The organism is Epibacterium sp. ABZ3_068, assembly GCF_056159265.1.
Genome location: NZ_JBSWUV010000001.1, coordinates 2,232,501 through 2,288,931, shown reverse-complemented (window position 1 = coordinate 2,288,931; position 56,431 = coordinate 2,232,501). Strand labels below are relative to the sequence as shown.

Sequence of the window (56,431 nt, the reverse complement as noted above, 5' to 3'; positions counted from 1 at the left end):
AGAGGAACAGGGTTCCAACAGCTTCGGATAACGGCCATTCAGCTTGATGCTATGCTCTCTTTGTCAGCGCGGTGCTGATGTCTGGGTTTGGTGGGAGGATTGGAGGGCATATTATGCCAAGAGTCCAACTTCCCGCAGTTACCCCAAAACACAAAGCCTGGAACAAGGGCCGGATCATCGGCCAAAAACGTCCCCTTCTTCCAAAACAAGTGTGGGCCATCCGGGCGCGGCTTGAACTTTCGGGTTATCTTCGTGACCTTGCGCTATTTAACGTTGCGATTGATAGCAAATTGCGCGGCTGTGATCTGGTCAAACTCGCCGTGGCAGATCTGGTAAAAGATGACCGCGTTCGCGAACGCGTTTCAATAGTCCAGAGTAAAACCAAGAAACCCGTTCAGTTCGAACTCACTGAAAACACAAGAGATACCGTCATAGTGTGGGTGCGATCTCCTGAGATGATTGGGTGTCGGTTCATGTTTTCGAGCCGTTTCCACGACCGCCCGCATATCTCAACACGTCAATATGGTCGACTTGTTCGTGATTGGGTTACAGCGATTGGCCTGGAACCCAGCGGATACGGAACACACTCGATGCGCCGGACCAAAGCTGCGGAGATTTACCGCAAGACGGGAACCCCACGACTTTGCAAATGTCTCTATCTGCGCTTCGCTGCCATTGGGGCGGGGCGCAGCATCCGCCAAGTCAGCCATGCCTCTCTGAAAGTCCGCTTTCGGAAAATTGGCTTAGGGATCACGCAACCGCAGCATAGGGCTTTCTGCACCGGGATCGAATGTCGAGTTTGGGCTGCCTTCAGTCATCTGGCGGTTGGGACCGTGTGCGGTATCGCTGCAACCCTGCTGCCGCAAGGCGGCCTCGAGCGCAGACCGGACTGCTCGTTTTAATGCTGAGAGCACACGCGAAGTCGGAAATGCCACGCAAGCAAGAAACTTGGTGCCGCACGCCAGCTTGCCAGAGCGCTCGACGGTCTCATGTGCCTTCGCAAGAAATCTTAACCACCAGATCTTTTTGTTCGAAAATGAAGCGCTCGCCATTCGGCCGGCGTTTTCTTTGTTTTGCCATGTTAAAACCGATCAAGGTCGCTTGACGACACATCCGTACCTGCACAATAATTTTCACATTGTAAAACTGATACTGTGTTGAGTTCAGATGTATAAATTTTTCTTTGGCGCAATTGCGTCAGTTTTGATTGCCGCGACACCCGCGACTTCTGCGACTTTTAATGAGAGCCCTTTTGGTTACAGATTTGAGCTGTTTGGAACGGCGGGTAAGACAAGCCTGGTTACGCAGGATGACCTTTTTGAGCGCATCACGATTGGCATTCCCGATCCCTATAGCGACGTGATTGCGATCACAAAAAACACTGTCAAAGCATCTTTACGCGAAGGATCAATTGGAGCCGGAGCAATCGCAAGCCCCTACGGTGTATCCGGGGCGATTCCCTCGGCGCAGATTACATTAAAAGATCGCCTTACATTTGACTTAACCGGTATGACAACAGGTTCAAAAGTGGATCTGAATATGGATTTCAATGTCGAGGCGGACTTTGTCGAAAAACCTTCTGGAAGCCACATTGGGACCGTGCTCGCTTCTTCCTTTGCCACTCTCAATGTTGATGGTTCGCGGATCTCTCGTTCGAGTGTCAGCGTTCAATACGGCGGGATAGGAAAACCCACTGGGGAAGAGACCTTTGGCATACACTACCTTGAGAATTCAACGTTTGAAAACCATGGTGAGTACACGCTCCATTTGGAATTGTTGACAGGAGAAATAAATGAAATCGCCCTTCAAAACACACTAAGTGTTACCAATGGTGTCTTGGCTCTGAACTCAGCCAAAACTAATATTATCACGGACTTGAACTATACATCTGCATCGGGCGTCTTTCTTACAGGCCCCGCACCAGTTCCGCTGCCAGCAACGGGCCTCCTGCTCGCAGGTGCTCTTGGCGGTCTCCGACTAGTGCAACGTCGCATGAAACCCCGCACCCGTTCCGTTCGATGATGGTTGGTGGATGCGCCTGCGGCGAAGGTCTGTTCTTTCCATTGCTCGTGCAGCATTGGACCGCCGCCCGGGTGGCAGATCGCTAGACTTTGCAAAGTCTGCTATCTGCGTATTCTGTTGAAAAACTCTTCTTGTTTGGTGCTGGATTGACTGGTTCAATTCTTGCGACGTTGCAGGAGATTGACCGCGATGATGGGGCCGAGGCAGGAAGCGCAGGGAGCGTTGTTCTACGAGTTCTCGATTGAGGACCATGTTCCTCAGGATCACATTCTCCGTGGCATAGACCGGTTCGTCGAACTTTCAGGCATCCGGGGACACCTTGCCCCCTTCTATAGCTCAACGGGCAGACCGTCAGTTGATCCGGAACTGATGATCCGGATGCTGCTGGTGGGCTACGTGATGGGCATTCGATCTGAGCGTCGGCTCTGTGACGAGGTGCATCTCAACCTCGCGTACCGCTGGTTTTGCCGCCTCGATCTCACTGATCCGGTGCCGGACCATTCGACCTTCTCGAAGAACCGGCACGGCCGTTTCCGAGACAGTGACCTTTTGCGGCATTTGTTCGAGACGGTTGTTACGCGCTGTATCGAGGAAGGGTTGGCCAGTGGGCAGCGTTTCGCAGCTGACGCCAGCCTGATCCAGGCTGATGCCAATCGGCAGAACTCCTCACCGCAGCGGGATTGGGCACCTGAGAAGATCGTCCCTGAAGATGCACCCCGCGCCGTCAGGGAATACCTAGAGACGTTGGATGAAGCCGCCTTTGGTGCTGCAAGCCCGGTGAAGCCGAAGTTCACCTCACATTCCGATCCAGCCTCGCAATGGACAGGGGCACGGGGTGGACCCGCCTATTTTGCCTATTCCGCCAACTATCTGATCGACACCGACAACGGTGTGATCCTGGATGTTGAAGCAACTCGGTCTATCCGACAGGCTGAGGTCGGTGCTACCCGAACCATGGTTAGTCGGGTGCACCAGCGCCATGATCTCAAGCCGGAACGGTTGATCGCAGACACGGCTTATGGTTCGGGACCCATGCTTGGCTGGCTTGTCGATCATGGCATTGCTCCGTATATCCCGGTTATCGATAAATCCGGTCGCAACGACGGGACCTTCGAGCGAGCCGACTTCACCTATGACACTGAGAATGACGCGTACATCTGTCCAGGTGGCAAGGAACTCAAACAATACCGCCGGGCCTTCACAAAGCCGAGGGAACCGAAACCGGACAAGGACGGCATCCTTCGTTATCGTGCCCGCAGATCCGACTGCGACGCCTGCAACCTGAAAAGCCGATGCTGCCCGAAAGAGCCGCGGCGCAAGGTAACACGGTCGGTCCACGAACCATCCCGAGACGTGGCGCGCGCCATCGCCCAAACCACCCAATACGCGATCTCTTGCAAGCTCAGGAAGAAGGTCGAGATGCTGTTTGCCCACCTCAAACGCATCCTCGGTCTCGGACGCCTCCGATTACGTGGTCCATGCGGCGCACGCGACGAATTCCACCTCGCCGCCACCGCCCAGAACCTCAGAAAACTCGCAAAGCTCATCACGGCTCCCCAAACAACACCCGCCATATGATCAAGGTCTCGGCTGTGCAGATATCGAGATCAAAACCGAGCATTCAAATCGGCGAGTTTTTCAACTGAATAAGCCCTTTTTAGACATTCACGCCAGGCGGATCAGTGCTTTTACGGCGGGGGCGAAGGCAAATGACAGGTTGGGTATCATGAGCTTTGATTTCGACTTTAAAGGTATGACCTGAAAGACTGTTTAAATTTGTCCCAGTTCTGAAAGCGAAGCAGTTGGGTCACGAACGGACTTTGGAGAAAGACAATTTCGCGCCCTCCAAATGGTACCGGAGTGCTTCTTGAGTGCCTGCCTTGTTGCGCATCGAAAGGAGTTGGACAATCAAAGCGTGCTCTTGGTTCGAGGCTTGAAGGCGTTCTGACCGAAACAGCTGAGATTTGCGGAATGGCGCTAGCTTGACGCGAATATCGTGGGCCATGGATGCCAAGTCATCGTTGCCGGAGCATTGATAAATTAACGAATGGAAGTCAAGGTTCATGGATTCGTAATCTTGCGATGCTTTTTGTGAAGCCAATTCAGACATGCTTTGGTGCATGCCCTCAAGCCGCGCTAATTCTTCGTCACGAATACGCTCTGCGGCCAAACCGCCGCAAAGGGCCTCCATCTCGGCCATAGCTTCGAACATCATGTTGATGCGGTCTGTATCAAGATCACGTACAATGACGCCTTTATAAGGAACGCGCTCGGCCAAAGACCGGGACGCAATATTTTGCAAGGCCTCCCGTACCGGGGTGCGCGAAACACCAAAACGCTCTGCGATTGATTGTTCGCTCAGGCGCGCGCCAGGTTTCAATTCGCCCTTCAAGATTTCCTCCTCCAATGTGTCGGAAATCATTTGGCTATGAACGCTCTTTAGCATCGTTGTCCCTTTGTTGGCTCACAGAACGCTAACAAACATTCGCACTGCGGTCAGCGCAAGAAATACGGCGAAACCGCGCTTGACCCAGGCAGCGTTTACCCGGTGGGCCAGTCGCGCTCCGATCGGGGCCAGTTGGGTGGTGATCGGAATGATCAAAAATACGGCTGGTAGGCTGACGTACCCAAGTGAAAACGGCGGCCGCCCCGGCATGCCCACGCCAGACACAATAAAACCGATCGCGGCTGGGATCGCAATCACAAGCCCCAAGGCAGCCGAGGTACCAACAGCCTTTCTGATGGGAACGGAAAACGCATTCAGGATCGGGACACCCAGCGTGCCTCCACCGATCCCCATGAGCGATGAGGTCAATCCGATCCCGCTGGCGATAACCGCGTTTGTGCGTAAGCCTGTTGGCAGTTGATCGGCCATAACCAAAGGCGCCCGCCGCAGAAAGTTGAGCGCTACGAAAACAGCGACGACTGCAAAAATAAGGGTGAGCACGTCTGGTTCAATGAACCGAGCCAGCAAGCCGCCGAATAACGCGGATACAGCAACAAAAGGACCCCATGACTTCAGGACCGGCACAAGAACGCCGCCTTTACTATAATGCGTCCGCGCGGATGAGATGGCGGTAAAGATGATCGTCGTCAACGAGGTTGCCACCGCCATGTGCATTGCCAGCTCTGCCGGAAAGTCGACAAACCCGAACATCCAAACCATGACAGGCACCAGCACGATACCACCTCCGACACCAAGGAACCCTGCCATTAACCCAGCGACGACAGCCGCGACGATCAGACCCAAAGCGAGCGGTGCATATGTGGCAAATAACTCCACGCGTCACCATCCAATGGCGTTCGGCAGCCAAGTCGCTATGCCGGAAATGTGGAATAGAAGTACAAGTGCCAGCGCCTGAATGGCGATGAAAGGCATAACACCTGTATAGATTACGCTTGCCGTAACACTAGGCGGCGCAGAGCCTTTCAGGAAGAACAAAGCCCAGCCAAAGGGAGGCGTTAGAAACGAAGTTTGCAGGTTCAGCGCAATCAGCGCGGCTAGCCAGATCATGTCTGTCCCTTGCTCCATAAAGAATGGGAGGAGCAATGGCAGGGCGATATAGCTAATCTCAATCCATTCAAGGAAGAAGCCCAGCACAAAAAGCAGGAGCATCAGGAAGATGAGCGCGCCAGTTTCGCCGCCGGGAAGCAGGTAGAGCATGTCTTTGACTAAATCCTCACCATGCAGCCCCCGGAACGCGATGGCAAAGACCTGCGCGGAAACGAGGATGAAGAAGATCATGGCCGAGATGCGCAGCGTACCATGGGCGGCCTGCCAGATCATTGGAAGCGTCAGACGCCCATAAAGCGCGGCAATTACGATGGAAAAGACCGCGCCAACGCTGGCGGCTTCGGTTGGGGCCGCGATGCCGCCGATGATCGAGCCAAGTACCCCGCCAACCAGTAGCAAGGGGGGAGCAAGAGAAAGAACGGCTTTCTTCGCCAGCGGCCAGCCACTGAGTTCCGCGCGTTCCTGTGCCGGGATCTGGGGCATCAGATCGGGGCGAAATTTACCGTAGATGACGATGAAACCGATATAGAGCACCGACAACATCAATCCCGGCATAATCGCTGCAGCAAAAAGCGTGCCGACGCTTTCGCCCATGATGTCGGCCAAGAGTATCAACACCAGAGAAGGCGGGATGATCTGACCCAGGGTGCCAGAGGCGCATATCGCCCCCGAGGCTAGCCCGGCGTCATATCCCCGGCGCAAGAGCACCGGCAGGGTCAGCATTGTCAGCGTTGCAACCGTTGCCCCAACGATCCCGGTCGAAGCGCCCATCAGGATGCCGACGATAATCAGCGCTATCGCCATCCCGCCGTTAAGACGGCCCGAGAGGCGCCCGACAACTTCCAGCATATCCTCGGCCACGCGCGATTTCTCGAGCATGACACCCATAAAAACAAAAAGCGGGATGGCGATGAACTCGTATTTGGTCACGACGCCATAGATGCGAGACGGGACCAAGTTGAAAAGAAAGTCCCCAAACCCCAGCCATCCAAACACAAAACCGGCGACAGCGATTCCGATGCCAACGGGAATACCTGCTATCAGCAAGAACATAAAACCAAAGATCAGGCCAATGGCGAGCAATTCCGTAAGCGGCATTATTCAGTACTCCGAATAGCGTAAAGAGATCGGACGGCATTGGCAGCGCATTGCAGCGCGAGCAACGCAAAGGCCACGGGCAAAAATCCTTTGAGCGCCCAGCGGCCTGGCAAGCCGCCAGGATCGGGCGATCCTTCAAGCACCGAATACGAGTTTTCGACAAATCCAGCTGAGTATTTGATCAGCAAAAGCGCCACAGCCGCGCCCAAAACCATGGAGATGAAATCAATCCAGTTGCGCATTTTAGGAGAAAATTTATCATAGAGCATGTCCACTCGTACATGACCCTTTTCCAGCATCAAAACGACGATCCCCAGCATGGCCACTGGCACCAGCAAGTGCCATTCCAGCTCTTGCATCCAGACCGGCGCATTGCCGATGACATAGCGCCCGGCCACATTGCAGAAAATGAGTGCCACCAGCGCGAGAAGCAGCATGGAAGCGATATGGCTGATAAGCCGTGTCATTGCGTCGATAAAGTCGGCAAATCGTAGGGCAGCGGTCATGGGACACCTTCTTGTTCAAAGACGAAGCCGCCCGGCGATGCAATACCGCCGGGCCGTGATCTGGATTAGCGCAGTTCCGTGTGCCAAACTTTTTCAGAAGCATCCGCCCAGACATCGTGGCTGGCCTTAAAGGCAAAGTAATTGTCCATCACCTTTTTGAAGAGCGGGTCTTGAGCGCCCATCTCTGCATAAACTGCCATCATCTCGGTGCGCAGAGCTTCGACCACATCGGTCGGCAGGGTGCGCACCTCGGTGCCGTTTGCCTTGAACTCTTGCAGGGCGGCGGCGTTGTTCGCCTCTCCCCAGCTATGCGAAGTCACGTTACACGCAGCAGCACAATTTGTGACGATGGCTTGCAGATCGGGAGGCAGGGTCGCCCAGGCGTCTTTGTTGATCGTGAGTTCAGTGACCGTGGTCGGTTCATGCCATCCGGTGGTGTAGTAATACTTGGCCGCATTGTTCAGCCCCATCACTTTGTCCATTGCCGGGCCAACCCATTCCGCCGCATCAATGACACCACGCTCAAGCGCCGGGAAAATCTCTCCACCCGGTAGCAGTTTCACATCAACGCCAATGCGTGAATATGCCTTCCCTGCAAGACCCGGCACACGCAGACGCAAGCCCTGCATGTCCTCGATGGAATTAATCTCTTTGTTGAACCAGCCTGTCATCTGTACACCCGTCGCACCAATTGGCATGGCAACCAGCCCAAGCGGGTTATAAACCTCGTTCCACAGATCGATACCGTCCCCAATATAGAACCATGCGTTCATCCCTTGGGTCGACATGCCAAACGGAACGGCGCCAAAGAACTGGGCCGCAGGCAACCGTCCAGCTCCGAAATAGGACACCCAGGCGTTCATTTCGACGATGCCCTGACGCGCCGCATCAATGCCTTCGAAAGCCGGCACCAATTCGCCGCCATTGAAGATCTGTATGTCGAGTCTGCCGTCCGACATAGCCTTCACGCGGGCCGCGAAGTCCTTCAGTGAGCCTGGTCCATTGGAATAAAACGGAGCCCCCGCAGGAAATGCGGTGGTCATCTTCCATTTGTAGGTGCCACTGCTTTGCGCAACGGCAGGTGCCGCAAGGGCGCCTGCCACCACGGCTGTTGTAAGAAAGGCTCGTCTGTCCATGGGTGATTTCCTGAATGGTATACAAAGTTTTCGATTAATTGGCATCTCTTCTGCAAAAACGTTGTTAAAGCGCCTTAATTGTATGCAATAAGACCCGCGCGGATAAGGAATTAGCATTCAACAAAATTGCCAAGTTTGTTGAATTTTTGGGCAATCGACCCGGCTCGACGCTTTGATTCAAAGCAGGTTTTGGACTTCGTGTCCGTCGGCGTGCAGGAACTACAGAGAGCGACAAAGGACGTTTCGTGATGCAGATAAACCAACATGGACGCTACACGTTCAGCATGATTTCCGAGCGTGAACAGTACCGCTGGCCCGGGGATAAGGGGCTCGCGGTTTATCTTGGTATGAACCTTGAAGTGTTTTCTTTTGGGGAAGGCCTGGGCGCCATGCTCGCCCCCGGTGGGCCACAACCGGATGTCCTGAATTTTGCCTGGCGCGACTATGGCAACCGCGTTGGAGCGCCTCGGATGCTGGAGTTATTCGACCGGCTCAGCCTGCCTTGTACCGCATTGGTCAATTCAGAAACCTACCGCTTGACCCATGGATTGGCCGAAGCCTTTGCAGCACGTGGCGATGAGATCGCCGGGCATGGCCGTACCAATGCAGAGCGCCAGGGTGTATTGCCGGAGGCGGAAGAGGCAACATTGATTGCAGAAGCCACCGAAATGCTGACCAATCGTCATGGTGCCGCACCAAAGGGATGGCTCGGCCCATGGATTTCGCAGAGCTACGCCACACCCGATCTCTTGCAGGAAGCAGGTTACGAATATCTGCTCGACTGGTGTCACGATGATCAGCCCACCTGGATGACAACGCGGAAAGGCCGGATTTTGTCCGTGCCCTACCCACAAGAACTAAATGACATTCCGCAGATTGTTGGCCGTCAGCGCGAAGGCAACGAGTTTGCCGATATGATCATCGACACCTTCGATGTAATGCTTGAAGAAAGCAAATCTCGGCCACTAGTCATGGGCATCGCGCTGCATGGCTATCTGATGGGGCATCCGCATCGAATCAAACATCTTGAACGCGCCCTGCGGTATATGCAGGCGCGTTCGGACGATCAGGTGTGGTGGACAACGGCGGGTGCTATCAACGACCATATCCGCCAAAACGTGACTCTTTAGATCGTCAGAGCCGCCCCGTCTGACCGGGGATCCGTCGCCGCCTCTGTTGTTCCGTCAGGATGGAGAACAACGGCCCCAGCTTGCCCCATCAGCCCATCACAGGGCGGCACGATTTCCACCGCGTGACCTGCATCTTTCAGTTCTTCGATGAGATCAGCACCAAAGTCTTCCTCCAACTTCAATGTCGTTGAGTCCTCGCCCCAGGATTTCCCCAAAAGCCAGCGCGGGCGGCAGATCGCCTTTTGTAAAGGGATCCCGAAATGGGCATATCGGCTGAAAACGGCGGCTTGCGTTTGCGGCTGCCCTTCTCCGCCTTGTGTGCCATAGGCCATCACACGCCCATCTTTGAGCACTGCCAAGGCTGGGTTCAACGTGTGAAACGGCAGCCGCCCCGGCGCCAATCCGCGCGGACCATCTTCCAATAGAAAATCCGCGCCGCGGTTTTGGAACATCACGCCTGTGTCGGGACAGACAAGGGCCGAACCGAATTCCCAGAATAGCGATTGGATAAAGCTGACAACCGTGCCGTCTTTATCGACCGCACCCATCCAGATCGTATCCCCATTCCTTGGCTGTTCAGGCCAAATCCGGGCGCGCATGGGATCAATCGCGGCGGCCATGCTGCTGAGCGCGGCATCACTCAAAAGCTCTTGTCCGGCGGAAGCCATCAGATCGGGATCGCCCAGTTCGCGATTGCGCATGAGATAGGCCTGTTTAACGGATTCGACCAACCCATGAATTTGCGCAAAGCTCTCGGTCTTCCCTGGGTCGACGCCTAGCCGGTCAAACACACCCAAAATGGCCAGCGACGCCAGACCCTGGGTCGGCGGCTGCGTGTTGAACAGCGTGCCCCAGCTTGTATCTATCTGAAGGGGGACTTGTTGTTTCGGCGCGTAGCCTTCGAAATCAGACAGACATAACGGGCTGCCGACCTCTTGCAAAAACCGGGCATGGGTGCGGGCCAAGTCGCCTTGATAAAACTCGAAGCAGCCCTTGGCAGCAAGGGTTTCCAATGTGATGGCCAAAGCCTCTTGGCGCATGCGCCATCCGGGTTGAGGTGACGCCCCCTTGTCTAAGAAGACGTCAGAAAATCCCGGCACGTCTTTCACTTGATCCAGATTCAACCCTGTCATTGCGGCCTGGTGCCCGCTCATCGCAACGCCGGCGCGCGCATGGCGTATCGCGGGGGCCAGCAAATCGGCTAAGGCCCAGCGTCTGGCGGGCGGCACCATATCCAAAGCCATCTGCCATGTACCAACGGCACCGGGCACCGTAATGGCCGCCAGAGGACCCCGCGAGGGCAAGACGTCACAATAGCCTTGTTCTGCGTACCACGCGCGCGTGGCTTTTGCGCCAGCGCTGCCGCAGCCGGCAATTGTCACGGGTGCTTCGCCGCGCCGCTTGATCGTCCAAAACGCATCTCCGCCGAGCCCGTTCATATGAGGATAAACCACCGCAATCGTTGCGGCCGCACACACCATGGCTTCGATCGCGGTTGCACCGTCCGCCATCGCCAGAAGGCCCGCGAGGCTGGCCAAGCGGTGCGGCGCTGTCATAGCACAATTCAAGCCAAGCGCCGTTTCCATGAGGATCTCCTGTCTATTTTGTCGTCTATTTGTTTGAGGGAGTGTTTCAGAACGGCCGCGACAAAGCCAATGGCGGGGTTTGGCGCCCAACGAGTCCGGCCACCGCGATCAGAGCCAAGAGATAGGGAAGCATGATCAACAGCGCGTTGGGCACGATGATCCCCATCGCGGGCAGCTGAAATTGCAATGCCGTCGCCGCTCCAAACAGCAGGCAGGCCAATATTGTGCGCAGCAACGACCAATTTCCAAAGATGACAGCCACAATCGCCAGATAGCCTGCGCCATTTGTCATGCCTTCGGTAAAGGTCAGGATGTCGCCAATCGACATAAAGCTCCCACCTAAAGCCGCCAAAACGCCGGTTGTGAGGATCACCAAGTAGCGAATACCTATCACCGAAAACCCAGAATTTTCGACAGCGACAGGTGCGTCCCCAGAGGCGCGCAATGCAATGCCGAGCCCGGTTTTTGACAAGACAAACCACACCGACACCGCGACAGGAATAATCAGATAAACCATCCAAACCTGTTGAAACAGGTTCTCTCCGAAAATCGGAACATTGCCCAAAACCGGAGGGGACCATTTGCCAAAGCCAGGGATGGCTTCGCTAGAGCGCGCGCCAAAAATTGACCGATAGCCCAATGTCGTCGCGCCTAGAACCAAGATATTGATACCGATGCCCGTGACGATCTGGTTGGCCTTTAGGGTGCAGGTCAAAAACGCTTGCAGTGCGGCAACGGGCAAAACCGCCAATATCCCGATCACCAATCCCAAGGACGGGCTGCCCAAAGCCCAAGATCCCACGGCGGCAGCGAAGGCGCCAGTTAACATCATGCCCTCGATGCTCATGTTCAAAACACCAGCCTTTTCCGACACAAGCTCGCCAATCGCGGCAAACATTAACGGCGTGGCCAATCGGACCGTCGACGCAAGGAATACGGCAAACAGCTCCCAAGTCATGACTTTCCTTTCTGTGCCATCGCAAAAGCACTGCCCGCCAGAAACAGGACAATCAGCCCCTGTACGATTTGCACCAAGGCTGTCGGCACTGACGCCATCATTTCCATCGTGATCCCGCCCGAGCGCAAGAACCCAAACAGCAACGCCCCAGCGATGACCCCGGTGACATGTCCACGCGCCAGCAACCCAACAACCAATCCGTCAAAGCCGTAGCCAGACGAAAATCCAGCCTTGAGGCTGTATTGTTCGCCTTGCAGCATCATCGCCCCGGCCAATCCGCCATAAGCGCCTGCAACCATCAGGGACGTGATGGTCAATCGGTCGACATTGCAGCCAGCGCGCAGGGCCGCGGATTGATTTGCCCCGATCAACCGAAGTCTGAACCCAAGCGAGGTGCGCGCCAGAACCACGATCAATGCCAGGGCCAAAGCCATGGCGATGTAAACCCCAATCGTCACCGGCGCTGCGTATGAACCGGTCAACAGAGGCAGCTGCGTCGACATCGGAATTTCCAACGATTCCGGCAGCGTGGCCGCCGTGGTCATCGGTTGACGTAGCAGATCGGTGGATTGAACAGCCCAATAGACCAGCCAGATCCCAATGAAGGACAATAGCAGGGTCGAGATCACCTCATTTGTGCCAGCCTTGACCTTGAGCGCCCCGGCAATCCCGCCCCAAACGGCGCCAGCCAGTGCCGCACCAAGCATCGGAATGATGAAGGCTAGGCCAATCGGGGCCCCTTCGACGCCGCCATAGAGCGCAATCGCCGTCGCCGCGATGCCGCCCACGGCAATCTGCCCTTCGCCGCCAACATTGGTCAACCCGGCCTGCGCCGCATAAACAAAACCCAACCCCACGAGCGCATAGACAACGGCTCTGTTGAGCGAGACTGAGATCGAATAAGCCGACCCAAACGCGCCATTTAGGAAGGCACTTATCGCTTGCGATAGCGAGGCACCTGTCAGTGCGATCAGCATTAGCCCGATCGCAAAGGCGAACAGAACCGCCATCAGCGGCATCAGACCAGGCAGACGCGATAAACTGGAAAACGTTCTAATCATATGTCATGTCCTGCCATCAGAGCGCCGATCTTTTTGCGCTGGCTCGGATCGACTGATCTTTGGCTTACAATGCGGCCCCGATAAATGACCAAGACACGGTCCGCCACTGCCAGAATTTCATCCAATTCCGACGAGATCAGCAACACGCCCGCGCCGCGATCACATGCCGACCGGATCAACTGGTATACTGTATCAACCGCGCCCACATCGAGACCTCGGGTTGGTTGCGCGGCCAGAAGGAATTGCAAACCTGGCGTTGTCAATTCACGCGCCAAAACGGCCTTTTGTTGATTGCCACCTGATAGAGCGCTCATCGGCGCGTCCGGACTCGTAGCACGCACATCGAACCGTTCCATAAGGTCAGCCGCTTGGGACATCATCGCTTTGCGGTTGATCAGCCCATTTCGGCCGACCTGCCCCAAACGATTGTTAAACATGTTCTCGGCCACGTTCATATCGGTCGCAATAGCGACCCGGTGGCGGTCTTCAGGCACTATGCCGACACCCTGGGATGTAATCTCGTGCGCACTTGCCCGGGTCAGGTCACGATTGCCCACACGCCAATGCCCGGATGTTGGTGATAGGAGACCAGCCAAGATATCGCCCAACTCACTTTGCCCGTTACCTTCGACCCCAGCTAAACCGACGATTTCTCCCCGATTCACAGTCAGTGTCAGATTGTCGAGACGTTTGGCGCCAGAGGGGTCAACGTAGCTGATCCCGTCGAGCGTCAGTACACGTTCGGCAGCAGCTTTCGTGGTTGCAACCTCCGCATCAGACGCGCCTGATGCTTTGCCAGAAGATACTGACCTCAACTTTACCAGATCACCCGTTTTTCGCTGGATCATTGCGTCAAGCAATCGATCCATTTCAGTGCGGGGAGAGTTTGACTTTGCGACGATGCGACCCGCCCGCAAAACACTAACGCGATGAGCTGTTGACTGTATTTCAGCCAATTTATGCGTCACCAGAACGACCGCACAACCACGATCTGCCACCTTGGCGCATGTGTCTAGCAAAGCGTCGATTTCGTCCGGCATTAGTACGGCCGTGGGTTCGTCTAGTACGAGCAGGCTGGGTGACTTCATCAGGCACTTCACGATTTCAACCCGCTGGCGTTCGCCAACGGCCAGATCGCGAATTTCACGAAATGGGTCCAGTTGAAGTCCATAGTCAGCGGCCATTTTAACTACGCGGTCCGCTTCGCGCGCACGATTAACCCGCCCAAAGCCACCTCCCAGCAGAAGATTGTCAATGACGGTCAAATGAGGCGCTAGGCTAAAGTGCTGATGCACCATCGAGATTCCCCGCGCCAATGCATATTTCGGACTGGTGGGTGCGTAGGCGGCACCGTCCAACAGCATGCAACCCGAAGTCGGCTTGTGAATGCCGAAAATAAGATTGCACAGTGTGGATTTCCCCGCGCCGTTTTCCCCAAGCAAAGCGTGAATTTCCCCAGCTCGAAAGTCGACGCACACCTCAGACAGCGCTTGGAACGCCCCAAAGCGTTTGCCTATCCCGTCCATTTGAAACATCGGTAAGGTCGGTGATTGCGTCGGGGAGGAGCCGGGCGCAGCTGTATCTGCGCCCTCTAGTGTTATGGTCATCCTTCAAGAACGTCGATTTCGCCGCTCTGGATCTTATTCATAATATCCTTGAGCTTACTCACCATCTGGTCAGAGCCTCCGCACACAACGATGTCCGAAGCTTGAGGTCCCATTTTCAAACCAAACGGCTTGTACCCAGCTTCCCATGTACCCTCGACCAATTGATCAATCGCATATTGCACCTGGTAGCCAACGCCCGTGACCGAATACGCTGTGTACAGCGGATCAGTTCCACAACGATCTGTGTAGCTGCCAATAATATGCGTGTCTTTTTCCGTGGCGGCTTGTTCCATTCCTTTCAGACCCAGGTTGAGAATGTGGTAGTGTACATCCGCGCCCTGAGCGATCGCGGCCAGAGTTGCCTCTTTCGACTTGGCAACATCATCGAAATCACCGGTATAGGCCTCGAAGTATTTTATGTCGGGGTTGATATATTTAGCACCATTCCCAAACTCGGTGCCGGCATTGACGATAGATGGGAGCTCCATCCCGCCCACATAGGAAATCGCGCCGTTTTCAGACAGCATTGCTGCCGCAGCGCCAGCGACAAAGGCTATTTCTGCCTGCTTGACATCATAACCCGCAACGTTGGGCAGGCCGTCGGTTTCGTTCCCCCCGACAATTGAGAACTTCGTATCGGGAAAGCGCTTGGCAATTTTATAAATTGCTGCTTGGGTTTGCCCACCAACGCCGATTACCAGTTCGTTGCCGCTGGCCAGTTGGGTCAGTGCCTGTTCCATATCAGCGTCGTTGATGTTTTCTATCATCTGCACGGCGATTTCCTCACCGTATTTCTCTTCAGCTGCGATCAAACCGTCATAGCCGGATTCCATCCAGCCTTTGTCGGATTTGGATCCAGGGATCAAAATCCCGACATTCGATTGTGCGTAGCTGGGTGCGGCCAGACCAGCCACGGCGGTTGCCAAGGCGGCGACAATGGCCAGCGTCATTCGGCGATCAAAGATCATCTTGCGTTCCTTTTTGCGTTCTGCTTCCGCCCGGTGGGTGATCAGCGAGTGAAGATTTGTGCGGCGCTTCGTCTTTGATCTGCGCCTAATTTAGTTGTCTCACACATCGCAGTGTTGGAAATCCAAGCAGCAGAAACACAAGCCACACAAAGTAAGTAAGCGTTTACTTTTTTGGCAAAGCTGAGCTTAGCGCCAAAAATTCGTGCGCCCAGAACACCCCATAGCACCTGAAATCTCACCTCACTGGCTTCAAGCGCGGAGACGCTTCTATGTGAAACAAAGCACAACGCGACTCACAGCAACGGAGAAAATTGAATGTCAGATGAAACAAAAAGCACACCCACAGGAGGTAGCTTGGGCACGGGGAGGTCTTTCCACTGGCTGGCGACTGACACCGAGATCGACATGTCCGTGCGCGAGGCAGAGCCGCGCCGCATTCGTATCGGCTCTGAGCCGCAGGCGGTCGTCGTCGATCTGAACCGGACGGCGATTGTGATCATCGATATGCAGAATGACTTTTGCGCTAAAGATGGGTGGGTGGACTCTTTGGGAATCGACTACACTCCAGATCGTGCCCCAATTGAACCGCTGCAAAAGTTACTGCCTGCGTTGCGGCAAGCCGATGTGCCGATCATATGGGTCAATTGGGGCAACCGCCCCGATCTGATGAATATGCCCCCGAACCAGATCCATCTGTACAAACCGCATGGGACGGGGGTCGGCCTTGGGGATCCTTTGACGACCAATGGCGCGCATGTGCTGGAAAAAGACAGTTGGGCGGCGGCCGTTGTGGATGAATTGGCCCCCGAAGAGAAAGACATTTGTGTCGACAAATATCGCATCAGCGGATTTTGGGATACACCGCTTGATTCAATCCTTCGCAACCTAGGTACCAAGACCGTTTTGTTTGCCGGAGTGAACACGGACCAATGTGTCCTGCATTCACTGACGGATGCGAATTTCCTAGGCTATGGTTGCGTCATGCTGACTGATTGCTGCGCCACAACGTCTCCGGATTTTTGCACGGAGGCGACGATCTGGAACGTGAAAAAATGCTTCGGCTTCGTGTGTGAGTCTGGTGCGGTTCTGTCGGCTATGGATGCGATTTCAGACCAGCACAAAAATGACTCAAAAGAAAAACAGTAACGACGGGTTCTTGCCTGGCAGTCGGCTCGTCCTAGAAGCGACGGGCACTGGTCCACTGGCCGGCTTGAGTTTTGCGGCCAAGGATCTGTTTGATATCCAAGGCACGGTCACGGGCGCTGGAAACAAGGATTGGGCTAGGATGCAAACCCCAGCAGTCAAGACGGCCGATGCAGTGGCTAGCCTTTTGTCGGCAGGCGCTTTTTGTTGTGGCAAAACCATCTCCGATGAATTGGCCTTTAGCCTTGAGGGGCGCAACCATCAGTATGGCATTCCAACGAACCCGAAGTATCCACGTTCTTTGCCCGGGGGCTCGTCTAGCGGCTCAGCATCCGTTGTAGCGGCGGGGTTGGCTGATATGGCGCTCGGCTCGGATACGGGTGGTTCGGTGCGTGTGCCAGCGGCCTTTTGTGGAATATGGGGTATGCGACCCTCGTATGGGGTGGTTTCAACAAAGGGTTTGATGCCTTTTGCACCCAGCTATGACACGGTTGGATGGTTCGCCCGCGATCTGAATACGCTTACTCGGGTGGGTCGAGTTCTACTGCCCGACGATCCAATCACAGCGCAGTCGCCGGGCGATATACTTTACGCAACTGACGCTTTGGAGTTGGTTGCCCCAGACGTCGCCGATGCGGTGGAAAGGTTTGCCAAACGTTTGAACGCCAAACCCATCAAAATTTTCCCTGATGGCTGGTACACCCTGTCAACAATGTACACCGCCTTACAGGCAGAGGATATTCGCAGCGCTATCGGCGATGAGATTAAACGCATCGCCCCCGAATTTGGCCCAGATATTGCTCCAAGGTTTGCTCAAGTGCTCTCAAACCAAGCCGATTGCGCGGCCATGCGAATGGCGCGATCAAATTATCGGGACCTCTATCTGAAAACGCTGCCCAAACACACAACACTGATCCTGCCCACGTCGCCCGTCGCACGTCTGCCGCGCGACGGTATGAAGCCCGACGATATCGGGGACTTCTACGCCCGAGCTCTCGCACTGAATTCCGTTGCTGGGCACGTTGGCGCACCACAAATACACATACCGATCGGCAACGTCGGGATGTCCATCTTAGGGTCTCCCAGGGATGACTTTGCGCTTTTAAACATCTGCAAATTCGTACTAGATCAACTACAATGAACAAGAATGCACAGATTGACATGCCCAAAACAAAGCCAAGAGAACGCATCTTAGCGGCGGCGACCAGGGAATTTATCGCAAATGGATTCGAAGGCGCTCGCATTCAGTCCATTGTTACACTCGCCAATACGAACCCCAAGGTGCTCTATAGCCACTTTCGCAGCAAATCTGACCTTTATATCGAAGTCATCGAAAATGCGCTTGCCGCCCTGCGCGCTCGTGAAACCACTATAGACATAGATCACACAAATCCGGTTTCTGGCCTGCTGCAGCTGTTTGACTTTTTGTGCGATCACTTCCGCCACCACCCCGAGCTCGTGCGGTTGTTGACCAATGAAAATATCGAACAAGCCCAGTATTTGCGCCAGTCTGAGAGGATCGGTGACATGTCTTCCCCCGTGCTCCAGAAAATCCAAGACTTGCTTGCACACGGCGAAAAACAAGGTGTGGTGCGCCCGGGTATCGACCCATTAACACTCTATGTCATTATGGCCGGTTTGAGCCAATTTTACATATCCAATTCGTTCACTCTTTCGGCGATTTTCGATACCGACATTACCACCACAGAGTGGCGTGATCGGCACAACACTACTGTCAAGCGGATGATCACAAGTTTCCTTGAGGATGTCCCGGAGCGTGGGGTCTGAAAACAGCAAGAGATCTCCGATAGCCCGCACAATTCGCCTTTGGCCACTGGTCACATCCGGCGCCTAAGCCCGCTGATCCTGGAGCTACACCTCCATAGAGCGTACTAGATCGCCTTCTACGCCTGACCGTTAGAGAGGGGGCTTTACTCGCGGCCTGCTGCAAAGTCTACAAGAATGGAAAAGCGTGCGGCAACAGCTGTATCGCTCGGAGCTATACCTGCTGAAAGTCGCTCAGATGCCCTTGTGACGTAAGCGCTGCTTTGACCCCACCTTCCTGAAGGTTGCCTGATCTGCGAGTCCTTTGCCGAGAGTAGATTGGCAATGGAGGCGGATTTGGGAGGCGATATAGAGCACCATATGGAGGAGAGATGCCGGATGGAGGTCATGATTGGCCCTTCCGGCAAGCGGCGTTGGTCGGATGAATTTAAGGGCCGGGTTGTTGCGGAGACTCTGGTTCCTGGCGTGACGGTGAATGAGGTTGCGCGGCGGCATGATTTGCGTCCCAACCATTTGTCGTCCTGGCGGCGGTTGGCGAAGGACGGCAAGTTGCCGGTGCCTGATCTGGCGGGGGCCGAGTTTGTGCCGGTCGTGATGGAGCCGATGACCACTGAACCGCAGGATGCGGCAGGTTCACCGATTGAGATCGTATTTGGTGACATTGTCGTCCGACTGGATGCGGCGATACCGGCGGCGCGGGTTGCGGAGATCGTGCGGGCGCTTGGCGCGCCATGATCTTCCCGTCGAACCGGGTGCGGATTGTTGTGGCGACTAAACCTGTGGACTTCCGCAAGGGCCATGACGGGTTGGCGGCACTGGTGAAGAACGAGCTTCGCAAAGAACCGTTCACGGGCACGGTGTTTGTGTTCCGGGCAAAGCGGGCGGATCGCTTGAAGCTCTTGTACTGGGACGGCACCGGTTTGGTGATGACGTACAAGCGGCTGGAGGAAACGACCTTTACCTGGCCTGCGATCCGGGATGGTCTGATGTCGCTTAATCATGCGCAGTTTGAAGCGCTGTTTGCCGGTCTCGACTGGCGCAAGGTGAAGGCACTGGCTGCGCGTCCGCCCACTGCGGCAGAGTGAATCATGGGCCTGTTTACGCGGGTGTCTGGTGTCCCAATTTGGTAGATCAGCGGCATGACTGCGACGGCTGATCTTCCTGATGATGTTGATGCGCTGAAGGCCATCATTCGGGCCCAGCAGGAGCAAAACGCGATCCACGAAGGCGTCATCGCCCGCAAGGAAACCCGCATCATCCAACTGGAAAAGCTGGTCGCCGATTACAAGCGCGCCATGTTTGGTGCGCGGTCGGAGAAAACCTGCCCGGAGCAATATGAACTGGCGCTGGAAGATATCGAGGCTGCTCAGGAAGCGGTGCATGCCGAAGATGAAGCCGATGCCAGGCAGGTCAGCGGCAAGCCACGCCCGCGCAAGGCCAACCGGGGCGCGCTACCGAAGCATCTGCCACGCATCGAAGAAGTGATCGAGCCCGAGAGCACGACCTGCGACTGCGGTTGTGAACGCCATGTGATCGGCGAAGATGTCAGCGAACGACTGGATGTGGTTCCTGCGCAGTTCCGCGTGATTGTCACGCGCCGCCCAAAATACGCCTGCCGCTCCTGCGAGAGCGGCATCGCTCAAGCCCCGGCTCCGGCGCATCTGATCCCCGGCGGCATGCTAACCGAGGCGACACTGGCGCATGTGATTGTCAGCAAATACGCCGATCATCTGCCCTTGTATCGGCAGGCGCAGATTTACAGCCGCCAGGGCATCGATCTGGACCGTTCGACACTGGCGGCCTGGGTCGGTTGGGTCGGTCGCGCGGCGTTCGAACTGAGGCCGGTCTATGAGGCGCTTCTGGCCAACCTGAAGCAGTCCACGAAGCTGTTCATGGACGAAACCACCGCGCCGGTACTGGATCCCGGCAGGCGGAAAACCAAGACGGGATACTTCTGGGCTTTGGCCCGTGATGATCGGCCATGGGATGGCAATGCGCCACCGGGCGTTGCCTTCACCTATGCGCCGGGGCGATCCGGCCAATATGCGGATAGAATCTTGAGCGGCTTCAGCGGGGGGCTGCAGGTCGATGGCTATGCAGGCTACAACCGGCTGCTGAAACGGCCTTCCCAGGGCGTAAAGCTCGCCTATTGCTGGGCGCATGCCCGCCGGAAACTACACGAAGTCTCCCAGACCGGCACCACGCCGATTGCCGATGAAGGGCTCAATCACATCGGTAAGCTATACCGCGTTGAAAAGGACATTCGCTGCCTGAGCCCGGACGCGCGCCAGGCAGCGCGGCAGGAATGCTCAAAGCCGACCATCGAGGCATTTGAGGTCTGGCTCACGGCCAACCGCGCCCGCGTGTCGGGCAAATCGCCAATTGGCGAAGCCCTGAAGTACATCGCCAAATACTGGGATGGGCTGATCCTGTTCCTCGATGACGGGCGCATCGAGCTGGTTTCCAACGCTGTCGAACGGACGATCCGCCCCATTGCTCTCAATCGTAAGAACGCGCTCTTTGCAGGCCATGACGCCGGGGCGCAGAACTGGGCGATGATCGCGTCGCTGATCGAGACCTGTAAATTGAACGCCGTCGATCCTCACGCCTGGCTGGCCGCGACACTCAGCGCTATCGCACAGGGTCACAAGCAATCAGATATCGACGCCCTCCTGCCTTGGAATTACAAAGGCCTGACAGGGGGACAGGGCCATGACCATCATCGAGTTGAAGATCACGCTTGAATACATCGAGCCTGCTGTCACGCGCACCCTATAGGTGCCCGCAAATATCCGCCTCGACCGCCTGCACCTGACCATCCAGGCCGCCATGGGCTGGACCAACTCGCACCTCTACATGTTCGAAGCAGGCGGCGCGACTTGGGGGCTGCCCGACCCGGACTTCGGCGGCGATGATCTACCCGCCAACAAGACCACCTTGGCCGAACTGATCGAAGACACAGGGGCCCGCGCGATCAATTATCTTTACGACTTCGGCGACAGTTGGAGCCACAAGATCAAGATCGGCGAGATCAGCGAGCCTGTCCCCGGCGAACTCTACCCGCGTCTGACTGACATCACAGGCCGCTGCCCGCCTGAAGACGTCGGAGGCGCACCCGGATACGAAGAGTTCCTCGAAGCTATAGGCGATCCCGAGCATCCCGAACACACTGACCTCAAAGACTGGCATGTCGACGACTTCGACCCAAACGTCCCCGACAGCGACGAACTCCGCCTCGAAGTCCTCAAACTCGCCAAACGTTGGAAGCCAAAAGGCAGACGCATCAACTGATCAACGTGGGGTGAGAGCAACGCTTACCTTGTGACAGTTGGGGGCTAGAAGCTGCCTTCGTCAGGGCCATAATGGCCATGAATGTGTCCAGAGGGCTTCGACTTTTCAATGCACTCTTTCTGCGTTCCGCTGACATCTGTAACGAGCGCAGCATCGACCCATTGATGTCGGGCTTCGTGGTGGATCCACAAGAACCGTCGCAATAATGCCGAAGGCGAAAACACTGATGGCATACCGGAACCGGTTCCAGGAATCCGGGTATGACGAAATGGTCCTTGCAGACCAAACATGGTTGCGCGGGAACAGGTCACGGCGCATCTGCAGCAAAAACCATGAGCTCATCCTGACCGCCATCGACGAAACGTTCTTGGATCTAAAGCAACCTAGTACCGCACAGGTTTTGAAGCGGTACAAAACTATCCTCGTGGGGGAAAATGCTTCTCGGGCTTTGCAGGGGCTAGAGCCTATTGCACCGGTAAGCTATACGGGGCGGCGCGCGAATGCATTGCCGGGATACGACGCAATCAAAAGCGGAGTGCTGGATACTGAAGAGCTTTACGGACTGATCACCCGCTACCTTATTGATGAATATCCGCTCGAGCGGCACTCGGGCACAGGTATGTTTGGGCGCCCTCCGATTGTGGTCGCAAAGGAACTTGCGCACAACTATGGTACGATTTTGCCGCCGATCGCCCATGGCCGCCGTATTCATCTTGGTTGGCAGAACACATGCCGGATTACAAAGATGGGCGTGAAATTCCTCGGCCTTCCCTTTAACTCTGAGGCTCTACAAAAACTCGGCGAACATCATCGGTCGAAAGTAACAGTCTGCGTCGACCCTGATGATATTTCCCACGCGACCATCCTGGCAGAAGGACACGCGGAGCCGATCCTCGCGGATCTGTCGTGGACAGACATGAGAGACCTCACACTGCAGGAGTTCCTGAGTTACGCCAAGATGGCGCGTGCAGCGGATCCGGAGTTAACGGCCGACTTTGAACGGACAGTGGCTCGGGTCCGTCGCGAGAGGTTTGACCACATGCGCGAAATCACCGCGGATCGGAAATTGCCACGCAGCTACCTCACAGCGGCGGAAGCCACCCAAATGGCGGAGCAAATTCTAGCGGGCGTGCCGTCAGCGCAAGCAGAGCCATTGCCCAGAACGGTCACGCCCGGTTCATTAGACGACGAGGATTTGCGCGAAGGCGCATGGGATATAGGCCCTGGGTTTGACCCATCCATCGACGGCACGCATGAGCAGGATGGCGTTCAGGCTGACTTTGAGCGGCCGAATGTGACAGGGAAACTGACATGAGTTTTGTGAACGGCACCACGGTCAATCATACAGCCACCCTCAAAGGCGCGCACTATGCATTCCCTCGTCGAAACTTCTCCGCGAGGGAATGACTTGGATGATCACCGACTATTATGCCAAGATGTCGCTGTCTCAGCCATTCGAAGCGCGTGGCCTCCTGGTAACGGGCCCGTCGCGGTCCGGCAAATCCACTGAAATCCGCAAGCTATTGTCCGAGGTGAACTCCGGGGAAACAATGATGCCCGACGGCAGGCCCGCCAATATCGCCTCGGTGATTTTGAAGGGCTCCCTGACCTGGAAAGATCTCGGGATGTATACGCTGCACAACGGACTAAAGTATCCGGCGACCGGACGATTGACCCAAAGAGAGGTTTGGGAACGCGTTGTCTTGCAGGCCAAACTTCAGGGCGTCGTTGGCATTCACTACGACGAATGCCAACATATTTTTCCGCAGCAAAGCGGGGACTCCAGCGCCAAAATTCTGGATAGTTTCAAGTCCCTTCTCAAACAGTCCGAGTGGCCCTTGATGTTGATCTTGTCCGGCGTTGAAAGCTTGGCACGACACATCACACAAGAAGAACAATTGGCCTATTTGCTCCGACCGCTTGCGTTCTCCGAAATCTCTATGGCTAACAAGGGCGACCAGTCCGAGCTACACACTCTTTGCCACGCCTATGCCCAAAAGGCCGAACTTGATCTCGGGGGACTTCCGTCACATGATTTCTACAACAGGTTGGCAACCGCTGGCGCGTTTCGTTGGGGGCTGGTGATCGAGCTGCTGATTGATGCTTGTATCCTGGCATTATCGCAAGGTCGCGCCGAATTGTCGGTATCGGATTTTTGCCAGGCCTTTACGGATGCCACCGGGTTGCGGCCCGGTTACTCGCCGTTTTCGATCGACGACTACGAGGTTCTCTTTGAGGCCAAAAAGATCTTTGAACTCTGGGAGGGCAAACGGATCTAACTCCAAAACTCCATGACGGTTCTAAATCGCCCACCCCTCGGAGTGGGCTTTTTGTTGGCCGCGTTCGGTGCAGGATTGGGTAGGTTTATGCCCTAAATTGGCATTGATTTGATGTGCGGTCGAAAGTGGTAGTTTTTGTGCTTTGCAAACAACATGTTACACGCGATTCGGTTTGCTGTTGCCCGAAGTTGGCACAGTTATGCTGACAGAACATTTATGTTCTGTCAGCATAACTGTGCCCGTTTTGGGCATAAGCGTGCCAAGTGGCTGTCAAGGCGTTTCTTGAGTTTAGGGCCGGGTAGGATTTACTCGGCCCTGTTCTATTGTGCTTTGAGAAAGCTGGATACTTCGCCGTGATCGACAAAAAGCGATGCGTATCCAGTATGTTGAGTTGAGCAACCCAGGTGCGCAAATCTGCCCGTCTGTATGGCACGAATGATCGGTGCAGGGCTGATTTTCAGCCTTTGTGCCGATTTGGCGATGTGTACCCAGGGCGCATCTACGTGCTTGAGGCTGCGCGCATGTTCAAAGACCGATGCTAAGAACATCGCGCCGTCTTCCGGATCCCAGATGGTTTTGACGTCGGCGTTGGGCAAGCATGGGCGTAAAACACCATCGCGTACGAGCAAGTTGAATTGTGAGCGGCTCATGTTCAGGCTTGCGGCAAATTCTTTCGCGTCGCAAAGGCGTGAGAATTGGCCCAGTCGCGCATGCATGTCTTCCGCAGGGAAGACGTCCCAGGTGTCAGCACGCGCGCCTTGGGCGCCTGCGGCGGGCACCACGCCAGCGGCCGCAAGCATTTTTCGCAAGCGGCGAGGATCGATTTTATACGCTTTGGCAGCGGTGCGCACTGAGTGCAGCCGCCGTTTCTTGAGGGAGACCCCAAGGATGTCTTGGCCTGCCTCCAGCGGCCAGGTCGCAGTCATATGGGCGCGAAGGATGTCCCGGTAGACATCGTATTCTGGATCATCCGCAGTGTCATAGGCGAGGCGTTCGTAGAGCTTTGAAAAGACTTTCTTTGCACCAGCTTGCGGACCAAGCGGTAGGTGCTGCAGGCTTTCAAGCGCGCATCTGATCGTCTCGGGTCCGCCGCGTGCAACGTCAAACCCGCGCGCGTATGCGTCGCGTTGATTTTTGATGGGATTCACACGCCCAATTGCGGTGCCAAGCGCAAAACAAAAGCTGGATGCGGCTTCCAAAGGGTGATTGTCGAGCCAGGTGTTTTGCGAGTTGCCTTCCATCCGGTCAGCTATCCAGAGGTCAAAACGCGATGGCGCAACGGGTTTCAATGTGTTCGTAACGGCCTCAAGCTTCGACCAAGTGTCACGAAAATTCAACGCAGAATCATAGCGTTGTATTGGTTGCGCATGTTCCCAAAGGGGCACCAATGGAGTGCCGTGACGCAAGCAGATCTGCATATGGGGCACCATCCAGGCTCCGCGTAGGGCCAGTTCCAACTCGGGCTGTTTCGGATTGCGAGCGGCGTCTTCTGCCAGACAGCGTAAACAGCCCCGCACCTGGGCAGTTCTCAACGTTTTTGACAGAAACGAATGGCCGCGCAGATCAGTCCGCCTCTCTTCAGTCTTTTGCGGTGACCAAGCCGCAAGCACTTGTGGGTGGGCGCCAGAAAAGTCAGCAATCTTGGCAAGCGTGTTGGTGTCTCCCAAAATGACAGCGGAAAAGGAAAGACCAAGATCCTTACAAAATTCAGTCGCTGTCAAACCATTGGCTGCGGCAAGACGTGAGGTGAACGACGCTAAAGTCTCTCCCTCCTGGTGGGTGCAACAAACAGGCAGTGTCATGGTAGCCTTTGATTTTTGCGCTGAAGCTCGACTGATCAATTATGTATGGGCACATTGCAAGCAACATCCGGTGCAAGACCCTGCGTCTTAAGTCGGTCGCGCCCGACTACCTTGCACTAAAGTTGTCACAAGACGCGCTCCTAGAGCGTAAAGCCCAAGAGCTGTGCCGGAAGTACGGCATCAGCGATGCAACGTTTTACAAATACAAAGCCAGATTTGGCGGCATGAACGTGTCCGATGCGAAGAAACTGAGAGCGCTGGAAGACGAGAACAATCGTCTGAAGCGGATGTTGGCAGATACGATGCTGGACAACCCAATCAACAGAAAGAAACAAGAACGGGTTCTACACCTGAACGGCCCGGATCAGGGGGCTGGGTCAGCTCCTGTCGTGGCCCCCGCACGGATGCGCCTGTCGCCCCTTTGCCCGCTTGGACCGCGCGTCCGGCCGCACCTCCTACCGGCACGAATATCGTTGGGACCGCGCCTGCAATCTCACCACCGCCAAAGTGGCCGGGGTTGGCGAGACGCTCTCGCCTCGATGATCTGGCGGCCGGTTGCAACCCGCTATGACAGATGCCCAAAGGCCTTCTTGGCAACGGTAGTCATGTTCTGGTTATGAATCCTGACCCAACGCAGGGGCACTCAATTCAATTACGGCTGGTTGCAGTCTTTTTTCTGACAAAGCCAAGTTGATCCTCCCATTGGGCAACCTTTTCGAGCCGATTCTCTCGACTCAACCCACACATAATTAGATCTTCCTGCTTTTGTTGCGCCCATGCGTTCGCTTGCAATACGATTTCATCACACAGACGTTTGGGCCCCTCATTGAAAACCCTTTCGAGCGCCCAACTGCTTGGCATCGGCTTTCTCGGATCCAAAAAATCCGTCTGAGTCTCCAATATTTCCACGAGTGGTTTAATTATACTCGGATCGTCTTTTGATCGAATAACAAGCTCATCGAGTACATAAGGCATATAAATATGATATTCTGCTTGAGCGGAGGCCCAAGTGATTAGCCAATGCGTTTCTTTTTCGCGAATCTCATCGATCAGTTCCATCCTTTGAATATCCTTTGCCATTCCATAGTTTGGAGTTCATCCAAATCTTCGATCACCTCGGTATGACCTAGTCGACGCATCAAAGATTTCTCTACTCCGAATGCTTCCTGCTCCCATGCCCATCTTGTGTTCTTATCTGCTAAAGAATGCCACCCGCGCCATCCGCTCGCCTGATCTTGCAGGAAGTGCTGGTACTCATGCGACCAAGCGGAGAAAGATGCCTCTGGATCAATTACAAGCTGCCCAGGTCTGCCAGTAGTTGAGCTGGGGCTATAGAACATAGCACCTGGACGCTCTACGATTTCCACCCCAGCTTTTTCAAGATCTGTTCGCATCGCAGCTATTTCATCTGGATGACTGCGTGCTGCAGGCCCCATCACTTGTCGAGCGGGATCTGCGTCCTTCATGAATGCTTTCGATCGTGGCACTCTCCCCCAAATCCGCGTCCGCGATACCCCTCTTGCGATGATAACCCCTGCACCGGAGAGGACGGCTCCGGCCATGCCGCCTGTGAGGCCTCCGAGCGCGGCACCATCGAGACGATCAACTATGCTGCCCTCATCGTGTCCGGCCCCTGACAGGGCACCTGTGGCGGCTCCTGTCGTGGCCCCCGCACGGATAGCGCCTGTCGCCCCTTTGCCCGCTTGGACCGCGCGTCCGGCCGCACCTCCTACCGGCACGAATATCGTTGGGACCGCGCCCGCGATCTCACCACCGATAAAGTGTCCCGGGTTGGCGAGACGCTGCGCCTCCATTATCTGGCGGCGGGCAGCGACGGCTTCTTCGTAAGAGCGCCCCGAGAACAGGCTGTCGAGCTTCGCCATGCCCTCCTCGCCGATGGGGGCGACCACGAATGAGGTATGCCGCATCAGAGAAACTGGAGATCATCCGGCTGGTCGAAGAAAGCCACCTGTCAGCGCGTCGGACGCTGGCTAAGCTCGGCATTCCCCGCACCACATTCTACCGCTGGTACGACCGGTATCTGCAGCGCGGCGAGGCTGGATTGCGGGATCAATCTCCCACGCCGAAGCACGTCTAGAACCGGGTCCCCACTGAGGTGAAACGCAAGGTTGTCGATCTCGCGCTCAAGGAAACGGAGCTGTCGCCACGCGAGTTGGCGGTGACCTTCACCGATCAGGAACGCTACTTTGTGTCGGAATCCACGGTGTATCGCACACTCAAGGCGCATGGCCTGATCACCAGCCCTGCCTTCATCGTGCTCAAGGCAGCCAATGAGTTCCAGCATAAGACGACGGCTATCAACCAGCTTTGGCAGACAGACTTCACCTATATCAAGGTCCTTGGTTGGGGCTGGTTCTATCTCAGCACGGTTCTCGACGATTACAGCCGTTACATCGTCTCGTGGAAGCTCTGCACGAACATGCGCACAGAGGATGTGACAGATACTCTGGATTTAGCGATGCAGGCATCTGGCTGCGACCGGGTTCATGTCGTTCACAAGCCGCGCCTGCTGAGCGACAACGGTTCGAGTTACGTATCAGGTGATCTTGCAGAATGGTTGAAAGACAAAGGCATGAAGCACTCGCGCGGCGCGCCATATCATCCGCAAACCCAGGGCAAAATTGAGCGATGGCATCAGACGCTCAAAAACCGCATCTTGTTGGAAAACTACTTCCTACCGGGCGATCTCGAAGCTCAGATTGAAGCCTTCGTCGACCACTACAATCATCAGCGCTATCACGAGGGCATCAACAACGTCACACCCGCTGACGTCTACTTCGGACGTGACAAAGCCATTCTAAAACAACGCGAAAGAATCAAACAAAAGACACTCGAAACGCGACGCTTGCATTACCGCAAACACGCCGCATAATCAAACCAATAAGATGAGCCAAACTCTCTCTTAGATTAAGCCGCTCTTGGTCCCAAAAACCCTGACGACGGACAGCTTGGAGCCCAAAATGCAGAATGCTGAGCAGTTCATGAATGTCGGGTTTTCACACATGGCATCGGTTGTCAAACTACTCTGATCGGGCGCGACTAACCTCTGGAACTGCGAATTCACCGATAATGCGAACCGGCAGCTGCCAAGAAGCAAAGTCATTGTACCGACCTGCATAGGTGGCGACGACGAAGTCAGCCGACGGCTGTATGGTCAATCGCTGCCCGCCATTGCCAGATGCAATGATGAGTTGATCACCGCTGGGACCCGAGGCGAGATACCAAAGGAAGCCGTAGTTGAAGCCCTCCATGATCGACGCCCGCGTCTGAAATGAAGCATCAAGCCAAGATGCTGGCACGATCTGACGACCGTCATATATTCCATTTCGGGCGACCATAGCGCCAATTCTCGCAAGATCTCGCGCTGTGAGTCGCAAACCTGACGCCGCCGAAGGCACACCGTCAGCACCCGCCACCCATTCAAATTCCGAAATGCCCAAGGGATCGAAAAGACGGGTCTGTGCATAGGTGTCGATCCCCATGTCCGCGCCTTCGGATATCAGATGACCCAGCAGCGCGACAGCGCCGCCGTTGTACGTCCAGATCGTCCCGGGCTCAGCCACCATCGGCCGGTCGAGGACAAAGCGATAGCGATCGTCAGCCAACTCCATCGCGATCTCGCTATTACGCGGGTTCGAATAAGGAAGGCTTTCATCCCACTCGGTTCCCATTTGCATCGTCAGCACATCTGCAATTGTTATGGCTTCACGCGCAGACCCATCGCGGAGATCAGAGTATTCTGGAAAAACATCTAGCAGCGGTGTTCCGAGGTCCGGGACTATGCCTTCATCAAGTGCGATCCCGTACAGCAGGCCAATGATGGACTTGGTGATCGAGCGTGTGTCATGCAGTGTGTTCGGGCCATGTTCGACGATCCCGATTGGCGCGCCCCAGCGTTCATCTTCACCGGTGAAATAGGCTTCGGCGATCTGTTCGCCGCCGAACATGACAACGGTTGCATGCAACCCTGACAGCTCACCTGCATCCATAGCAGTGCTCATGCGTTCCTGCATCGTTTGTCCCATGGCCATTGAAGTGAATGCGACTGTGGTGATCGCAAACCATGTGAAGAAGCTATGAAATTTCCGTCGTAACATTATTCGGGTCACTCATTTCTGAACGTCAAAATTTTTCCGATATGCGTGTTCGGCGCTCTCACCAATTTCGGTCGATGGTAACCGCAAGCGTCATATCCACAAAGCAGGCGTTCGGCCTCTAAGCGGCAATTGGGTGTTGTTACCAATGCCGCTGCGCAGACGTCTGCATGGAGGATCTCCTGCTAACAAAATTCCTGATGCGCGAGACGAACTGCGGCCCAGAAAGCCTTTAGTTGCGTCTGTGTTCCTGGCCCCAGGCGTGCAGTGCTTCGATGACGCCGCGAAGCTGTTGACCTTTTTCTGTCAAGCTGTAGTCGACCCGAGGCGGTACGACGGCATAAACTTTGCGGTGAACGATCCCATCGGCCTCCATCTCACGCAGCTGTTTGGTCAAGCTGCGTTGTGTGACGTCGCCGACACGCCGCGACAATTCGTTGAAGCGTAAGGTGTCGTCAAGCAAGTGATACAAGATCAACCCTTTCCACTTCCCCGCAATTTGTTCCAACGCGGCTTCGACCGGGCATCCGTCACTACAATCGTATTCAGCGAACCGGCGGGGTTTATCAGTTGTTACGGTATCCATCTTGTACCTATAAACATCATTTGTGCGTACTTGCAACTTTTCTACTGTCACTGCATCTCTCACGAGCAAACTGAAAAGTCAAAAGGACGACCGACATGTCTCTCACTATCCTCGCCCAGATCACCGCTGCTGAAGGCAAAGCTGACCTTGTCCGTGCTGAGCTGGAAAAACTGGTTCCGATTACACGGTCTGAGGCTGGCTGCATCCAGTATGACTTGCATGTGGACAACGCAAACCCAGGCTTTTTTGTCTTTTACGAAACTTGGGAAAGCCGCGAACTTTGGCAGGCGCACATGAACGCGCCACACCTGAAGGCGTACATGAACGCAACCGACGGCGCCGTCACAGATTTCGTTTTGAACGAGATGTCAAAGATCGCCTGAGGCGGCAGAGGGAGACGCAACATGAAAGCTGTTGGATATATCGAAGCCGGATCGCTCGACCGCGCCGATGCGTTGATTGATGTTGAACTCGACAAACCAACCCCTTTGGGCCGTGATCTGCTTGTCCGTGTGCAGGCCGTATCGGTTAATCCTGTTGATGTGAAAATTCGTCAAAAACGTCCGCCCGAAGGATCCCAGCCAGTCGTTCTGGGCTGGGATGCTGTTGGCGAAGTGGTTGATACAGGCAGTGACGCATCATTGTTCAAAGCCGGTGACGCTGTTTGGTATGCCGGCGCAATCAATCGAACCGGAACCAACGCAGAATATCATCTGGTCGATGAACGTATCGTCGGAAAGAAGCCGTCTTCTGTCAGCCCAGCGGAAGCTGCGGCGCTGCCGCTAACCGCTTTGACAGCTTACGAAATGCTGTTTGACAGACTTCGGGTTAGTGAACCGGTTCCAGGTGCCGCGCCTGCTGTCGTTATCATCGGCGGGTCAGGCGGTGTTGGATCCATTGCCATCCAGCTTTTGCGTGCAAAGACAGACCAGACCGTGATTGCCACGGCTTCTCGACCAGAGACACAGGCTTGGGTTAAGGAATTGGGTGCACATTATGTGATTGATCACTCAAGACCGCTGTCGCCTCAGATTGAGGCCCTCGGTATTGGACAACCGGGATGGGTCTTTTCGACCACGCATACCCATCAATACATAGATCAGATAGCCGAGTTCATTGCACCACAAGGGCACTTTGGCCTGATCGACGACCCAGACGCACTGAACATCATGCCGTTCAAGACCAAGGCTGTCTCGACCCATTGGGAGCTAATGTTCACACGTTCTTTGTTTGGCACGCCCGATATGCAGCGCCAGCATGACATCCTGAATGAGGTGGCGGATCTCCTAGATGACGGCCAAATCAGATCCACGGCAACTGAGACGCTCGGTAAGATCAATGCGACGACTTTGAAGCGAGCACATGAAATCATTGAGTCCAATAAGGCCAAAGGAAAGCTGGTGCTCGAAGGCTTTGGAAGCAAATAATCAGCACGGTTTACACCGTGCCGATTAATGTTGGATGGATCGGAGTAGCGGGCATTGGAGCATATGCGATGCTACACCGCCCTTTCTTGAGTAGTGGAAAGCCGGTGTAGCCTTGCTTTGTGTTATGCTGATTGCTCAGCCTCCCATTTGAGCTGGCCGGAAACATTGACGCCGTAGGAGAATACATCAAAAGTGAAGTCCTTTAACTCCTGCTGGTTCGCAATTCGGTTTGGAAGATCTGGATTGCACATTGCTGACTTTCCGATGGCGAGAAAATCAGCTTCCCCCTCCGATAGAACCTTTGCTGCGAGGTTAAGTTCTTCCAGTCCTCCATTGGCGATCACAGGTAATCCCGTCGTCTCACGAGCAAACGTGGTCAGCCGGACACCATCTTTGGTGCTGCTATGGTAGAAATAGCCGTTCCGCTCACTGGCAAAATGAATGAAACTTGCCCCAGCCTCAGCTACAGCCGAAAAGATAACGCGTGCATCATCCAGTCCACCCATCCAAAAATAATCGGGTTGTGTCGCCTTTGCCTGAGATAGACGCACGCCAGTAACAAAATCTTGGCGGCAAATGGCCCGAACCTCTGCAATTATCTCACATGTCAATCGGATGCGGTTTTCAACAGACCCTCCATATGGCGCGTCTCGAAGGTTGGTCTCGGGTGTCAGGAACTGGTCCAATAGATATCCATTTGCGCAGTGAATTTCCACGCCGTCAAAGCCTGCTTTTTCGGCCCGTTTGGCGGCTTGGACAAAGCCCGCTTTGAGGGCTGCAATATCTTTTTCGCAAAGCTCCGATGGTTCTTCGTAGGGTCCCTGCTTGGTGCCGTACATTTGCAGCATATGTCCTTCTGGGCGAACAGGGGATGGCCCGTGCGGAACATCCACCACTTGAGACACGGCCCCCGCATGGATCAGCTGGAGAATTATTTTGCTGCCCTGAGCATGAACGGCCTTTACGACTTGCCGCCATCCTTCCTGCTGCGCGTCCGTGCACAAACCAGGTTGATGAGAATAAGCCTGTGAAAAGGTTGTATCGGGGTAGGCACCTTCTGCGATGAGCAACCCAAATCCGCCCTTTGCGAAACGCGCGTAGTACTCGGCCATCTCGGTTGTCGGCACTCCATCCTCGGTCGCGCTGGCACGTGACATCGGGGCAAGAACGTAGCGATTTGCAAGTTCCAAGTTTTGGATGGAGCCAGCGTTCAAGGCGGGGTGGGTGTTTGCTGTCTGTGTCATAGATCTCTGCTTCCTGTTGTCTATGACGCAGAAATAGAAATAGCATGCAATTGCTGCAAGAATGCACAAAAAAGGCATATACATACAAAAATGTAAGTAAGGAACTGCTATGGCCGATCTCTTCAAAGAAGAACAATTGTTCTGCCCGACTGAAACCGCTTTGGGCATAATTGGTGGGAAATGGAAAGGCATGATCCTGTGGTGCCTTTGTCAACGCACAATGCGCTTTAGCGAGCTACACAAAACCATACCCGATATCACGCAGCGCATGCTCACGAAGCAGCTCCGTGACTTGGAGAAATATGACATTATTGTCCGAACCGTTTACCCAGTGGTCCCCCCGAAGGTTGAATATTCGCTGAGTGAACACGGCGCCGCACTCAAACCGCTTCTGGGGCAGCTGGAGGCGTGGTCGAGGGACTACCTCAAAGAGAAAATCAGCGCTGCCAATTCAGACGCAGACAATTGAACGGTTCGAAACGTACCAAGCAAAACGTCTGGTGCCGTCCAACGACCTCTCGCAGCATGAGATCTATCCTGGAAGCCAGCATTGACATGACAACTGCTAAAATCCGAAAGGTCGCATCACTTTCATTCGATTACGGTTGGCGGCTGCACGCGCGGCGAAGGTCGGCTCCTTCCCTTGCGCGTGCGGCATGCGACCGCCGATTGACTGCCAGATCCGCCGACTTTGCAAACGTTGCTATCTGAGCTTCGCTGACACTGGCGCCGGTCGCAGCATTGGGGAGCCTTCACCAGGGCCGACGAAGGGCTGCTTTCGGGAAATTGGCATATGGATCACGCATCCGCAGCATAGGGCTTTCTGCACAGGGATCGAATGTCGAGTTTGGGCCTATTCAGTTGAAAAACTCGCCGATTTGAATGCTCGGTTTTGATCTCGATATCTGCACAGCCGAGACCTTGATCATATGGCGGGTGTTGTTTGGGGAGCCGTGATGAGCTTTGCGAGTTTTCTGAGGTTCTGGGCGGTGGCGGCGAGGTGGAATTCGTCGCGTGCGCCGCATGGACCACGTAATCGGAGGCGTCCGAGACCGAGGATGCGTTTGAGGTGGGCAAACAGCATCTCGACCTTCTTCCTGAGCTTGCAAGAGATCGCGTATTGGGTGGTTTGGGCGATGGCGCGCGCCACGTCTCGGGATGGTTCGTGGACCGACCGTGTTACCTTGCGCCGCGGCTCTTTCGGGCAGCATCGGCTTTTCAGGTTGCAGGCGTCGCAGTCGGATCTGCGGGCACGATAACGAAGGATGCCGTCCTTGTCCGGTTTCGGTTCCCTCGGCTTTGTGAAGGCCCGGCGGTATTGTTTGAGTTCCTTGCCACCTGGACAGATGTACGCGTCATTCTCAGTGTCATAGGTGAAGTCGGCTCGCTCGAAGGTCCCGTCGTTGCGACCGGATTTATCGATAACCGGGATATGCGGAGCAATGCCATGATCGACAAGCCAGCCAAGCATGGGTCCCGAACCATAAGCCGTGTCTGCGATCAACCGTTCCGGCTTGAGATCATGGCGCTGGTGCACCCGACTAACCATGGTTCGGGTAGCACCGACCTCAGCCTGTCGGATAGACCGAGTTGCTTCAACATCCAGGATCACACCGTTGTCGGTGTCGATCAGATAGTTGGCGGAACAGGCAAAATAGGCGGGTCCACCCCGTGCCCCTGTCCATTGCGAGGCTGGATCGGAATGTGAGGTGAACTTCGGCTTCACCGGGCTTGCAGCACCAAAGGCGGCTTCATCCAACGTCTCTAGGTACCCAGAGCTGGTTCGGCGTCGCTGCCACGAAAGCTCTGTTCACCTTGTCATCAGGGCATGGTTGAGATGCATCCGGGTTGGTCGTGATCACCTTCTTGCCGCGGACAACACCTTGTAATCCGGTGGCTCGCATCAACCGCTCCACTGTGCAGCGGGCGATATCGCGTCCTTCCCGGCGCAGGGCATGCCAGATCTTGCGGGCCCCGTAGCGGCCGCCACTCGCGTCGTGAACACGCTTGATCGCGGCTTCGTCCAACTTGTCGCGCTTTGCCCGGGAGGACGCCAGATTGACCCAGCCCCCTGATCCGGTCCGTTCAGGTGTAGAACCCGTTCTTGTTTCTTTCTGTTGATTGGGTTGCGGTCAAGGCCTGCTGAGCGGAGCCCTTGCGGAGCTCAAGCGAGGCAGGCCGGGTGGCACGGTTGAGACTGGCGCAAACGGCTGGAGCCAGCCCGCCAAGTGAAGTGTGTGGTCGTTCAGTGTTGTAGTCGATCCTCCAGGTTTCAATTATCTTTCTGGCTTCGGCGAGATTGCCGAAGATATGTTCGTTCAGGCATTCGTCGCGCAGGCGGCCATTGAAGCTTTCGACAAACGCATTCTGCATGGGCTTTCCTGGCGCGATGTAGTGCCAACCAACGCCAGTGTCCTGGCACCATCGCAGCACAGCATGAGATGTCATTTCCGTTCCGTTGTCGCTGACGATCATGTCGGGCTGACCGCGTCGGCGGATCAGTTCATCCAGTTCTCGGGTCATGCGTGAACCCGACAGCGAGCGATCCACGACCGTAGCCAGTGCTTCTCGGGTGCAGTCATCCACGATGCACAGCACGCGGAACCGTTGGCCGTCTGCGAAGGCATCTGACACGAAGTCCAACGACCAGCGCTGGTTTGCCCGTTCAGGCACCAGGATCGGCCTGCGCGTGCCCAGAGCCCGCTTACGAGAACGCCTGCGCCGCACGGCCAGCCCTTCCTCGCGGTAGAGCCGGAACAGTTTCTTGTGGTTCACCTCAAAACCCTCTCTGGCCAACAGGATGCCCAAACGGCGATATCCGAACCGACGGCGCTCGTTCGCCAGTTCACGCAGTCGTTTGCGCAGGGCGTCATCGCCCTGATCCTGCTTCTCATATTGAAAAACAGACCGATGCAGGCCCGCCAATTCGCACGCCCGACGCTCAGACAGGCCGTGCCGATCCATCACGTCCGACACGGCCCTGCGCTTCACATCAGGCGTCAGTAGTTTTTTGTCGCGAGGTCTTTCAAGGCCGCATTGTCCAGCATCGTATCTGCCAACATCCGCTTCAGACGATTGTTCTCGTCTTCCAGCGCTCTCAGTTTCTTCGCATCGGACACGTTCATGCCGCCAAATCTGGCTTTGTATTTGTAAAACGTTGCATCGCTGATGCCGTACTTCCGGCACAGCTCTTGGGCTTTCACACCGGCTTCGTATTCTTTGATCATCCCAATGATCTGTTCGTCTGAAAATCTGCGTTTCATAGTCCATCCTTTGCTTGGACGGATTACTAACACCTCAGTGGCCGGAATTCAGGGGGCTGGGTCAGCGGGCTTTGCGGCGAAGTAGCTTTCACGTTCCGACTGACGGCTCAGCCAGAATGCTAGCAACTGTATTTATCATACAGTTGCTAGAGCGGAATCTTCCATAGTTGTGCCTCGAGATTTGGTTGGATAACTGGCCAGACAAGGATGGCATTTGCATCTTATCTTAGAAGTTTCAGGGACCCGGTCAGAGATTTGACTACCTTTGCGGGTCCGCAAAGCCCTATGCCGCTTAACGGTTCTTGGCGGAGGGACCGTTGCGGGAACTCTGCTTCATAGTCTTCGAACGAATGCAGCTTTCGGGCAAATTCGGGAAAGACCACCAATGTAAGTTCTGGCCCTTTTGTCTGTGCCCTATCAAGGATATCGACCATCTGAACGGGGTCCGCCTGAAGAACGGGAACCGGGCGATCCGCAGAGTTGAGGATAGTCATTTCCTCTTGGTCCGTGAGCTTGGCGTTTCCTATTCCGGGATGCGCCGCGCCTATGCCCGCCGCAATAGTGGCGACGGTATTGGCCAGAAATCCCACCATCTGAGACGGGGACACGATGATTGCCAAGCGCAGATCGCCAGCGCCCCGAAGGGGCGTCTTATCAGTTGCCATCTCCGCCAAGTGCAGTTCATTTAGCATTTTAATCTTCCCTTTTTTGAAGGACAAAACCACTGTCTGACCGGAAGTTCTGCACCTAAATTAGTTTTACAATGACAGTTTTTTGGTAGTATCTACCTGAATGATGGCAGACGTAGGTGGAGTCTTCCCGCATGGCCAAAACTAGAGAAATTCAAACGGATCCACTCGATTCAGCGGATCGACGCATTCTCGCTGCGCTTCAGATTGAAGGCCGGTTAAGCAACGCCGACCTTGCTGAAGCTACGGGCATGTCCACTTCGCCATGCTGGCGCCGCACTCGTCGGCTTGAAGAAGAAGGCTATATCCAAGGATATCGGGCCGTCCTTGATCGCACACTGCTCGGTATGGGCGTTCTGGTTTTTATTACGATCCAGATCGACGCCCATTCAGCGGAAGAAGCCAGCGCATTCGAAAAAGCCGTTGCCAACTATCCGCAAATCGTATCGTGCCATTCGATAGGGGGTGGGGCAGATTTCTTATTGCAGGTGGTTTGCAAAGATCTGGACGATTACGCAGAATTTTCGATGACACATCTCCGCCGGATGCCTGGCATTAAGGCTATGGAGAGCAGCTTTGCCCTCAAGGAAATCAAACCCTATGCTGGATGGCCAATACCCTAGATGCAAAGAGCAGACGGGTGGCCGTCTCGAAGGGGCTTTTCAATCGAACACACCTTTCCGCCGAGGGTGCAAGCTGCGCTACCCTGAAATTAGCGAAGCTGACATTGGAATTGATGAAACCAATGTCGGAATTGTCTAAGGTTTGTCGCCACTGCAGCTCACGCTGAACAGCAGCCAAAAACCTTAGACGAAACGGACTTTCTAGAGAATGTGTTTGAAGGCTGCTTTCAGGGGGCGCAACTTTGTTTGACATTACTGGAAATGTATCGAGTTACAGCCATGACTTCTGGCTTGCGTAGCCTAGATATTGGTACGACCAATGAAACCGGGATGGGATCAATCGTCCAGTTCGACAGCAGTTCAGTGATGCTTCCATGGTTTATGTCTTTCTGAACCACAGCTTTGGCCAGAACCGCAGCTCCTAGGCCAGCGCGAACGGCGGCAACACATAACTCGTAGCTGTTCACATGTATTGCGGGGTTGGTAACGTTGTAATTCGTTGTCTTGCCGCTGTTTCTGAAAACCCACACAGGTTGTTCCTGCCTTCGCAGAATAAGTGGCAACGCCTGTAATTCGCTCGGATGAGAGGGTTTTTTTGCTTCAAGCATAAGATCGCTTCGACCACAGCAAATACGTTCCAGTGGCTCAAGCGGATAGGTTCTTGCACCGTCGGTATCGGTTGATCCAACCCGAATACGCAGATCAACGCCTTCGGCGCGTTGATCTACAGGGGAATCGCCCCCGACTAGATCAATGCGAACTAACGGATAGTTTTCGCGCAAGCCCGGAAGCAAAGGCATTATGAATTCGGACAGATAAAGGTTCGAACCGGACAAGCTCACAACTCCCTTGGGGACGGCGCTTCGAAGCTCGTGCCCGACTTCTCCCCTAGCGAGCTGCAGTGCATCTACGGCTTTCACGCATAGACCGTATACTCTGTGTCCAGCGGGCGTCAGCTCAATCGCTCGTGTATTGCGCTTTAAAAGAACAGCGTCGAGATCACTCTCCATTTCTGCGATTTTCTGACTGACGTTCGATTTGGATAGACGCAGTGCCGCCGCTGCGGCGGTCATGGAGCCTTGCCGGACGATTTCAACGAGCACTTCAGCTTGGCCATAGAATTTACTGTTCATGATTCAGGACAATGGTTCAGAAACTATCGCTAATCAAGAACGCTTAGAACGGCTAACAAACTGTGACAAGTCACAATCAAGCAGCATGTGGAAGGGACTAGGTAATGGAGCGTAATCGCGTTGTTGAACTCGTTAAATGGAAGGCAAAGCCGACAGTTTCAAATGATGAGATGGTCTCTGCCGTAGACGGAATATTGCCCGACCTTGAAACACTCCCCGGCTTCATCAGTCAGACATTATACATTGATGACGGGGGCTATTGGGTTGATCTCTATCTCTGGGAGACGCGCGAACAGGGCGTTGCATCCAATGATTTGATGGCACAGCGCCGGTCCTTTCAGGCCCTGATGGATCTGATCGATCTCACCAGTGTTTCCATCGAATTCTTGTCCTTGCCAGAGAGTGCGTGATGGCGGAGGATGTAAAAAACGCTGTAAAGCGTTGCGACTGGGGTGGCACGGAGCGGTTCAAAGCGGTCTGAAAGTCCGCTCTTGGGAAACCCGTCGGTTTCCTTCGCGCCTGCAGCAGTGGCACTGATCCGCCTCGCGTGAATGTCCCGAAAGGGCTGGCTGGCGTCATAAGACTTCTAGGATCGAGCGCTGTTTTGCTGCAACAGTGCTGCCGCGCCGCCGCAAGGCGGCTTTGAGCCCCTTTTACCGAATGCTGCGCTGTGTTTTTGGGGCTGTTTTGCAGCAATACCGCTTAACACACGTCTTGCGTGCGGACGTTCGGCTTGCTACCTCCTTTGGCATTAACTGTTTGTTGGACTCATATTTTGAATAGGCATTTTTCGCAGCAGGACCGCCAGGGTCGGCTGATGACCGCGCTTGGCGGGGACCAATTGGTGCTGTTGCGCATGGATGGCCGTGAGGAGATCTCGGGGCCGTTTGAGTGGCGCGTTGAGGCGCTGTCCCTGCAGGACCAGATCGATCTGAACGCGCTTTTGGGCTCCCATGCCACCGTGGAAATCGACCGTGGAAATCGACCACGCCCAGGGCCGTCGTGCCTTTGACGGGATTGTCTGCGAAGCCAGAAGCCGGGGCGCGTTTGAGAACGGGTTTCGCTATGATCTGGTGCTGCGGCCCTGGCTGCATGTTGCCTCTCTGCGGCGTAACATGCGGATCTTTCACAATAAATCGGTGATCGAGATCATCGAAGAGGTGCTGGGAGCCTATGGCGCCATGGGCAATCCGCATCTGGAGATCCTGACCTCTGGCGTCTATCCGGTGCTGGAATACACCGTCCAATATGGCGAAAGCGACGCGGATTTCATCCGCCGCCAGCTGGAGCGCCATGGCATCAGCTGGTCGTGGAAACACGCCCCTGGCTCGCACACGCTGGTGCTGAGCGATGCCGCTGTTCAGCTGCCCGAAGTGCCCGGTGGCGCGCGCCCCTTTTACGGGGTCGAGGGGTTTCACCGCCACGAGGACGAACATTTCCGCAAATGGTCAACAGCCGCTCGGATCACCACCGGCGCGGTGCGGCTGACCGAGTATAATTTCAAAATTCCCCATGCCACCCAAGAGGTTGACCAGCTGGGCGATGCCGCGCATCCGCAGGGCGATGTGGAAAGCTATGACTGGCCCGGCGATTATCTGACCCAGGATGAGGGCCGCCAGGTTGTGACCCGCCGCCTTGACGAAGAACGCGGCCAGGCCCCACGTCACGAGGCGGTCGGCGATGTGGTCTCGCTGGGCGCGGGCTGGCGGGTGACGCTTGCGGGTGATCCGGTGTCGGGCGCCACGGGGCAGAGCTTTGTCTGCCTGCGGGCCGAGCACCAATTCCGCGCGCAGGGCTATGGCTCAGGCGACGCAGGCGGCGATGAGACCCCCTATGAGGGCGCTTATGTCTTGATGCCCGACAGCGCCCCCTTCCGACCGGAACGGCGCACCGCCGCCCCGCGGGTGCAGGGGCCCGAGACGGCAGTGGTTGTGGGCGAAGGCGAGATCGACTGCGACGAACACGGCCGCATTCTGGTGCGCTACCACTGGGACCTCGACGGCGCGCATTCCATGCGCGTGCGGGTCAGCCAGAACTGGGCCAGCAAAGGCTGGGGCGGCATGGTCATCCCCCGCATCGGCATGGAAGTCATCGTAGAACACCTCCGCGGCGACCCCGACAAACCGATCGTCACGGGATGTGTGTATAATGGGAAAAACACCCCGCCCTACGAGCTGCCGGAACATAAGACACGGTCAACGTTCAGATTGGAAACTCACCAAGGTCGTGGGTTTAATGAGTTAAGATTCGAGGATCGATGTGGTGAAGAGGAAGTTATTTTGCATGCTCAGCTCGACATGAATGTCGGGGTGGAGCGGCATGAAACCCGCCATTGATCAGCCCCACCTGAGTGGTCCAGTTTGATTGTTAGTGCATCTTCGGCCTGCGATCCATGCGGATGATGGTTTCGCGCACTGGCGGGCTATAGCCGAATCTTGGCATGCCAGCCGACTGCGGCATATGCAGCCAAAGACACGGGATGAAGACCGTTGCAACTGTGGCCAACCGACTTGTGCATTAACGTATTGAACGACGCTGCGCGTCCCGGACCAATGCCGCCAGGCGATAGAACCCATGCGCCATCTTGGTGAAAGGCGTGAGCAGGAAGAAGGTGAGAACTGCGCCAAGGTGCAGGGCCAACATCATCGGCATCAAGGCTGTCGCCCCAAGGGCATAAAGGACGAGTCCGGACAAGCCGACAAACCCCAGCAGAAGAATAAAGCCGATATCGCCCCCCCAAGCCTTCGGATCGCCCAAGGCCCGGTCTGCCTTCCGTTTCAGCATTACCATTCCTCCGCATCCAAAGGTCAGCAGTACTCCACCCGACAGTCCTAAAACTTTTGGCAGTGAGAAGAGCGGATAGGGGGCGGGCATGTTAAAGACATAGTGCATTACAGTCCCGGCCGACGTGGCGGCGAAACACAGCAGAAAGCCATACATGATAGCCTGATGCACATGACGGCGCGCATGACTGAAGCGGTCTTCGTCTTCAAAGTTGCACCCGTCTCCATGCCCAGCCGCGAGGTCTTTCATTCTGGCCGCCATGCCAAAGCCAGCGGTGATGTGGGACAGGCGGATTGGCTCCCCGCCGACGGTGCGCCAATAATGGCGCAGCCCAATGAAAAGGCTGACCAGAGGCAGCACGAAGGCCGGCAGGAAAATCGCCACCATCGCGTTGTGAGAAAGCGCGGCATAGAACCCGCCGCCATCGTTGCCGCCGCCCAATGTTCGCAATGCAAACAGGATCAGCGCAAAGCCAACCACCAACGACAAGGCGATCGCGCCGCCATGTGTATGGAAACGCCGGGCCAGCGGTTGTGGCCAGGCATGGACTTCCCACGAATCGCGCCGTACCTCGGCCAGCGCTTTGGGCAGATTCAGGTCAAACGCATGTGGCGCCGTGTATTGGCAGGCATAATAACACCCCCGGCAGTTATGACACAGGTTGGCCAGTTGGGTGATGTCGCCATCCGAAAACGCCCGGCCCGCATGCATAGACGGAAACACCGAACAATAGCCTTCGCAGTAGCGACAGGCGTTGCAGATTTCCGCCTGACGACGGGCCTCTTGGATCAGGTCATTTGTTTGCATAGGCTGCGGCCTCCCGTCCTGCGATACGTCCGAAGACAGTTCCGATCGTCATGCCAAATCCCGCCAGATACCCTTGGCCAAGGATGGATCCGGCCATGGTTTCGCCTGCCGCCCACAAATTGCGGATCAGGCCGGTCTTGGTCGAACACTGCGCGTTGCGGTCCACCTTCAGACCCAGATATGTAAAAGTCACACCGGTGCGTAGCGTGTAGCCATAAAAGGGTGGCTCGGTGATCGGGCGCGCCCAATTTGTCTTGGGCGGGGTGATCCCAGAGGTGGCCACACCATCCAGCTCGGTTGGGTGAAACTTCGATGTGTCACCACAGGCCGCATTGAAGCGGTCCACGGTCTGGCGCAGTTTGTCGGCAGGCAGGTCCATCATGCCTGCGAGTTCTTCCAATGTGTCCGCCTTCAGGGGCGGAAACACCGAGGGCATGAACAATTCCAGCGACTTGGCGTCGATGATCACATAACCCACCTGATCAGGTTGCGCGGCAACAAGACGCCCCCAAATCGCATAGCGTTTGGGCCAAACATCCTCGCCTTCGTCATAAAACCGCTCAGCGTTTTTGTTCACAACAACGGAGAACGGCACACAGTCCAACCGGGTCACGATGCCGCCATCGTATTTGGGCGCGCGCCCGTCGATGGCGACCGCATGACATTGGTCGGCGTCCCCCACGGATTGCACGCCCTGTTCCAGCAGATCCGCCAAGACGACGCCGCGGTTGTAGGGGGTGCCGCGGATCAGAAAGTTCTGCGCTGCCGGTCCCCATGCACGGGTCAGCCAATCGGTATCTGCCTGAAACCCACCCGAGGCGACCACCACGGATTTGGGCGAGATGCTATGCATCTGCCCCTTGCAGGTATAATCCACGCGTGTGATCTGGTCGCCTTCGAGTTCTAAATGGGTAACCGCAGCCTCATAGAGCACATCAACACCCAGTTTTTCAGCGGTGCGGTAATAGGCGTTCACAAGGCTCTTCCCCCCACCCATGAAGAACGCATTGGTGCGCGCAAGCGACAGCGTACCGGACAACGAAGGCTGGAAACGGACGCCATGCTCTTGCATCCATGGCAGACATTCTTCGGATGTGTGGATAGCCAGCCGTGCCAAATCTTTGTCGGTCTTCCCGCCGGTGACCTTAAGAAGGTCGGCCAGGTATTCCTCTTCGCTATAGTCCTCAACCAGCGGGCCAAGCGGCCCGGTATGCATGCACCGGAAGTTTCGGGTATGGCGGGAATTGCCGCCACGATAGGTCTTGGGCGCGGTCTCAAGGATCAGCACTTTGGCACCGGCTTCGGCAGCGGTCATAGCGGCGCATAAGGCCGCATTGCCGCCTCCTATTACCGCAATATCGTAGGATGGGGTCATGGGATGTCCTTTGTTGATCCCTGACTAAATCAGCCACTTTAATTTGACCAATGAAGGTTTTTCTGAAATTAATGCGATATGCGCATTAATTATGACTTCAACGATCTGGAAGCCTTTTTGGCCGTCAAAGAGACCGGCTCCTTTCATCTGGCAGCAACAAAGCTGAATCTGTCGCAATCCGCAGTCACACGACGGGTGCAAAAACTTGAAGCGGCATTGGATTCCGTGCTGTTTGAACGCACAACACGAGCGGTCAAACCTACACTTGCAGCGAAGCGCCTACAGGCACGGGCGGAAGCAATACTGGACGACGCAGATGAGACCACGCGCGCGATGCGCGACGAAAGCGTTGCGTTGTCCCATCAGCGGGGCGCGGTTGTGACCGTAGCAGTCATTCCGACGATTGTAAGCCGTGTGTTGTCGCCCGCGTTAGACGCTTTTCGACGGTCAAATCAAAAGACGCGGTTTCGATTGCTGGATGGGTCCGCCAATGACGTGGCCGAGGCTGTTGCCGCAGGCGAGGCTGATTTTGGGCTAAGCGCGATACCGATGCTGGAGCCAACCACCGAGTTCGAGCCCTTGATAGATGATCAGATCGTTCTTGCCGTCCCGAAAAGACATGACCTAGCCAATCGATCAGGGGTGAGCTGGAGCGAAATCAACGGCACTACATTGATCCTGCCCGCACGCGGCACCGGGAACCGGCTGCTGATTGACGAAGCCTTGGCACGCGCGCGGTTGCCGCTGCATTGGACCTATGAGGTGGGTCGATCAACGACGGCGATTGACCTGGTGCAGGGCGGCGCGGGCATGGCGCTTGTGCCCCGCTCCGCAATCGACACAGACCGGGTCGGTGTCTGTACGCTGGCAACACCGTCGATATCACGTTCCATTGGGCTGCTGTCACGCATAGGTCAAGCTGACACACAGGCCTCAAGAGCACTGAAACAGGCGATCCGGTCCGTGTGTTAAGGAGCAACCTCAGGGTTTATCATGTGGATCGGGGCGCCCGCGGCAAAAGCATTGAGCTGTTCGTAAATGTCGGAAAACTGCAGGTCGAACTCGTCCTCGGTTACAAAGCCGATATGCGGGGTCGCGATCAGATTGGGATGCGCCAGCAAAGGGTCATTGCGATCAGTAAGCGGTTCGGTATCGAAGACGTCAATCGCAGCCTTGCCGGGATGGCTGGCATTCAACGCGGCCAGCAATGCGCCGGGCGAAATGAGGCCTGCGCGTGAGGTATTCACGAACAACGCATCGGATTGCATCAAAGCCAAATCATCTGCAGTGATGATCCCTTTGGTTTCCGGTTTCAGCCTGACGTGCACGGAAATGATGTCGCTATCTGCAAAGAAGGACGAGCGATCTGATGCAAGTGTTCGACCATCCGCAGCGGCGCGTGTGCGCCCTTCCTCGGACGCCCACCAGACCACGCGCATTCCAAACGCCTCTGCATAGCCCTCCACGGCTTTGGCAATCCGGCCATAGCCATAAAGCCCGAGTTGCCTGCCGTTCAAGGTTTTGCCCACACCGGACTGCCAATTACCAGCCTTTACACTTGCCATCTGTGCCGGCAGGTCACGCATGCTCGCCATGATCAGCGCCCAAGTCAGTTCAGCAGCAGCGTGATTAGTGCCACCTCCGCTTGGTATTTTTGAACACACAAGCACCTTGTGCTCGGAACAGGCGGCAATATCGATGTGCGGATAGACGCCGCGTTGACTGATCACGCGCAATTTGGGCAGGCGTGCTACAAGCTCTCTGGTGACTTTGGTGCGTTCCCGGAACAGAACCACGGCATCTGCGTCCGCCAAACGATCCGCCAGCGTATTCACATCGTCGACATGGTCGGTCCAAACTTGGACGTCGTGCCCATCCAGCATTCGAAAACTGGGAAGTTTGCGCAGCGTATCAAACCAGTCATCCAAGATGTGTATGCGCACGTTTACTTCCCGCGCTTGTAAGCGGCGATGGCCAGTGCGACGCGATCATGCAAGTCAGACATTTGCCGCAATTCACTGGATTGGCAACTTCCGTCCGCCAGTTTCTTGCCAAGAGTTTCGCGCACCGCGCGCAGACGGTCCATCACTGCGTTCACTTCGGTGAGGGCATCGTAAGGGGTCATTGTTTGGGTCCTTTAGTGAGAGAGCAAAACGGGGATCGGCGCATCGCGCAACACACGTGCCGTAACACCGCCAAGGAAATCTTCGCGGAATTTCGAATGTTCATATGCCCCCATCACCAGAAGGCACGGATCAGCCTCGCGGCAATAGGCGATAATTGCCCGTGCGATGCCGGGCTCGGCGGGGATGGCCTTGTGGGTGGCTTGAACATTGTGGCGTGCAAGATGGGTCATCACGTCTTGAACAGGGCGCGGAGTTTGCTCGTCGCCGACCGTCAGCACTGTCACCCGTCCTTGGTCCTCCAACAAACCAAGGCTGTCGGACAAGGCACGGGCTGACGCGCGGCTGCCGTCCCATACCAACGCGGCGTGAGCGTGTCTTGCCTCCGCATCAAAGCCTTTTGGCACGATCAGCACGGGGCGACCGCTCATCAGGGCGATGCGATCCGGATGGATTGTAACATGTTCATCCACGTCGTCCGCGCCGTCGTTTCCAACCACCAGCAAATCATAGTTCCGGGCCGTTTCCGACAGGACCGCATCCACACGCCCGGACACTTGTTCGAAATGCAGCCGGTCACCAAGGCCGAGCTGTGGGCGCAATTCTTCGAAACGTGCTTTTATGCCCGACAGGATGTCGGCATTGGCCTGCGCAATGATCTTGCGCGCTTTTTCGGGAACCCAGGCTGCGTTGCCGTCGATGGTCTCGTGTCTTGAATGCGCCAGTAGCGCAGTAATATGTGCACCGCCCTTGGCCAGTGACACCGCGTAATTTAACGCTGACACCGCGCTGTCTGACCCGTTGAAGGCAACAAGAATATTGTGAACGCTCATGGTCTCTCTCCTTGTCCCGGCCAGACGCTGGTCGGCACATAAACTTTGCCGTCGGCCAGTTTTCGCGCCGTGCGCACCAGCCCGGCAGAGTTCAGCGAAAAGCCGTTCTCGTTCGAGAAATCGACTAGCACTTCGATCGTACCAGAGGCATGTTCCAACACCAGTTCGGCGGGGTTTTCGTTGGGGCGCGCGATCAACCCATCTGAGACGGTGCCGGGGGTCAGGGCACAGGACGCCAGACATTGTGCGCCGGTCACGGCCATTGTGGGGTGTGTTTTCCACGGCATAAAGTAACGGACTGCGATGCTACCACCTTCTTTTGCAGGTGCCAGGAGGCCAAATTTCGGGGTGACCGATTTCGACACGTCTCCCATGCCCATCCGCTCACCTGCTTTAATCCGGATGGCTTCAAAACGGGCGAAGAAATCGGTATTGGCGTCCAGGTCTTCGGCGCTCTCATAGCCCGTCAGACCAAAGTCTTCGGCGCGTGCAATGACGATTGGCATCGCGACATCCATGCAGGTCACATCAATCCCGTCGAAGGTGTCGCGCAGGTTGCCTGTGGGCAGGAATTTCCCTGTTGCGGCTCCGACAACCCCCATAAAGCTCAACTGGATCGGCGCCGAGGTTCCGGGGCTTCCTGCAATTTCAGTGCCGCCCTCATAGGTCAGCTGACCTCCGGGTGTTTGAATCTTGGCCACCACGCGGGCACCCGTGTTGACGGCATGAATTCGAATTTCAGTCACGTCTTGGGAGGGGGTTATTAGCCCCATTTCAATGGCCGCCGGACCAACACCGGACAAGATGTTTCCGCACGTGGGTTTATAGTCTACCAGTTGATCCTCGACCGAGACCTGAGCAAAAAAATAGTCCACGTCAGCCCAGTCATCGGTGCTTTTCGATAGCATGGCAACTTTGGTGGTCACGGCGGCTCCGCCGCCGATTCCGTCGATGTTCAGCGCATGGCCCGACCCTACTGCCGAGATCAGGACCTGGGACAGGGTGTCCAGATCTTCCGGCAGATCTTCTCGCCGGAAATAAGGACCCTTTGACGTGCCGCCACGCATGTGGATGTATGGAATACCTGTCTGGGTCATTTCAGCGGCCATGGCAAGTCGACTGCCCCTTGCAGCAATCCCGGAGGGAAGTCGCGGTTGAGCGCGCCCGCCATCAGGCACATGAATCCGATTCCGCATACAGTCAGAATCAGGGTTTTGCTCCAGCCAGCCCCAGCCCGCACACGCAGGAAGGCGATCAGGAAACCGATCAACGCTAGAATGAAGCCGACAAACCACGTGGCCGCGATTAAGCCGGCAAACCACGCCAGCGTGGACCACAACCCAAAGGGGGCATCCGCGTCCTCACCTGCAACCTCTTTGTCGGCAAAAATGGCATCACCTTCGGGGCGGCGCATCATCTGTACCAGAAGGATCAGGCAGCAGACCAACGAGAAGCTTCCGACAACCAGCGGGATGATCTTGTCGGTCAGATTGTAGTCCGGGATCATGTTGGCGTTGATTAGGGCCACGATCAGATAGGCGGCAATGACCAACAGGAAGATCAGCGGTGCACGTTTTGAACCGGATTGTACCTCACCTTCCGCCATGATCGCCTTTGCCTGACGCAGGCCAAGCACGACAGACAAAACCGTAATGATGATCAGCACGATCACGATTGGAGAGAAGACATAGTCGATCCCCTCTTCAAAACTTTTGCGGAACCGGAAGGACGCGATCTGGAACGCCTGGTTCGAAAACTTTTCGACCGGGTTGGACAGAACGAAGCCGATCAGGAAGGCTGGGCGCGACCAGTCAAAACGGCGCAGGAAGATACCGATCAAACCGATGGCAAACAGCGCCAGAAGGTCTTCAAAGTTTTGTCCCGACTGGAAAGCCGCAAAGCTGATCAACATGAACAGGAACGGCGCCAGATAGGTGAAACGGATCGTCGTCAGCTTGGCGATACCACCAGACGCCGCGATACACAGAACCGTGCCCACAACATTGGCCAACGCCAGCAACCAGACGATCGAATAGGTGATGTCCAGGTTGTTTTTCAGCATCGCCGGGCCGACTTCGATGTCACCTGACCCCAACAGGGCAATTGCGCCGATGAAGATTGCCATCGACCCCGAGCCGGGGATCCCGAACAGAAGAGTGGGGACCAGACCGCCACCCTCTTTCGCGTTGTTTGAACTTTCCGGCCCGATTACCCCGCGCACTTCACCTTTGCCGAAATTGCTCTTGTCTTTCGTGGTTTGAACGGTGTGGCCGTAAGCGATCCAGTCGACAACGGATCCTCCCAGCCCGGGAATAATCCCCACCACAACACCGATGATGGAACAACGTACCGACAACCATTTATTGGCAACCCAGTCACGCACTCCATCCATCCAGCCAGCGCCAAGCGATGAGCCTTTGGCGATAGAGCGGTCTTGGCGTAGCAGGGAAACGATCTCGGGGATAGCGAAAATGCCGAGGCCCACGATGACAAGTTTGAGCCCGTCGGTAAGATATGGAATGTCATAGCTCGCCATCCTCAGCGAACCACCAGCGTCGGCCTCCCCGATGGTGCCGACCATCAGACCAAGCCCCGCTGCCGCCAAACCCTTCAAAGCGAAACGGCCTGCTAGAATTGCAACCATCGACAGGCCAAGGATTGTGATCATCAGCATTTCGGGCAGGCCGAATGCCAACACGATGGGGCGGGCAACCAGAATGAAGATCGTCAGAAAGGTCGCGCCAACAAGCCCGCCAAACAGCGACGAGGTGAAAGCAGCAGACAAGGCCCGTGCGGCCTGACCGTTCTTGGCCATCGGGAACCCGTCCAGAACCGTGGCCTGCGATGCGGAGGATCCAGGAATACCCATCAGGACCGACGCGAATGTGTCCGAAGTCGGCACCACGGCTACCATGCCGATCATCAGCGCCAGACCCAGCACCGGATCCATGCCAAACATGAATGGCAACAGAAGGGACAGACCAGCAATGCCGCCCAAGCCGGGAAATACCCCAACGGCCAGCCCCATCACGACACCCAGAACCAAATATCCCAGAACGACAGGTTGCAAGATCAGAGTCCACGCTTCTCCAAGCGCAGGAAGTGCGGTGGCGAAGACCTCCATAGGAGCCGCCTTTCTTTCTAAATAGATGTAGGGGGGAGTGGCGCGCAGCCTCAGGAGGGCTGCGCGTTGTGGTGGGCGCTTAGTTCAGCGACACGCCATAAGCTTCTTGTAGCCAATCGGTGACATAGGATTTAGAGCTTTCAGACACTCGAGTGGCTGTGCCAAGCGCTTCCTCAGCGCCGACCCCAGTGAAGACCGTGTATTTGCCAACCCGTTTTGACGAGATTTCGCCAAAGTCATCGCGCGCGACAACATCCTGGAAGGCCTTGGCATAAGTGTTGACTACTTCCTGCGGTGTTCCAGCTGGCAGGAAGGCGAGTTTCTGAACCGGGAAACCTGCAACAAAGAAAGCTTTCCACGCGTCCCATGCGTCGCCCGAAGTTTCGCACCCATCGGTGGCTTCGCAGACTTCCTTAAAGGTCGGGATATCAGGGAATGTCGGATCCCGCACGATATTACCGTAGTCGTCCAGCGCACCCCAAGTCATCATTGGAACCGCTTTTCCTTCCTCAACCAGCGCGGTCGATCCGCCCAAATAGCCGGATGACGTCTGGTAGTCGATATTGGCTTCGCCGCGCTCAAACATCAAACGACCATCGCCGCGCCCTTTGATCCCGAATACAGGTTCAACATTCATTCCCAGCATTTTCCAGGCCAGCAGAGGCACAAGGTCAAGGCGCGTGGCTCCTTGCGAGCCATAGATGAAATCAATGTCTTTCAACGCGTTAGCCGAACCATCGAATTTAGCACCGTCCTCGGCATTCAGATAGGCTACGCCGCCGGTTCCCGAGGCCATAACGGGTTCCCAATCGCTGTATTCGTAGCGCACACGCGGGTCACCCAGAAGATAGGGGAATTGAGTTGAACCAGAGGTTCCGAACAACAATGTCCCATCTTCGTATTTTTGTTTCTGGAACCAGTTGGCCCCTTTGGTCGAGCCCGCGCCGGGCATGAATTTTACAACCACTGTCGGCTGGCCTGGCAAAGCTTCGGACAGCAATGGCGCAAAGAAGTTTGCCCATTTGGCAGAGCCGCCGGTTTCCGAGAAGGGAATGACCCATTCCACGGTTTTGCCTGTAAAATCCACCTCGGCTGCCGCCGGCGCTGCGACGCCTGCTGCGGCAATCAGGCCCATGATTGCACGTCGTGCAAAGTTGAATTTGGTCATCGGATCCTCCCTATCGACCAGACAAGCACAACGGCATCCTCCGAGCCAGCGCACATGTCCATAAATTCTTGGGGTTGATTCCCCATACGATCCAACGAACATAAGGAGCCAACCTTGCGTGAACCTTGCGGACCCAAACATGCGAATAGTCATCGTCGAAGATAATGAACCACTGGCCAAGGCGATTTCCTATCGCTTGCGGGACCGTGGCCATGCGGCGGATGTGCTGCACGACGGCAAAGAAGCAGATATTTTCCTGGCCCGAGAAGGCGCGGACCTGATTGTGCTGGATATAAATCTTCCGGGTCAGTCCGGGCTTGACGTTCTGCGCGATCTACGCGCGCGTGGGGATAATGCGCCCGTGATCCTTCTGACAGCCCGCACCGAAATCAGTGACCGCGTAGCCGGGCTTGACCTTGGTGCGGATGACTATTTGGTGAAGCCTTTCGAAATGGACGAGCTTGAAGCGCGTATTCGGGCCTTGTCACGTCGCCGAAACCTCGAATTTGGCGCGGTCGAGACTATTGGTGACCTGTCCTTTGATCGCACCGCCCGTCAGGTGGTCGCCAACGGAACCCATTTGGATATTCCGCGCAAGGAGTTGGCGGTGTTTGAATGTCTGCTCGATCGGCGGAGCCGGATTGTGTCAAAGCCCGTCCTGACAGATTATGTCTATGGGGTGGGCGCCGAGGTGGACGATACTGCGGTCGAACCTTTGGTGTCCCGCTTGCGACGACGACTTGCCGACCATGGTGTCACAATTAAAACAGCCCGTGGCCTAGGCTACATGCTTGAGGTGGTTAAGTCGTGACGAAGGTGTTTTCTCTGCGCCTGCGCCTTTTTGTTCTTATTCTCGTGCCACTTATGCTGATGGGGCTGGTGTTGGGGTACTGGCGTGTTTCTGTGGCGCAGAACACAGCTGAGAAGTTTTTTGATCGCTCTCTGCTGTCTGCGGCATTGGCGATCTCTCGGGATGTGGCGATTTCGGGCGGAGATGCACTGCTTCCCTCAACAAGCGCATTGATCCACGATGCGGCTGGTGGTGAGGTGTTTTATCATGCAACCGGACCAAGTGGTATCTACGTGACCGGTTATGCCTATCCGCCTCACGGGTCTATTTCAGACATTGATCTTTATACACCGCATTACTTCCAGGCCGAGTATCGCGGTGAAGCAGTGCGGGTACTCAAAGTTGTGGAACGTGTGACAAGCGAAGGCGTAACTGGAAACGCTACCGTGACGGTCTGGCAACGTTTGTCTGAGCGCAGCAGGTTTGCGACACAACTCGCTTTTCGTGCCGCAGGGCTGATCATCGGATTGCTCCTGACGCTCGCTTTGGTGGTGTGGTTTGGGGTTGCCCACGGTCTGCGCCCTCTTCTTGACCTTCAACAGGCCATCGAAGTCCGCTCGCCCGATGACTTGAGCCAAATTCGACGCCCCATTCCGCGTGAAGCCCAGGGAATTGTCCGCACGCTGAACCGACTGTTCGCAAAGGTGCAGGACAGTATGACCGCCCAGCAGGTTTTCATTTCCAATGCGGCGCACCAGCTGCGCAACCCGGCTGCGTCTGTGTTGTCCATGGCAGAAAGCTTGCGCGACGCACAAAACCCTGCAGACCAGCATCAACGGATCGAAGATCTTGTCGTTGCGGCACGTTCATTGACGCGCGTGACTGAGCAGTTGCTTTCTATGGATCGGCTGCGCCAGCCCATGCCGGAGAGTCACCGAACTCAATTCGACTTGACGGGCTTGCTCAGGTCCATTGGGGCGGATGTGGGGCCAGTGATTTTGTCTCGCGATATCGATTTCGAACTTGTCTCTCCTGACCATCCCGTCGTGATGACGGGCGACCAAGTGTTCATTGCCGAAGCGATCAAGAACATGATCGACAATGCATTGAAACACGGCGGCCCCAAGCTGAGCTCTATTGTGGTGCGCTTGCGGGAAGACGGGAATACGGCAATGATCACCGTATCTGACGACGGCAAAGGGTTGTCTCCTGAGGAAAGCGAACTGGCACTTGGGCGTTTTTCGCAAGTTGAACCGTCGCAAGGAAGCGGCCTTGGTCTTGCCATCGCCGCAGCAGTTGCAGAGCGGCACGGCGGAAGTCTTGTGATTGAACCGGCAAACAAGGGCGCAAGTCTAACGCTTTCGTTTCTACTTCAAGCGTCACGCTAGACAGCTTCAAGCTCCCACCCTTTTTTTGATCCGGGGGCTGTGTTGCACACATCATGTGATGGCCGAGGTTCCCCTTTCCCGGAGAGCCTCACCACACGGCCTCTTAGACGGTTGTTCCCAGCCCAGTGTCGCCGTTCAGGACCGCGATGCGGATCTGGATTTCTGCGACTTGTCGGTTGAAGGCCCGCGCCATGAGGCGCTGGCCCAGCAGCCTCACGTGACCCAGCCCCCTGAATTCCGGCCACTGAGGTGTTAGTAATCCGTCCAAGCAAAGGATGGACTATGAAACGCAGATTTTCAGACGAACAGATCATTGGGATGATCAAAGAATACGAAGCCGGTGTGAAAGCCCAAGAGCTGTGCCGGAAGTACGGCATCAGCGATGCAACGTTTTACAAATACAAAGCCAGATTTGGCGGCATGAACGTGTCCGATGCGAAGAAACTGAGAGCGCTGGAAGACGAGAACAATCGTCTGAAGCGGATGTTGGCAGATACGATGCTGGACAATGCGGCCTTGAAAGACCTCGCGACAAAAAACTACTGACGCCTGATGTGAAGCGCAGGGCCGTGTCGGACGTGATGGATCGGCACGGCCTGTCTGAGCGTCGGGCGTGCGAATTGGCGGGCCTGCATCGGTCTGTTTTTCAATATGAGAAGCAGGATCAGGGCGATGACGCCCTGCGCAAACGACTGCGTGAACTGGCGAACGAGCGCCGTCGGTTCGGATATCGCCGTTTGGGCATCCTGTTGGCCAGAGAGGGTTTTGAGGTGAACCACAAGAAACTGTTCCGGCTCTACCGCGAGGAAGGGCTGGCCGTGCGGCGCAGGCGTTCTCGTAAGCGGGCTCTGGGCACGCGCAGGCCGATCCTGGTGCCTGAACGGGCAAACCAGCGCTGGTCGTTGGACTTCGTGTCAGATGCCTTCGCAGACGGCCAACGGTTCCGCGTGCTGTGCATCGTGGATGACTGCACCCGAGAAGCACTGGCTACGGTCGTGGATCGCTCGCTGTCGGGTTCACGCATGACCCGAGAACTGGATGAACTGATCCGCCGACGCGGTCAGCCCGACATGATCGTCAGCGACAACGGAACGGAAATGACATCTCATGCTGTGCTGCGATGGTGCCAGGACACTGGCGTTGGTTGGCACTACATCGCGCCAGGAAAGCCCATGCAGAATGCGTTTGTCGAAAGCTTCAATGGCCGCCTGCGCGACGAATGCCTGAACGAACATATCTTCGGCAATCTCGCCGAAGCCAGAAAGATAATTGAAACCTGGAGGATCGACTACAACACTGAACGACCACACACTTCACTTGGCGGGCTGGCTCCAGCCGTTTGCGCCAGTCTCAACCGTGCCACCCGGCCTGCCTCGCTTGAGCTCCGCAAGGGCTCCGCTCAGCAGGCCTTGACCGCAACCCAATCAACAGAAAGAAACAAGAACGGGTTCTACACCTGAACGGACCGGATCAGGGGGCTGGGTCAGATGGCTTGCGCGTGTTTTTCCACTACGTTCAGAGTATGTTGTGTCTGATGTAGTAGGAAAAGCTGGTTGCGGGAGTAGGATTTGAACCTACGACCTTCAGGTTATGAGCCTGACGAGCTACCTGGCTGCTCCATCCCGCGCTGGTTTTGTGTATTTATCGATTTATAGAGACTGGTATTATCTAGGTTTGGCGGTGACCTACTCTCCCAGGGCTTAAGCCCAAGTACCATTGGCGCTGAGGCACTTAACTTCCGGGTTCGGGATGGGACCGGGTGTTTTGCTCTTGCTGTTGCCACCAAACCGAGGCAATACCATGCGTTTTTTTTGACGCTTACAATCAAGGTTGTCCAAGTTAGTTTTGCTTTTGGTTGCTTGATATATTTTAGAATAGACACTGTCTATTTCTGGATCAGATCAAGCCAATCGGGCGATTAGTACCGGTCAACTGAGTGCATTACTGCACTTACATCTCCGGCCTATTGACGTGGTGGTCTTCCACGGCCCTCAGGGATACCTTGTTTTGAGGGGGGCTTCCCGCTTAGATGCCTTCAGCGGTTATCCTTTCCGAACATAGCTACCCAGCACTACCGTTGGCACGATAACTGGTCCACCAGTGGTTCGTTCACCCCGGTCCTCTCGTACTAGGGGCAACTCCTCTCAAGTATCCTACACCCACGGCAGATAGGGACCGAACTGTCTCACGACGTTCTAAACCCAGCTCACGTACCTCTTTAAACGGCGAACAGCCGTACCCTTGGGACCTGCTCCAGCCCCAGGATGAGATGAGCCGACATCGAGGTGCCAAACACTGCCGTCGATATGGACTCTTGGGCAGTATCAGCCTGTTATCCCCGGCGTACCTTTTATCCGTTGAGCGATGGCCCTTCCACTCGGGACCACCGGATCACTATGGCCGACTTTCGTCTCTGCTCGACTTGTCAGTCTTGCAGTCAGGCTGGCTTTTGCCATTGCACTCAACGAGCGATTTCCGACCGCTCTGAGCCAACCTTCGCGCGCCTCCGTTACTCTTTAGGAGGCGACCGCCCCAGTCAAACTACCCGCCACGCAGGGTCCCGGATCCCGGTAAGGGACCGCGGTTAGATATCAAGAGTGCGAAGGGTGGTATCTCAAGGGAGGCTCCACCTGGACTTGCGTCCTGGTTTCGATGCCTACCACCTATCCTGCACATCACAATCCTGATACCAGTGCGAAGCTGTAGTAAAGGTGCACGGGGTCTTTCCGTCTAACCGCGGGAAGCCTGCATCTTGACAGGCAATTCAATTTCGCTGAGTCGATGTTGGAGACAGCGGGGAAGTCGTTACGCCATTCGTGCAGGTCGGAACTTACCCGACAAGGAATTTCGCTACCTTAGGACCGTTATAGTTACGGCCGCCGTTTACCTGGGCTTCAATTCGGAGCTCTCACCCCTCCTTTTAACCTTCAGGCACCGGGCAGGCGTCAGACCCTATACGTCGTCTTGCGACTTCGCAGAGCCCTATGTTTTTAATAAACAGTCGCCACCCCCTGGTTTGTGCCCCCGGATTCCACTTGCGTAGGACCCGGGCCTCCTTCTCGCGAACTTACGG

The 56,431-nt window shown here is 55.7% G+C and carries 50 protein-coding genes, 1 tRNA gene, 2 rRNA genes and 6 pseudogenes (1 of these 59 running past the window's edge); 26 read left to right on the top strand and 33 right to left on the bottom strand.

Features of this window, described 5'->3' with window-relative positions; genetic code table 11:
• Positions 1 to 113 precede the first annotated feature (113 nt).
• The 3 genes and pseudogenes from ACXAEW_RS10925 to ACXAEW_RS10915 form a co-directional block, all read left to right on the top strand.
• Positions 114 to 656: pseudogene (locus tag ACXAEW_RS10925) on the top strand (tyrosine-type recombinase/integrase); the annotation flags it as partial.
• A 511-nt stretch (positions 657 to 1,167) separates the two neighbouring features.
• Positions 1,168 to 2,022 carry a hypothetical protein gene (locus ACXAEW_RS10920; RefSeq protein WP_474941337.1) on the top strand — a complete coding sequence of 285 codons (855 nt, stop codon included), beginning with the start codon at positions 1,168 to 1,170 and terminating at the stop codon, positions 2,020 to 2,022.
• Between the two features lie 189 nt (positions 2,023 to 2,211).
• Positions 2,212 to 3,600, top strand: coding sequence for a transposase (locus tag ACXAEW_RS10915; RefSeq protein ID WP_474940964.1), 1,389 nt, complete (start codon positions 2,212 to 2,214; stop codon positions 3,598 to 3,600).
• A gap of 229 nt (positions 3,601 to 3,829) precedes the next feature.
• On the opposite strand, the gene ACXAEW_RS10910 is transcribed toward ACXAEW_RS10915, so the two are convergent.
• The 5 genes from ACXAEW_RS10910 to ACXAEW_RS10890 form a co-directional block, all read right to left on the bottom strand.
• The gene (locus tag ACXAEW_RS10910; protein WP_474941336.1) at positions 3,830 to 4,468 is read right to left on the bottom strand and encodes a GntR family transcriptional regulator; all 639 of its coding nucleotides are present in this window, start codon (positions 4,466 to 4,468) and stop codon (positions 3,830 to 3,832) included.
• 18 nt (positions 4,469 to 4,486) lie between these two features.
• Positions 4,487 to 5,305 (bottom strand): sulfite exporter TauE/SafE family protein, encoded by an 819-nt coding sequence (locus ACXAEW_RS10905; protein WP_474941335.1) that lies wholly within the window; start codon positions 5,303 to 5,305, stop codon positions 4,487 to 4,489.
• Between the two features lie 3 nt (positions 5,306 to 5,308).
• Positions 5,309 to 6,634, bottom strand: a complete 1,326-nt coding sequence (locus tag ACXAEW_RS10900) for a TRAP transporter large permease (protein ID WP_474941334.1) — start codon at positions 6,632 to 6,634, stop codon at positions 5,309 to 5,311.
• Positions 6,634 to 7,140: a TRAP transporter small permease subunit gene (locus ACXAEW_RS10895; protein WP_474941333.1), complete on the bottom strand. Its 507-nt coding sequence runs from the start codon at positions 7,138 to 7,140 to the stop codon at positions 6,634 to 6,636. The genes ACXAEW_RS10900 and ACXAEW_RS10895 overlap by 1 nt, the downstream gene beginning before the upstream one ends.
• 65 nt (positions 7,141 to 7,205) lie before the next feature.
• Positions 7,206 to 8,276, bottom strand: coding sequence for a TRAP transporter substrate-binding protein (locus tag ACXAEW_RS10890; RefSeq protein WP_474941332.1), 1,071 nt, complete (start codon positions 8,274 to 8,276; stop codon positions 7,206 to 7,208).
• A 248-nt stretch (positions 8,277 to 8,524) separates the two neighbouring features.
• On the opposite strand from ACXAEW_RS10890, the gene ACXAEW_RS10885 reads away from it, so the two are divergent.
• On the top strand, positions 8,525 to 9,406 hold the full coding sequence (locus tag ACXAEW_RS10885; RefSeq protein ID WP_474941331.1) for a polysaccharide deacetylase family protein: 882 nt from the start codon (positions 8,525 to 8,527) through the stop codon (positions 9,404 to 9,406).
• Here the strand turns inward: ACXAEW_RS10885 and ACXAEW_RS10880 are convergent.
• From ACXAEW_RS10880 to ACXAEW_RS10860, 5 genes are read right to left on the bottom strand one after another with little or no spacing between them, the layout of a single operon-like run.
• Positions 9,403 to 10,992, bottom strand: a complete 1,590-nt coding sequence (locus ACXAEW_RS10880) for a gamma-glutamyltransferase family protein (RefSeq protein ID WP_474941330.1) — start codon at positions 10,990 to 10,992, stop codon at positions 9,403 to 9,405. The genes ACXAEW_RS10885 and ACXAEW_RS10880 overlap by 4 nt on opposite strands.
• Before the next feature lie 46 nt (positions 10,993 to 11,038).
• Entirely contained in the window at positions 11,039 to 11,950 is a 912-nt protein-coding gene (locus ACXAEW_RS10875) for an ABC transporter permease (protein ID WP_474941329.1), read from the bottom strand.
• Positions 11,947 to 13,011, bottom strand: coding sequence for an ABC transporter permease (locus tag ACXAEW_RS10870; protein WP_474941328.1), 1,065 nt, complete (start codon positions 13,009 to 13,011; stop codon positions 11,947 to 11,949). Before ACXAEW_RS10870 ends, ACXAEW_RS10875 begins: the two co-directional genes overlap by 4 nt.
• A complete protein-coding gene (locus ACXAEW_RS10865) occupies positions 13,008 to 14,618 on the bottom strand; it encodes an ABC transporter ATP-binding protein (protein ID WP_474941327.1) in 1,611 nt (536 codons plus the stop codon). The genes ACXAEW_RS10870 and ACXAEW_RS10865 overlap by 4 nt, the downstream gene beginning before the upstream one ends.
• Positions 14,615 to 15,586 (bottom strand): BMP family protein, encoded by a 972-nt coding sequence (locus ACXAEW_RS10860; protein ID WP_474941326.1) that lies wholly within the window; start codon positions 15,584 to 15,586, stop codon positions 14,615 to 14,617. The genes ACXAEW_RS10865 and ACXAEW_RS10860 overlap by 4 nt, the downstream gene beginning before the upstream one ends.
• Positions 15,587 to 15,901: 315 nt before the next feature.
• Here ACXAEW_RS10860 and ACXAEW_RS10855 point away from each other — a divergent pair, with 315 nt between their 5' ends.
• From ACXAEW_RS10855 to ACXAEW_RS10815, 9 genes are all read left to right on the top strand, one after another.
• Positions 15,902 to 16,732, top strand: coding sequence for a cysteine hydrolase family protein (locus ACXAEW_RS10855; protein ID WP_474941325.1), 831 nt, complete (start codon positions 15,902 to 15,904; stop codon positions 16,730 to 16,732).
• Complete coding sequence (locus ACXAEW_RS10850; protein ID WP_474941324.1) at positions 16,710 to 17,870, top strand: amidase family protein; 1,161 nt, start codon at positions 16,710 to 16,712, stop codon at positions 17,868 to 17,870. The genes ACXAEW_RS10855 and ACXAEW_RS10850 overlap by 23 nt, the downstream gene beginning before the upstream one ends.
• Positions 17,867 to 18,517 carry a TetR/AcrR family transcriptional regulator gene (locus tag ACXAEW_RS10845; RefSeq protein ID WP_474941323.1) on the top strand — a complete coding sequence of 217 codons (651 nt, stop codon included), beginning with the start codon at positions 17,867 to 17,869 and terminating at the stop codon, positions 18,515 to 18,517. The genes ACXAEW_RS10850 and ACXAEW_RS10845 overlap by 4 nt, the downstream gene beginning before the upstream one ends.
• 375 nt (positions 18,518 to 18,892) lie before the next feature.
• The gene (tnpA, locus tag ACXAEW_RS10840; RefSeq protein WP_474941322.1) at positions 18,893 to 19,249 is read left to right on the top strand and encodes an IS66-like element accessory protein TnpA; all 357 of its coding nucleotides are present in this window, start codon (positions 18,893 to 18,895) and stop codon (positions 19,247 to 19,249) included.
• Complete coding sequence (gene tnpB / locus ACXAEW_RS10835; protein ID WP_149774948.1) at positions 19,246 to 19,599, top strand: IS66 family insertion sequence element accessory protein TnpB; 354 nt, start codon at positions 19,246 to 19,248, stop codon at positions 19,597 to 19,599. Before tnpA ends, tnpB begins: the two co-directional genes overlap by 4 nt.
• Before the next feature lie 54 nt (positions 19,600 to 19,653).
• The gene (tnpC, locus tag ACXAEW_RS10830) at positions 19,654 to 21,258 is read left to right on the top strand and encodes an IS66 family transposase (protein ID WP_474941321.1); all 1,605 of its coding nucleotides are present in this window, start codon (positions 19,654 to 19,656) and stop codon (positions 21,256 to 21,258) included.
• A 34-nt stretch (positions 21,259 to 21,292) separates the two neighbouring features.
• Complete coding sequence (locus tag ACXAEW_RS10825) at positions 21,293 to 21,805, top strand: plasmid pRiA4b ORF-3 family protein (RefSeq protein ID WP_474941320.1); 513 nt, start codon at positions 21,293 to 21,295, stop codon at positions 21,803 to 21,805.
• A gap of 226 nt (positions 21,806 to 22,031) precedes the next feature.
• The gene (locus tag ACXAEW_RS10820; RefSeq protein ID WP_474941319.1) at positions 22,032 to 23,120 is read left to right on the top strand and encodes a Mu transposase C-terminal domain-containing protein; all 1,089 of its coding nucleotides are present in this window, start codon (positions 22,032 to 22,034) and stop codon (positions 23,118 to 23,120) included.
• A gap of 97 nt (positions 23,121 to 23,217) precedes the next feature.
• Positions 23,218 to 24,084, top strand: coding sequence for an ATP-binding protein (locus tag ACXAEW_RS10815; protein ID WP_474941318.1), 867 nt, complete (start codon positions 23,218 to 23,220; stop codon positions 24,082 to 24,084).
• Positions 24,085 to 24,404: 320 nt separating this feature from the next.
• Here the strand turns inward: ACXAEW_RS10815 and ACXAEW_RS10810 are convergent, their stop codons facing one another.
• The gene (locus tag ACXAEW_RS10810) at positions 24,405 to 25,886 is read right to left on the bottom strand and encodes a TniQ family protein (protein ID WP_474941317.1); all 1,482 of its coding nucleotides are present in this window, start codon (positions 25,884 to 25,886) and stop codon (positions 24,405 to 24,407) included.
• A 158-nt stretch (positions 25,887 to 26,044) separates the two neighbouring features.
• Between ACXAEW_RS10810 and ACXAEW_RS10805 the strand changes: the two are divergent.
• A pseudogene (locus ACXAEW_RS10805) lies at positions 26,045 to 26,200 on the top strand (transposase); the annotation flags it as partial.
• A gap of 334 nt (positions 26,201 to 26,534) precedes the next feature.
• Here the strand turns inward: ACXAEW_RS10805 and ACXAEW_RS10800 are convergent.
• Entirely contained in the window at positions 26,535 to 26,945 is a 411-nt protein-coding gene (locus ACXAEW_RS10800; RefSeq protein ID WP_474941316.1) for a hypothetical protein, read from the bottom strand.
• Positions 26,936 to 27,769: a hypothetical protein gene (locus tag ACXAEW_RS10795; RefSeq protein ID WP_474941315.1), complete on the bottom strand. Its 834-nt coding sequence runs from the start codon at positions 27,767 to 27,769 to the stop codon at positions 26,936 to 26,938. Before ACXAEW_RS10795 ends, ACXAEW_RS10800 begins: the two co-directional genes overlap by 10 nt.
• Positions 27,770 to 27,777: 8 nt before the next feature.
• On the opposite strand from ACXAEW_RS10795, the pseudogene ACXAEW_RS10790 reads away from it, so the two are divergent.
• A pseudogene (locus ACXAEW_RS10790) lies at positions 27,778 to 28,779 on the top strand (IS3 family transposase); the annotation flags it as partial.
• Positions 28,780 to 28,927: 148 nt separating this feature from the next.
• On the opposite strand, the gene ACXAEW_RS10785 reads toward ACXAEW_RS10790, so the two are convergent.
• The gene (locus ACXAEW_RS10785; protein WP_474941314.1) at positions 28,928 to 29,908 is read right to left on the bottom strand and encodes a serine hydrolase domain-containing protein; all 981 of its coding nucleotides are present in this window, start codon (positions 29,906 to 29,908) and stop codon (positions 28,928 to 28,930) included.
• A 325-nt stretch (positions 29,909 to 30,233) separates the two neighbouring features.
• Complete coding sequence (locus ACXAEW_RS10780) at positions 30,234 to 30,587, bottom strand: winged helix-turn-helix transcriptional regulator (RefSeq protein ID WP_474941313.1); 354 nt, start codon at positions 30,585 to 30,587, stop codon at positions 30,234 to 30,236.
• 95 nt (positions 30,588 to 30,682) lie between these two features.
• Here ACXAEW_RS10780 and ACXAEW_RS10775 point away from each other — a divergent pair, with 95 nt between their 5' ends.
• Positions 30,683 to 30,970 (top strand): putative quinol monooxygenase, encoded by a 288-nt coding sequence (locus ACXAEW_RS10775; protein ID WP_474941312.1) that lies wholly within the window; start codon positions 30,683 to 30,685, stop codon positions 30,968 to 30,970.
• Positions 30,971 to 30,991: 21 nt separating this feature from the next.
• On the top strand, positions 30,992 to 32,014 hold the full coding sequence (locus tag ACXAEW_RS10770) for a zinc-binding alcohol dehydrogenase family protein (protein ID WP_474941311.1): 1,023 nt from the start codon (positions 30,992 to 30,994) through the stop codon (positions 32,012 to 32,014).
• A gap of 122 nt (positions 32,015 to 32,136) precedes the next feature.
• Here ACXAEW_RS10770 and ACXAEW_RS10765 read toward each other — a convergent pair whose 3' ends face one another.
• Entirely contained in the window at positions 32,137 to 33,258 is a 1,122-nt protein-coding gene (locus tag ACXAEW_RS10765; RefSeq protein WP_474943026.1) for an oxidoreductase, read from the bottom strand.
• Positions 33,259 to 33,367: 109 nt separating this feature from the next.
• On the opposite strand from ACXAEW_RS10765, the gene ACXAEW_RS10760 reads away from it, so the two are divergent.
• Entirely contained in the window at positions 33,368 to 33,727 is a 360-nt protein-coding gene (locus ACXAEW_RS10760) for a winged helix-turn-helix transcriptional regulator (RefSeq protein WP_474941310.1), read from the top strand.
• Positions 33,728 to 34,183: 456 nt separating this feature from the next.
• On the opposite strand, the pseudogene ACXAEW_RS10755 reads toward ACXAEW_RS10760, so the two are convergent.
• The 4 genes and pseudogenes from ACXAEW_RS10755 to ACXAEW_RS10740 all read right to left on the bottom strand — a co-directional run.
• Positions 34,184 to 35,029, bottom strand: a pseudogene (locus ACXAEW_RS10755) (transposase); the annotation flags it as partial.
• Positions 35,028 to 35,285: pseudogene (locus tag ACXAEW_RS10750) on the bottom strand (IS3 family transposase); the annotation flags it as partial. The pseudogenes ACXAEW_RS10750 and ACXAEW_RS10755, both read right to left, overlap by 2 nt.
• A gap of 58 nt (positions 35,286 to 35,343) precedes the next feature.
• Positions 35,344 to 36,521 (bottom strand): IS3 family transposase gene (locus ACXAEW_RS10745; protein ID WP_474940315.1). Its coding sequence is split into 2 segments (ribosomal slippage): positions 35,344 to 36,275 and positions 36,275 to 36,521, totalling 1,179 coding nucleotides; the frame shifts between segments, so codons are not numbered across the junction.
• Between the two features lie 221 nt (positions 36,522 to 36,742).
• Positions 36,743 to 37,213, bottom strand: a complete 471-nt coding sequence (locus tag ACXAEW_RS10740; RefSeq protein WP_474941309.1) for a DUF2000 family protein — start codon at positions 37,211 to 37,213, stop codon at positions 36,743 to 36,745.
• Positions 37,214 to 37,344: 131 nt separating this feature from the next.
• Here ACXAEW_RS10740 and ACXAEW_RS10735 point away from each other — a divergent pair, with 131 nt between their 5' ends.
• The gene (locus tag ACXAEW_RS10735) at positions 37,345 to 37,833 is read left to right on the top strand and encodes an Lrp/AsnC family transcriptional regulator (RefSeq protein ID WP_474941308.1); all 489 of its coding nucleotides are present in this window, start codon (positions 37,345 to 37,347) and stop codon (positions 37,831 to 37,833) included.
• A 227-nt stretch (positions 37,834 to 38,060) separates the two neighbouring features.
• Here ACXAEW_RS10735 and ACXAEW_RS10730 read toward each other — a convergent pair whose 3' ends face one another.
• The gene (locus ACXAEW_RS10730; protein ID WP_474941307.1) at positions 38,061 to 38,966 is read right to left on the bottom strand and encodes a LysR family transcriptional regulator; all 906 of its coding nucleotides are present in this window, start codon (positions 38,964 to 38,966) and stop codon (positions 38,061 to 38,063) included.
• 104 nt (positions 38,967 to 39,070) lie between these two features.
• Between ACXAEW_RS10730 and ACXAEW_RS10725 the strand changes: the two genes are divergently transcribed.
• The 3 genes from ACXAEW_RS10725 to ACXAEW_RS10715 all read left to right on the top strand — a co-directional run bounded on the left by ACXAEW_RS10725 (position 39,071) and on the right by ACXAEW_RS10715 (position 41,302).
• Positions 39,071 to 39,376: a hypothetical protein gene (locus tag ACXAEW_RS10725; RefSeq protein ID WP_474941306.1), complete on the top strand. Its 306-nt coding sequence runs from the start codon at positions 39,071 to 39,073 to the stop codon at positions 39,374 to 39,376.
• Positions 39,377 to 39,783: 407 nt separating this feature from the next.
• A complete protein-coding gene (locus ACXAEW_RS10720) occupies positions 39,784 to 39,978 on the top strand; it encodes a hypothetical protein (protein ID WP_474940985.1) in 195 nt (64 codons plus the stop codon).
• Positions 39,941 to 41,302 (top strand): type VI secretion system Vgr family protein, encoded by a 1,362-nt coding sequence (locus ACXAEW_RS10715; protein WP_474941305.1) that lies wholly within the window; start codon positions 39,941 to 39,943, stop codon positions 41,300 to 41,302. The genes ACXAEW_RS10720 and ACXAEW_RS10715 overlap by 38 nt, the downstream gene beginning before the upstream one ends.
• Positions 41,303 to 41,483: 181 nt before the next feature.
• Here ACXAEW_RS10715 and tcuB read toward each other — a convergent pair whose 3' ends face one another.
• Positions 41,484 to 42,557 (bottom strand): tricarballylate utilization 4Fe-4S protein TcuB, encoded by a 1,074-nt coding sequence (gene tcuB / locus ACXAEW_RS10710; protein WP_474941304.1) that lies wholly within the window; start codon positions 42,555 to 42,557, stop codon positions 41,484 to 41,486.
• Positions 42,544 to 43,932: an FAD-dependent tricarballylate dehydrogenase TcuA gene (gene tcuA / locus ACXAEW_RS10705; protein WP_474941303.1), complete on the bottom strand. Its 1,389-nt coding sequence runs from the start codon at positions 43,930 to 43,932 to the stop codon at positions 42,544 to 42,546. Before tcuA ends, tcuB begins: the two co-directional genes overlap by 14 nt.
• Before the next feature lie 78 nt (positions 43,933 to 44,010).
• On the opposite strand from tcuA, the gene ACXAEW_RS10700 reads away from it, so the two are divergent.
• Positions 44,011 to 44,904 (top strand): LysR family transcriptional regulator, encoded by an 894-nt coding sequence (locus tag ACXAEW_RS10700; RefSeq protein ID WP_474941302.1) that lies wholly within the window; start codon positions 44,011 to 44,013, stop codon positions 44,902 to 44,904.
• Here ACXAEW_RS10700 and ACXAEW_RS10695 read toward each other — a convergent pair.
• The 6 genes from ACXAEW_RS10695 to ACXAEW_RS10670 form a co-directional block, all read right to left on the bottom strand.
• Positions 44,901 to 45,875, bottom strand: a complete 975-nt coding sequence (locus ACXAEW_RS10695) for a D-2-hydroxyacid dehydrogenase family protein (RefSeq protein WP_474941301.1) — start codon at positions 45,873 to 45,875, stop codon at positions 44,901 to 44,903. The two genes, ACXAEW_RS10700 and ACXAEW_RS10695, sit on opposite strands and share 4 nt — an antisense overlap.
• 2 nt (positions 45,876 to 45,877) lie before the next feature.
• Complete coding sequence (locus ACXAEW_RS10690; RefSeq protein WP_153214950.1) at positions 45,878 to 46,057, bottom strand: hypothetical protein; 180 nt, start codon at positions 46,055 to 46,057, stop codon at positions 45,878 to 45,880.
• A gap of 12 nt (positions 46,058 to 46,069) precedes the next feature.
• A complete protein-coding gene (locus ACXAEW_RS10685; protein ID WP_474941300.1) occupies positions 46,070 to 46,888 on the bottom strand; it encodes a universal stress protein in 819 nt (272 codons plus the stop codon).
• Positions 46,885 to 47,985, bottom strand: a complete 1,101-nt coding sequence (locus tag ACXAEW_RS10680; protein ID WP_474941299.1) for a 4-oxalomesaconate tautomerase — start codon at positions 47,983 to 47,985, stop codon at positions 46,885 to 46,887. Before ACXAEW_RS10680 ends, ACXAEW_RS10685 begins: the two co-directional genes overlap by 4 nt.
• Complete coding sequence (locus tag ACXAEW_RS10675; RefSeq protein ID WP_474941298.1) at positions 47,982 to 50,012, bottom strand: tripartite tricarboxylate transporter permease; 2,031 nt, start codon at positions 50,010 to 50,012, stop codon at positions 47,982 to 47,984. Before ACXAEW_RS10675 ends, ACXAEW_RS10680 begins: the two co-directional genes overlap by 4 nt.
• Positions 50,013 to 50,091: 79 nt before the next feature.
• Positions 50,092 to 51,180 carry a tricarboxylate transporter gene (locus tag ACXAEW_RS10670; RefSeq protein WP_474941297.1) on the bottom strand — a complete coding sequence of 363 codons (1,089 nt, stop codon included), beginning with the start codon at positions 51,178 to 51,180 and terminating at the stop codon, positions 50,092 to 50,094.
• A gap of 139 nt (positions 51,181 to 51,319) precedes the next feature.
• Between ACXAEW_RS10670 and ACXAEW_RS10665 the strand changes: the two genes are divergently transcribed.
• Positions 51,320 to 51,991, top strand: coding sequence for a response regulator transcription factor (locus ACXAEW_RS10665; RefSeq protein ID WP_474941296.1), 672 nt, complete (start codon positions 51,320 to 51,322; stop codon positions 51,989 to 51,991).
• A complete protein-coding gene (locus ACXAEW_RS10660) occupies positions 51,988 to 53,358 on the top strand; it encodes a sensor histidine kinase (RefSeq protein ID WP_474941295.1) in 1,371 nt (456 codons plus the stop codon). Before ACXAEW_RS10665 ends, ACXAEW_RS10660 begins: the two co-directional genes overlap by 4 nt.
• 103 nt (positions 53,359 to 53,461) lie before the next feature.
• On the opposite strand, the pseudogene ACXAEW_RS10655 reads toward ACXAEW_RS10660, so the two are convergent.
• Positions 53,462 to 53,575, bottom strand: a pseudogene (locus ACXAEW_RS10655) (IS5/IS1182 family transposase); the annotation flags it as partial.
• 65 nt (positions 53,576 to 53,640) lie between these two features.
• Between ACXAEW_RS10655 and ACXAEW_RS10650 the strand changes: the two are divergent.
• Positions 53,641 to 54,818, top strand: a protein-coding gene (locus ACXAEW_RS10650) for an IS3 family transposase (protein WP_474940315.1) whose coding sequence is annotated in 2 segments (ribosomal slippage) — positions 53,641 to 53,887 and positions 53,887 to 54,818 — 1,179 coding nt in all. Because the reading frame shifts where the segments join, the coding sequence is not laid out codon by codon here.
• A 90-nt stretch (positions 54,819 to 54,908) separates the two neighbouring features.
• Here ACXAEW_RS10650 and ACXAEW_RS10645 read toward each other — a convergent pair.
• The 3 genes from ACXAEW_RS10645 to ACXAEW_RS10635 form a co-directional block, all read right to left on the bottom strand.
• Positions 54,909 to 54,985: transfer RNA gene (locus ACXAEW_RS10645), tRNA-Met, on the bottom strand.
• A gap of 45 nt (positions 54,986 to 55,030) precedes the next feature.
• Positions 55,031 to 55,145 (bottom strand): 5S ribosomal RNA (gene rrf / locus ACXAEW_RS10640).
• A 110-nt stretch (positions 55,146 to 55,255) separates the two neighbouring features.
• A 23S ribosomal RNA gene (locus ACXAEW_RS10635) occupies positions 55,256 to 56,431 on the bottom strand (it continues 1,658 nt past the right edge of the window).

Excerpts from the sequence above, each read along its gene's own strand:
- ACXAEW_RS10675 (WP_474941298.1), bottom strand. The coding sequence starts at position 50,012 with ATGGAGGTCTTCGCCACCGCACTTCCTGCGCTTGGAGAAGCGTGGACT.
- ACXAEW_RS10865 (WP_474941327.1), bottom strand. The coding sequence starts at position 14,618 with ATGACCATAACACTAGAGGGCGCAGATACAGCTGCGCCCGGCTCCTCC.
- ACXAEW_RS10780 (WP_474941313.1), bottom strand. The coding sequence starts at position 30,587 with ATGGATACCGTAACAACTGATAAACCCCGCCGGTTCGCTGAATACGAT.
- ACXAEW_RS10735 (WP_474941308.1), top strand. The coding sequence starts at position 37,345 with ATGGCCAAAACTAGAGAAATTCAAACGGATCCACTCGATTCAGCGGAT.
- ACXAEW_RS10730 (WP_474941307.1), bottom strand. The coding sequence starts at position 38,966 with ATGAACAGTAAATTCTATGGCCAAGCTGAAGTGCTCGTTGAAATCGTC.
- ACXAEW_RS10810 (WP_474941317.1), bottom strand. The coding sequence starts at position 25,886 with ATGACACTGCCTGTTTGTTGCACCCACCAGGAGGGAGAGACTTTAGCG.
- ACXAEW_RS10875 (WP_474941329.1), bottom strand. The coding sequence starts at position 11,950 with ATGACTTGGGAGCTGTTTGCCGTATTCCTTGCGTCGACGGTCCGATTG.
- tcuA (WP_474941303.1), bottom strand. The coding sequence starts at position 43,932 with ATGACCCCATCCTACGATATTGCGGTAATAGGAGGCGGCAATGCGGCC.
- ACXAEW_RS10870 (WP_474941328.1), bottom strand. The coding sequence starts at position 13,011 with ATGATTAGAACGTTTTCCAGTTTATCGCGTCTGCCTGGTCTGATGCCG.
- ACXAEW_RS10815 (WP_474941318.1), top strand. The coding sequence starts at position 23,218 with ATGATCACCGACTATTATGCCAAGATGTCGCTGTCTCAGCCATTCGAA.
- ACXAEW_RS10860 (WP_474941326.1), bottom strand. The coding sequence starts at position 15,586 with ATGATCTTTGATCGCCGAATGACGCTGGCCATTGTCGCCGCCTTGGCA.
- tnpC (WP_474941321.1), top strand. The coding sequence starts at position 19,654 with ATGACTGCGACGGCTGATCTTCCTGATGATGTTGATGCGCTGAAGGCC.
- ACXAEW_RS10725 (WP_474941306.1), top strand. The coding sequence starts at position 39,071 with ATGGAGCGTAATCGCGTTGTTGAACTCGTTAAATGGAAGGCAAAGCCG.
- ACXAEW_RS10720 (WP_474940985.1), top strand. The coding sequence starts at position 39,784 with ATGACCGCGCTTGGCGGGGACCAATTGGTGCTGTTGCGCATGGATGGC.
- ACXAEW_RS10895 (WP_474941333.1), bottom strand. The coding sequence starts at position 7,140 with ATGACCGCTGCCCTACGATTTGCCGACTTTATCGACGCAATGACACGG.
- ACXAEW_RS10800 (WP_474941316.1), bottom strand. The coding sequence starts at position 26,945 with ATGGAACTGATCGATGAGATTCGCGAAAAAGAAACGCATTGGCTAATC.
- ACXAEW_RS10670 (WP_474941297.1), bottom strand. The coding sequence starts at position 51,180 with ATGACCAAATTCAACTTTGCACGACGTGCAATCATGGGCCTGATTGCC.
- ACXAEW_RS10665 (WP_474941296.1), top strand. The coding sequence starts at position 51,320 with ATGCGAATAGTCATCGTCGAAGATAATGAACCACTGGCCAAGGCGATT.
- ACXAEW_RS10915 (WP_474940964.1), top strand. The coding sequence starts at position 2,212 with ATGATGGGGCCGAGGCAGGAAGCGCAGGGAGCGTTGTTCTACGAGTTC.
- ACXAEW_RS10920 (WP_474941337.1), top strand. The coding sequence starts at position 1,168 with ATGTATAAATTTTTCTTTGGCGCAATTGCGTCAGTTTTGATTGCCGCG.
- ACXAEW_RS10900 (WP_474941334.1), bottom strand. The coding sequence starts at position 6,634 with ATGCCGCTTACGGAATTGCTCGCCATTGGCCTGATCTTTGGTTTTATG.
- ACXAEW_RS10770 (WP_474941311.1), top strand. The coding sequence starts at position 30,992 with ATGAAAGCTGTTGGATATATCGAAGCCGGATCGCTCGACCGCGCCGAT.
- ACXAEW_RS10845 (WP_474941323.1), top strand. The coding sequence starts at position 17,867 with ATGAACAAGAATGCACAGATTGACATGCCCAAAACAAAGCCAAGAGAA.
- ACXAEW_RS10690 (WP_153214950.1), bottom strand. The coding sequence starts at position 46,057 with ATGACCCCTTACGATGCCCTCACCGAAGTGAACGCAGTGATGGACCGT.
- ACXAEW_RS10765 (WP_474943026.1), bottom strand. The coding sequence starts at position 33,258 with ATGACACAGACAGCAAACACCCACCCCGCCTTGAACGCTGGCTCCATC.
- ACXAEW_RS10855 (WP_474941325.1), top strand. The coding sequence starts at position 15,902 with ATGTCAGATGAAACAAAAAGCACACCCACAGGAGGTAGCTTGGGCACG.
- ACXAEW_RS10685 (WP_474941300.1), bottom strand. The coding sequence starts at position 46,888 with ATGAGCGTTCACAATATTCTTGTTGCCTTCAACGGGTCAGACAGCGCG.
- ACXAEW_RS10820 (WP_474941319.1), top strand. The coding sequence starts at position 22,032 with ATGGCATACCGGAACCGGTTCCAGGAATCCGGGTATGACGAAATGGTC.
- ACXAEW_RS10850 (WP_474941324.1), top strand. The coding sequence starts at position 16,710 with ATGACTCAAAAGAAAAACAGTAACGACGGGTTCTTGCCTGGCAGTCGG.
- ACXAEW_RS10680 (WP_474941299.1), bottom strand. The coding sequence starts at position 47,985 with ATGACCCAGACAGGTATTCCATACATCCACATGCGTGGCGGCACGTCA.
- ACXAEW_RS10885 (WP_474941331.1), top strand. The coding sequence starts at position 8,525 with ATGCAGATAAACCAACATGGACGCTACACGTTCAGCATGATTTCCGAG.
- ACXAEW_RS10700 (WP_474941302.1), top strand. The coding sequence starts at position 44,011 with ATGCGCATTAATTATGACTTCAACGATCTGGAAGCCTTTTTGGCCGTC.
- tnpB (WP_149774948.1), top strand. The coding sequence starts at position 19,246 with ATGATCTTCCCGTCGAACCGGGTGCGGATTGTTGTGGCGACTAAACCT.
- ACXAEW_RS10910 (WP_474941336.1), bottom strand. The coding sequence starts at position 4,468 with ATGCTAAAGAGCGTTCATAGCCAAATGATTTCCGACACATTGGAGGAG.
- ACXAEW_RS10880 (WP_474941330.1), bottom strand. The coding sequence starts at position 10,992 with ATGGAAACGGCGCTTGGCTTGAATTGTGCTATGACAGCGCCGCACCGC.
- tnpA (WP_474941322.1), top strand. The coding sequence starts at position 18,893 with ATGGAGGTCATGATTGGCCCTTCCGGCAAGCGGCGTTGGTCGGATGAA.
- ACXAEW_RS10760 (WP_474941310.1), top strand. The coding sequence starts at position 33,368 with ATGGCCGATCTCTTCAAAGAAGAACAATTGTTCTGCCCGACTGAAACC.
- ACXAEW_RS10740 (WP_474941309.1), bottom strand. The coding sequence starts at position 37,213 with ATGCTAAATGAACTGCACTTGGCGGAGATGGCAACTGATAAGACGCCC.
- ACXAEW_RS10890 (WP_474941332.1), bottom strand. The coding sequence starts at position 8,276 with ATGGACAGACGAGCCTTTCTTACAACAGCCGTGGTGGCAGGCGCCCTT.
- ACXAEW_RS10795 (WP_474941315.1), bottom strand. The coding sequence starts at position 27,769 with ATGGCGAAGCTCGACAGCCTGTTCTCGGGGCGCTCTTACGAAGAAGCC.
- ACXAEW_RS10775 (WP_474941312.1), top strand. The coding sequence starts at position 30,683 with ATGTCTCTCACTATCCTCGCCCAGATCACCGCTGCTGAAGGCAAAGCT.
- tcuB (WP_474941304.1), bottom strand. The coding sequence starts at position 42,557 with ATGCAAACAAATGACCTGATCCAAGAGGCCCGTCGTCAGGCGGAAATC.
- ACXAEW_RS10785 (WP_474941314.1), bottom strand. The coding sequence starts at position 29,908 with ATGAGCACTGCTATGGATGCAGGTGAGCTGTCAGGGTTGCATGCAACC.